Source organism: Sapientia aquatica, from assembly GCF_004358105.1.
In the GTDB taxonomy this organism is placed as follows: Bacteria; Pseudomonadota; Gammaproteobacteria; order Burkholderiales; family Burkholderiaceae_D; genus Solimicrobium; species Solimicrobium aquaticum.
In genome coordinates, this window is the sequence record NZ_SMYL01000003.1 from 1 (window position 1) to 57671 (window position 57671).

The window sequence follows — 57671 nt, forward strand, 5'->3', positions numbered from 1 at the left end:
GATGCCTATATTCGCTGGTATAACGAAAAGCGGATTAAAATGTCTCTCGGCTATCTCAGCCCGATCGAGTACCGAGAGAGTCTAGGTTTAACAACGTAAATCAGTCCAAGAAATTGTCCGCACCCCCTGTAAACGTAGTTTTGCGCAACGAATATTGACCAGGGAAATTAACCTATCCTTACTGTTTTTCTGTAAGGGAATTCAAGGTGATTACCATGGGAATGTATGCCAAAGTCCGTCGGTTATTCTATCGAGAACGACTATCTATCAGTGAAATCGCGAGGCAGACGAGTTTGTCGCGCAACACCATCAAGAAATGGCTCAAGGAAAGTGAAACTTGTGAGCCGAAGTACCACCGTCCCAAAGCGGTGAGTAAGATCACACCGTTTGAGTCAACAATTCAATTAGCGCTACAGACCGATAGCCACCGTCCTAAACGGGATCGACGTACCGCTCTGATGCTATTTAGAGAAATCCAGCAGGAAGGTTTTACCGGCAGCTATTCCGGTGTTAGGCGCTATATCAATAGTTGGCGCGATCAGGCCGCCAAAGTATCCGGTAAATCAGCCTTCGTCCCGCTCAAATTCCAACTAGGTGAAGCGTTTCAGTTCGATTGGAGTGAAGAGCTTCTAGTGATTGGAGGCATTCATCGCAAGCTGCTTGTTGCACATACCAAGCTTTGCGCTAGCCGAGCTTTTTGGTTAGTCGCCTATCCCACACAAAGTCATCAGATGCTATTCGATGGGCTCTGTCGCAATAAGGCCGAACTTGATAAAATGTCGCTATGAAATCACTGCCTGTTGGTGCGGCAAAAACACTGAGCTATTCGACAGCAAACAACAAATATACCAAGAAGGGTATCACCCAGATTCGGATCCTGTTAGCTTGAGCGCAAGGTATTGTTCCGACCATCGACCGAAGTATGTTGGCAGAAAAAATATTAATGCTAGATACCTATCAGCTCTTAACAACAACACGGATTTTGAAAAAGAACTATTACGCCTTGAATTGCAATGTAGTTCTATATCTGAAGCTAGGGCGCAATCAGGAGATCCAGATTTAGACCTTTTTTATTTACGAATAATTGCAGCCAAAGCGACCTTCGGAGACGAAGAATCTGTTCTGAAAAACTTAGCTAGAAATTTGATTGATAGACGTATTGATGATACGAAAAAACGTATTGTCATGTTGAGTGCAAAAGGCAAAACCCAAGAAGAGATCGCAAGTTTAGTTGGAATGAACAGCCGTCAGACGGTCAGTAAAGCGCTAGCATCAGTCCCTTCCGAGTATCGATTCGATCGCCCCAAAAAATCTGACCAGACGTCTAAAACTACAGCCAACCAACTATCAATCGAGCAGGTAACAAATGGGTTGGGGGAGCTTGTCGTTTCAGCGCTGAACGATCCCAATACCTACGAAGTTTACCTAAATTGCGATGGTAGTCTATGGGTAGAAATGGCCAAAAATGAAAGTCACAAAATCGGTACGATACCATCGGAACAGGCTGATAAATTGGTTCAGTGTATGGCGCGCAGCCAAAACATTGAGTTATCTGAAAAAAATCCTATCGTAAGCGGAGACTTACCGATCAACGACGCACGTTTCACCGTGATGCTTCCTCCAGTCGTTAAAAATCCAAGCTTTTGCATTCGAAAACGTCGGAGTTAAAAACCACGTTTCAGTCGTGGAGAGACACCTCAGCCAGGTTTCTTAATCTTATCCATCCGATCAACTAGATCTTCTGCTTTCAGATGGGTATAGCGCCTCAACATTTGCATTGATTTATGCCCGCTGATTGCGGCAACTTCTTGATCACTGAATAGGCCTGATTCAACAAAGCGGCTCACCGCTTCATGCCGAAGATCATGAAATCTGAAATCTTCAATGCCTACATCCTTTTTTATGTTTGACCAAACTTTATTGAAATTGTACGGCCTGCGTTTTTTATCCCTACCAGGCTCACCGAAAAAAATTAAATCGGTATCAATCGGACGAACTGGATTTGCAAGAGCAAGCTTAAAGCAGTTGGCTGCGGCCGCTGACAGTGGAACTGTGCGAGATGAAGAATTTTTTGTATCGTCTAGCCGCACAATTCGCCGATCCAGCAAGACCTGTGAACGACGTAACGATGAGATCTCAGTTGAACGCATCGACGTTTCCACCGCAATGCATACGATCCATCCCAACATCGGATTGGAATGACTTTTTACCGCCGCCATTAACCGATTCTCCTCTTCGGGATTCAGACGTCTATTTCGCCCCGCACCGGGCGAAGGACGCCTGATATTTAGAATTGGATTCATGGTGAGCCCAAGACCCCATTCCTTCACCGCGATCGCAAATATGTGTCCGATTAAAGCCAAATCCAGTCGAACTGTATTCGGCATTCTTGGCTGTGGCTTACCATCTTTTAATCGATCTGATCCAGCCAGGCGTTCGTCGCGGAACTTGGAAATAAGTTCAGGTGTGATCGCTGCCAGCGAATATTTTCCAAAATACTTGAGCAGAATGACTGAACGATTTCGTTCAGTCTTTTGTGTCGATGCTTTTTTTAAGGGAGTCACTTCTGAAAGATAGCGCTTCATTGCAAACTCAAAAGTCATTCGCTCCGATGGCTTGCGGTTTATAAAAACACCGCGAACCATTTCATCTTCAGTTTCTCGCGCCCAATCAGATGCATCTTTTTTAGTCCGGAATGTTTTAACGGTAAGCGGCCAACCGGTCATGCGAATAATAGCTTTCCAAGTGCCAGAAGGTCTTTTAACGAACGTTGCCATAGTTGTTTCCAAACTGAGTAATGTTGCTCACTGTACCCGAAATTGTACCCAGACCGCCAACAAAAATAAAAAAAGGACTTAGGTGTAAACCTAAGTCCTTGTTTTATAAACTCTATTCTGGTGGGCCTCCCGTGAGTCGAACACGGTACCAACGGATTATGAGTCCGCTGCTCTAACCAACATGAGCTAGAGGCCCTACTTTGCAAAACGGTTATTTTTACCGGTCAAAACGTCGCCCAAAAGCGAGGTAAAAAAAGGCCAATAACTGCCGCAAAACGGCAGCTATTGTAACCGATTAATTACCTTCTAGGAAGCTCTTGAGCTTGTCTGAACGCGAGGGATGACGCAGCTTACGCAGCGCTTTTGCTTCTATTTGACGGATACGCTCACGGGTTACGTCGAACTGTTTACCGACCTCTTCCAAGGTGTGATCGGTGGACATTTCAACGCCGAAACGCATGCGCAATACTTTGGCTTCGCGTGGTGTTAGCGAGTCCAAAACATCTTTGACTACGTTACGCATGGACGCATGCAATGCCGCATCAGCCGGAGCTAGCGTGTTGTTGTCTTCGATGAAGTCGCCCAAATGGGAATCGTCATCGTCACCGATTGGCGTTTCCATTGAGATCGGCTCTTTGGCAATCTTCATGATTTTGCGGATTTTATCTTCCGGCATTTCCATCTTGATTGCCAACGTTGCTGGATCAGGTTCAACGCCAGTTTCTTGCAAAATCTGACGCGAAATACGATTCATCTTATTGATCGTTTCAATCATGTGCACTGGAATACGAATAGTGCGTGCTTGATCGGCGATCGAACGGGTAATCGCTTGGCGTATCCACCAAGTTGCGTAAGTCGAGAATTTATAGCCGCGACGATATTCGAACTTATCTACCGCTTTCATCAAACCGATATTACCTTCCTGGATCAGATCCAAGAATTGCAAACCACGATTGGTGTATTTTTTGGCGATAGAAATTACCAGACGCAAGTTAGCCTCGGTCATTTCACGTTTTGCACGGCGCGCCTTCATTTCACCGGCGGACATTTTTTTGTTAATGCCGCGCAGATCAGCCAACGGCAATACGACGCGCGATTGCAGGTCGATCAATTTTTGCTGCAATTGCTGAACTGATGGAACGTTACGTCCCAAAATTGCGCTGTACGAATGACCGGCATTTACTTCGCCTTCAACCCAATTTAAGTTGACTTCGTTACCTGGGAATACTTTAATGAAATGCGCGCGCGGCATGCCGCAGCGATTCACGACCACGTCAAGAATTTGCTTTTCAATGTGGCGCACTTCATCCACTTGTCCGCGCAAAGTGTCGCATAATTTTTCGACGACTTTGGCAGTGAAACGCATCCCTAACAATTCGTGCGAAATGATTTCTTGCGCTTTGACGTAAGGCTTGGAATTGAAGCCTTCTTTTTCAAATGCTTTACGCATTTTTTCGAATTGGGTCGCAATGGTGGCGAATTTTGCCAAGGCATCACGCTTCAATTGTTCTAACTGTTCAGCGGAATAACCAGCAGCACCGGCAGCATTGCCTGCTGCGTCGTCTTCTTCGTCTTCCTCTTCTTCGTCTTCTTCGTCCTCTTCATCGTCGTCGCTAGTGGCGGCGACGATAACTACTGGCACGTCTTCGGCGTTAAGATCTACCAAGCCATCGACGATTTCATCGATCTTGATTTCATCATTGGCGATGCGATCCGCTGCTAACAGGATTTCTGCGATTGTCGTTGGACAAGCGGAAATCGCTTGAATCATGTCTTTCAGACCTTCTTCGATTTTCTTCGCGATGACGATTTCGCCTTCGCGAGTCAGCAACTCAACCGAACCCATTTCGCGCATGTACATACGCACTGGATCGGTGGTGCGACCGAAGTCGGAATCGACCGTCGATAAGGCGGCTTCAGCGGCGGCTTCAGCGTCATCATCGTCGCTAGTTACTTGAACGACGTTATCCGACAAGAGCAATGTTTCAGCGTCAGGAGCTTGCTCATAGACGGCAATACCCATGTCGTTGAAGGTGCCGATAATGCCTTCGATCGCTTCTGGATCGACGATGTTTTCAGGCAGATGATCGTTGATCTCGGCGTAGGTTAAATAGCCGCGATCTTTACCCATCTTGATGAGGGCTTTAAGCTTTTGACGACGACGTTCTAATTCTTCTTCAGTCGCTTCTGTGTCAGCCGAAAACGCATCTTTCAACAATGCTTTTTCTTTAGCTTTACGGTCTTTGGCTTTGGCTTTATCAACCGCTTTTAACTCAGCACGCTCAACCGCGTTTAAGGCGGCGATTTCTTCGTTCTCAGGTTGATATTCTTTGGGCTTACGGCCACGACGACCAGGCACTTTCACGCCGGGCAAAATATAGCCGGACGTGTCAATAGCCGCTAAAACGGCAGCGTCGGTGGTTTGGTTAACTACAGGCGCAGAAGTGCTTGCGCGTACATCGGTAGTTTCTGGTGCTTTTTCAGCTTTAGCTGAAGTCTTAGTAGGCTTAGTCACTGTCTTTGAATCACTTTTTAACACTGCTTCTTTAACTTGCACGCTAGCTGATACTGGCGTGTTCTGCTTAGAACTGGCGGTGGCTTTGGGAGTTGTTACCGTAGTCACTTTTGGTTCTGCTTTTTTTGCTACCTCGACTGTTTTTTTAACTGTCGCTGTTGCGCTTACTTTGCTTGCCGCTTTGGCTGATCTGGTTGTTGCTGTGTTCGGTGCTGCTTTGGTTGGCACACTATTTTTGCTCGGTGCTTTTCCGCTCGCGCTCGTCGTTGTCTTAACAGCCGCTGTTGATTTTTTCGTTGGCTGCTCAGTCGCTTTGGCGCTTTGTTTTACGCTTAAATTAGTAACCGCTTTTTTAACTACTGCAGTCGATTTCTTTGCTACTGGTTTTGTTGCTGGCTTGGTTGCTGGCTTAGCTGCAGCTTTCGGTAAAGCCGGCTTTGCTACCGCGCGTGTTGCTGTCTTTGCAGGCGCAACAGCGACCGTCTTTTTTGCAGAAGATCTTGGATTCAGATTAGCAGCTTTTTTTTCTGTTGCACTGGATTTTGCTAAAATCTTGCTTGCTTTGGAATCTACTGGGGGTTTTGCGGGTTTCTTCATGCTTTAGCCATTGAATCAAAATCAAGGGTTACTCGAAAGAGCGTTATGCTCACTGAATTTATACACCGTTCTAAACAACAACCTTCCAACTGCTTCACAACTGTTTCACCAACAAACAACCAACTTCAACTGCTTAATTTAAAGTCTTGTATCTAGCCAAGCGATTGATTTAACGTGATTTTTTATTCAATCTCTTGCTAAAAAATAAAAGCCCATCCAAAAACATAAGCCTAACATTATAGCACCAAAGAGCGTATTTCTCTAGATTGGGCGATATGCGATTAGCGCAATGCTATTTCTTCACTATTTTGACGATTTAATTCGTCGAGTTGTTTTTTTAATTCGTAATAGCGTAATTTGTCCGCTTCGCCTTGCAATCCGCGATTGGCCAACTCCGCCTGGGCGGCTTTAATTTGTTGAATTTTTATATTGCGAATTGCGCCACCCAACTCTTGACGATGCAGATCAATATCGGTTTCGCTTTGGCCTGCGATTTCTACAATCAATTCATCAAAATCTGAATTCAAACTGCGTAGATGATCAGATAAGGCGGCGAATTGAGCATGCTTACCGAGCGACTGCGCCGCCTGCACCAAATTAGTCAGCATTTGAGCGCCATCCGGCGAGGTTTCCAATAACGCATCTAAAACGGATTGATCCATCAGTTCAGCCAGTGGCGGATGCGCCAAAATAATGCGAATCATCTGCCGCTCCAAACCCATGGGAGGACTGCGCTTAACCCGCGGCGGCGCGACACGAACGCGAGCCACTGGCTGAGCCAACTCAAACATGTTTTCAATTTCCATCGGCGTTGTTTGGGTTAGCTGCGCTAAGCCACGCACGATTTGCAGGCGTAAGCTCGATGGCTGCATCGCTTGCAGCGCTGATTTAGCTTCAAATTGCGTATGAGCGCGCCCTTCCAACGTAGTCAAATCATTATCTTGGCTGCACAATTTCAATAAGAACTGCGACAGCGGCATTGCGTCCTGCACTTCTTTTTGAAAGGCTTCAGCGCCAAATTCGCGAATATAACTATCTGGATCGTGCTCAGTGGGCAAAAATAAAAACTTAATCGTCTTACTGTCGTCCACCAGCGGCATGCAAGCATCTAAGGCACGACGCGCTGCGCGCCGACCAGCGGAATCACCATCAAAACTAAAAATAACTTGATCTGTTTGACGTAGTAATTTTTGCACATGGGTTGGAGTACATGCTGTCCCCAAGGTCGCCACTGACTGCGGAAAACCCATTTGCGCCAAGGCGACCACATCCATGTAGCCTTCGGTCACTAACACATAACCGGCATCTCGAATCGCTTGGCGCGCTTCAAACAGACCATACAACTCGTAGCCTTTTTGGAACAGTGGCGTTTCAGGTGAATTCAAATACTTCGGCTCGCCCACGCCCATCACGCGTCCACCAAAACCAATGACTTGGCCTTTGGTATTGCGAATCGGGAACATTACGCGCTCACGGAAGCGGTCATACCGTTTATGGCGACCGCCATCCTCACCTTCTTTATCGATGACCAAACCGGATTCCGCCAAAGCTGGCGCATCGTAATCCGGGAACTCTTGCCGCAAATTATCCCAACCTTCGGGCGCATAACCTAAGCCAAATTTGGCAGCAATTTCACCGCTTAAGCCGCGCCCTTGCAAATATTTTTTTGCGCCTTCAGCAGTCTTTAATTGACGTCGATAATAGTCGCACGCGCGCGTCATTGCTTCGCTTAGGGCCAACGTTTTAGCCTGCATTTGAGCACGTTGCATCGGCGGCATCGTGTCATCTTCAGGCACAATCATGCCGTTGTTTTGCGCTAGATCTTTAATCGCCTCGACATAGCTCATGCCGGAATATTCCATCAAAAAACCAATCGCCGTACCGTGCGCGCCGCAGCCAAAACAGTGATAGAACTGCTTGGTTGGGCTGACCGTAAAACTAGGTGATTTTTCGTTATGGAACGGGCACAAGCCCATGTAATTTGCGCCGCCTTTTTTGAGCTGGACGTAACGACCCACCACGTCAACGATATCGACGCGGGCAATTAAATCAGCGATAAAGGATTGTGGAATCACGGAATCAACCTACTGAGTAAATCAGATGGCGTGATTTATTTAGCCAACGCCGCCTTAACCAAACCAGACACGACTGTCATGTCAGCGCGACCAGCTAATTTTGCTTTGACAATCGCCATTACTTTACCCATGTCTTGCGGGCCAGTTGGATTAACTTCGGCCACAGCGGCGGCAACTTCTGCTGCAATTTCTGCTTCAGATAACGCGGCGGGCATGTAGGCGGATAAAACGACTAATTCTGCTTTTTCGATATCCGCCAAATCTTGACGTCCACCGGCTTCAAATTGTGAAATCGAATCTTTGCGCTGCTTAATCATTTTCTCAATAATCGCCAACACCAATGTGTCGGTTAGCTCAATGCGCTCATCGACTTCTTTTTGCTTCATCGCGGCAGTAATCAATCGAATAGTTCCGAGCTTAGCGGCGTCTTTGGCACGCATCGCGTTTTTCATGTCTTCGGTGATTTGTTCTTTCAAACTCATGATCTGCTCCTGATAATTGGCGAGGAAATATTGGCTAGTAGATAAATGACAAAACCCGCCGCGGAAAAACCGGAGCGGGCATGTTAGCTAGAATTAGAATGCAAGCAACAATAAGCTGATTACAAATAATTGTTACTAAATTTAGTGTGCTGAATTACCGCAATTACTACCAGTTAATTTGCGCTCTAGTTACCAACTATGGCGAAACAAGCGCAAATAAATGCAACTGATTAGTACATTTTTTTCGGCAATTGCTGGCTACGAATACGTTTGTAGTGACGTTTAACTGCAGCAGCTAATTTGCGTTTACGTTCTGCCGTTGGCTTTTCGTAAAATTCGCGTGCGCGCAATTCTGTCAATAGACCGGTTTTTTCAATGGTGCGCTTGAAGCGACGCATTGCGACTTCGAACGGTTCGTTTTCTTTAAGGCGAATGGTGGTCATGTAAGCTCAAACCAAGAATTTATAGGAAGAACGAGATTCTATCAGACTAAGTTCAACATTGGAAGAACTTTGCATCAATTTTATGCAGGAATCCAACAAAGCAGTAGCATTGTTGCAGTAAACACTACACCGCTTGCCCTGCCGCCACCCCTGAAGCCCACGCCCACTGGAAATTGTAACCGCCCAGCCAGCCCGTGACATCGATCGCTTCTCCGATGAAATACAAACCCGGCACCTTGTTGACCATCATGGTTTGCTGAGAAAGTGCTTTAGTATCAACTCCACCGCGCGTCACTTCGGCTTTGCGATAACCCTCGGAACCGTTGGGCGTAATTTTCCAGTTATTAATGGAGTCACCCAAGGCGCGCAAGGCTTTGTCTTGCATGTCCGCGATACGTTGATCGGCCTTGTAAGCGCCGACTTCAAGCCAACCTTCGGCCAAACGACTCGGTAAATAGTGGGCAAGTACGTTGCCTAGGTTCTTTTTGCTGGTGGACTTTTCATGGATGAGTTGCTCTGCCAGCTCGACTTCTGGCAGTAAATTAATCGTAATCGGCTCGCCTTCTTTCCAATAGCTCGAAATTTGCAAAACACCTGGGCCAGACAAGCCGCGATGGGTGAATAACAAATCCTCGCGAAAATAACCGCGCTGCTTTTTGGTGCCAGTTTCGATTTCTACTTCAAGGGCAATTCCCGCCAAGGGAACGAAAGCTTGCCAACTCGTTGCGTCAAACGTAAGTGGCACCAAAGCTGGTGTTGGCGCAATCATGGGAATATCAAATTGCTGAGCAATGCGATAGGCAAAATCGGTTGCGCCGATTTTTGGAATAGATAATCCACCCGTCGCAATGACCACGCTGGCTGCGCGAATTTCACCTTGATCGGTGTGAATGACGAAGTGGTCGATGCTTTTTGACAGCGAAGTGACTTTACAAGGCATATTGATTTCAACGCCGCCGACTTCGCATTCCGACTTCAACATACTGATAATTTGTTCCGCCGAATGGTCGCAAAATAATTGGCCCTTATGCTTCTCGTGATAGGCAATCCCATAGCGCTTAATCAAACTCAAAAAATCTTGCGGTGTGTAACGAGCTAAAGCGCTTTTACAAAAATGCGGATTCTCAGACAAATAGTTTTGCGGAGTGGTGTGCAAATTAGTGAAGTTGCAGCGCCCGCCGCCAGATATACGGATTTTTTCTGCTAACACGCTTGCGTGATCGATCAGCATGACGCTTTTACCGCGCTGCCCTGCTACTGCGGCGCACATCAAGCCGGCTGCACCTGCGCCGATAACGATTACATCAACTTGTTTGACCACTGGGGATACCTTTTTTAGTTTGTCTTCTGATTGGCTTGCTGATTTAAGTGCCGTGCGATAGTTAAGTTAGGGTGAAAATTAAGCCACCTGCTTCATCCGTTTGGCTACGGACAAGCAATGCTCAACTTGCTGGGCAATATTATCTGGAACTGGTTTTTCGCCATCCAATACACTGCGTATCCACTCTGCCGTTCCCTGCGCATCGGGAGGAATACCCAAATCCAAATCAGTGCCGATTTGCGCTTCGACCAAAACTTGTTTTTGACCAGCGTGAAACCAATCAATTTGCTGGACTTTTTTGATACTGGCGACCGTCTCACCTTCGGTGCCACGCATCAGAAAAACATCGCCCCGCTCCTGCGCCGCAGCGCTGACAAAATACTCGGACAACATGGATAAATATTCGGGATGCGTGTAGGACGTTAAGCGCAAGGCCGGCTGTTTGAAGGGCTGCATGATTTTAACTAAGGTATGCGTTGAATTGCGCAGACCCAAAATTTTTCGTAATGCCAGCAATTTCTCTAAACGCGGCGCGAGTATTTCAATCGGAACAAAGACCGGGCGGTTATGCGACGCCACTTCGGCTAAGTCGCGTTCTGCGTGGGCAACCGAGCTGCTGGGCAGAATTTTCATCGATCCTAAAATCTCAGCGGTGGTCACGCGTCCAGCGTCGGTTTGCACACCGTGTGCTAGCACTGGCGCACCGGCGCGTGCCAATAACAAAGCTAGTAGCGGCGTTAAATTGGCCGCACGGCGCGCGCCGTTATAAGTTGGAATCACAATCGGCGCATAGATCGAATCGGGCGCGTTGATAGACTCAAATGACGCCTCAGCCGCCTGCAAAAATCCGGTAATTTCATCGACCGATTCACCTTTAATCCGCATGGACAACAAGATCGCGCCCATTTCCAGATCACTGACTCGTCCCGCCAACATGGCAGCAAATAAATCGTGCGCGTCGGCGCGTGATAGACTTCGGGCGCCTTTGACACCGCGGCCAATTTCTTTGATAAATGGTGCTGCTATAAATGGGTCCATCGGGAATTTCGTCACAATAAAGTTTACACAGGGAAATATATTTAGCTGCAAGAAAACGGTCCGTTTCTCGCGCTGTCAACAGAAACAGCTTCGAAACGTTAGTACATCACAGCGTATAGTTCATTTCATTTACACTATCTTACAGCTTAAACATTTTTACGATACCGACCGACTTGGTATTTAGCAATAATTCGCACACTATTTTTTGATTGGAATTAGCATGGAAACGAACGACACTAAACCGAAGATTCACCCTCTGGCAGCAACTGCAGCAGTCGCTTTGATTCTGTTGAGTTTAACCGGCATCGCCGCAATGACAGGAATTTTGCCAAATTTCAGCAAACCTGCTGCAACCGACCCAGCCACCACTACGCCAACCAACGAATCCATTGCGGCTGCGGCGAGCGCTTCGTTGCCAGAAGCGCAGAAAACTGAAGCAGCGGCCAATGAAGCAAGGGAACCAGCGCGCGAAAGAACGACTTCGCGCAACAATAAAAACAAATCCGAACCTACCTACAACGCACCTAACTACAACCAAGTCAGTCAAGCAAACAATGCACCTGTTCAACCTGCTCCTGTAGCACCACCACCTTGCTACAGCTGCGGCGTCGTGGAATCAGTCAGGACTCTGCAAGAACAGCAACCGACTAGCGGCCTAGGTGCTGCAGCTGGCGCATTGTTGGGCGGCGTTCTTGGTCACCAAGTTGGTGGCGGCAATGGTAAAACATTAGCTACTGTTGCAGGCGCGGTTGGCGGCGGATTAGCGGGTAATGCGGTTGAAAAAAACACCCACACTGCAACGTCGTATGAAGTTATCGTGCGCATGGAAGACGGCAGCAAACAACGTTTTGTCATGAAAGAACAGCGCTTTAGAAACGGTGATTTGGTGCGCGTTGATAACGGCAACTTATCCATCCGCGACCAATAACCATCGCTGTATTCCCAATAAAAAACCTGCCAACTATCGGCAGGTTTTTTTATGTCGATCTACTTTAGCAGCACCCGCTATTGTTCTGACTCCATCCATTCCTTCAAACCGTTAACCCAATATGGCGCTGGCAATTTTGTCGCCGAACGAATCGCGGCAGCACGTTCGTACAACTCATCAAAATCAATCGACGGAGCTGACTTAAACGCCAACGCCACCACGTTAGCATCATGCACTTCGGGTAGCCAAACTACCGCGTCAAATGCGGCTTGCATGGCTTGCAAATTAGCTGCATAGGCGGCGCTGTGTTTGTCACCATCGCAAAACAAGTTCACCGTCATCATGCCATTGGCGCTTAAGCATTTCGCACAGGCCTGATAAAACTCAACACCGCCCAGCGCTGGTTCTGCGGCTTGGGCGTCGTACAAATCCACTTGCAAGACATCGAGCGTCGCGTGATTTGCGCGATCCAATACGAATTCCAAGGCATTCATCGCCAGCACTTTTAAGCGCGCATCGTTGTCGGGCAATTTAAATTTTTCGCGGCAAACATCGATCACTTGGGGATTCAATTCCACCGCCGTAATGTGCGCTTGTTCAAAATAACGATAACAAAATTTAGTCAATGCCGCGCAGCCCAAACCGAGTTGCCCGATTCGTGCAGGAGCGTCATTGAACAGCATCCACATCATCATTTGCTGGACATATTCCAACTCGATTTGATCTGGCATCGCTAAGCGCATAGCCCCTTGCAAAGCCATGTCCGCATCGGCTTCCCGCTCAAAATACAAAGAGCGGATACCTTGACTATCTAAGACGATCGGACGGGGATGATAGACGACAGTAGCTGGAGCTTTTAGCGGCATTCTTGCTCAACAAAAAAGGGGATTAATAAGGACAAAAGAATTTGCTCGCAAACGCAAAGTTAGCTTGGCAACTGGTTAAATTGGGCGCGCAGTATAACACGCGATCCGCCCAACTACGTCGCCGTGGTGGGGCACGGAGCGGCCAGTCAAGCCACCGGAACCGCCAACGTCTTGTAGTAGTAACAGGTCGCCGTCAACTGCCCATCAGGACGTCCGGCATATTGCGGAATTTCACCCACGCGCACCCAAGCCCAATGCTGATATATTTTCTCGGCGAGTGACCCAGCTTCGGTATCCAAGACCAATAAAGAACGTTTTTGCTCAATCGCGAACGCTTCTAACTCGGTTAATAATCGCGACGAAATCCCGTGGCCGCGATAATCAGAATGCACAAACAACTTTTGCACATCCGCCCGATGCCGCCCATTGGCTTTCATACAAAGCGCCAATTGAACCGAACCAACAACTTGCCCATCCACTTCCGCAACCCAAAGCACTAAATCAGACTGAAGGCTTTCGAAGACGCCGGTCCAATATGCCATCGCTTGAGCATCCGACAAAGGCGACAAAAAACCAACCGATGCACCTTGATGCACCGCATTTTGCAGCAGACGCACCAATTGAATCAAAACCAATTGGTCGGCTTCTTGGTTAGTCTTAATTTGTCGAATCGTTATCATTGGCAGCTCTCCTAGTTAAGTGGTGTAACAATTATCAAGACGCAGAATGCCATCTTGACCATGCGAATTTGCTCAAACAAATAAGCAAGTTTGATACCAATCAGCTGCCAGGAAATGTATGCGCGGACAGACAAGAGCGCGAACACACAAACCAACTGTGCACGCTTCATTAATTTAAAGACAAACAAAAAACAGCCGCAAAACCAGGCTAAAAGACAATGCGCAGCTCAATGACAACTGCTGGCATCAAAAATGAACCACCAAGCTAGGCCACAGCGTTGACGTTATTACCTAAATTGGGTGGCAAATTTTGAGTTGAGGACGTTTGAGGAATCGCATCAATCAAGGTACTAATGCTTTGCTGATCAATGTTCATTGCTCTTTTTAATAGATCAACTTGAACATTTTGACTCACACCAGCATCAGCGATGCTGCTCGAGGTCGAACTGGCTATAGAAGTTAAATCCATGATATTTCTCCAGTAATACGTGTTCTGTTATCGGCCAAGCCCCGCTTAACTTTAATTTTTCGCCCCCATAAAGAGCAACTGTCAGACAATAAAGTGAGAAATTAACTTTCAAAATCCAGCAATTTATTGTTATAATCGCTGGCTTCGCAAGTTAGTAGCACGCGAATTAGGAGAGATGGATGAGTGGTTTAAGTCGCACGCCTGGAAAGCGTGTGTAGGTTCATAGCCTACCGGGGGTTCGAATCCCCCTTTCTCCGCCAGAATGCCGTTGAAACCCGCATAGCTTATAGCTTTGCGGGTTTTTTCTTTTTTCGTCCACAAACACCAATAATTTCAATAAAATCAACAAAAATACCAATAATCCCATTTGAAGTGTGACCAAAATGTGCCCGAATTTATTTCGGTTGATCTCGGTTGTTGTGGATTTGTGACCGTTTTGTGGCCAGCGCCACGCTTCAAATAATTGAGCATAAGTTGATTATGCAAACTATTTTTAGAAAATTGAAATACGATTTTGCCCAATGCATATTCACATTGATCCCGCCACCGATTGGCATGATCATGCTGCCACATATCCGCAGGCCAAAGCTGCCGGGCGTGCGCGTTTCAACGTTGCCACCTATTCTCATTTCAAAACCCCCATCGATCCGTAAATAAAGGTTCGATATTTGGCTTTAACTAAAATTGACTGGCAGGTATGGGTGTGTACAACAGACGATGGGTAAATGTCTGTCAATGCTCGCTTTGTGCCCTTTGGCGACGGTCGCGGCTCTAGAAAGCGGGCATTCAATTCACCTTTAATAGGGGTAATCAAAAAATTCCGACATTTCTAGTTCGCTTATTTCAATTGCCCAACTATCGACAAAAAAGGTCTTAACAATAACGAATGAACTCATCTCACTAACGCCTTACAGCATTGCGACATTGCAACGGCTGTTGATAAGCGATTGGATTGTTCGGGTCATAACCATCATTTAATGTGCACATAAAAGTAATCAAGTCTTGAATTTCTGCATTGGTCATTCGTCCACCAGCAATCGGAGTGAATGGATTGCGAACCTCCCGATTACCTTGATACATGACTGGCAAATCGTTGTACGGAATATCTGGCGTTCCTGAAGCAGTTAAATAAATTGATTGGGGCGACGCATCGCGATTGATATAGAAATTGATAACTTGACCCAAAGTTGAGTAAATCCCATTATGAAAATAGGCTCCTTTCATACTTACATTTCTCAGACCTGGAGTGCGGAAGGCACCACACAATGCGGCATCGCCCAGTGAATCTGTTCTAAATGGCCCACAAAATCCTAGGTCATAATAACTATGGTTGGGAGTGCCCAACGTACTTCCATTTAATAGTGAAGCCAATCCAAGATTGGTTAACAAAGCTTGTACTGCAGAGTCATTGTTGTATGGAAGGGAAAAATTTCTCGGTACTGCAAGAACACGATAACTTCCATCTGTAAAAAATGGCGAAGTTTGCACCGTGTGTAAGTTACTGAAAGGAGTGTGACAACCAAAACATCCGCCTTTATTGGAATTAAAAAATAACTGTTGCCCATTCGCTTCTTGCGCAGTAAAACTTGCTCTATTCGCTAGCACCTGATCATATTTGCTGTTGAATGGGAAGAAAGATGCCTCTTGGGATTCAAACGTACCTATCGCTGTGGCAATTTCACCCAACACAGTATCAGGATTACTGCTGGAACTTGTGCCTGGATAAACTGCATTAAAACGGGCAAAGGACGGACTATTAAGCAACTTAGTGAGGACCGCGCTACTATTTGCGTTAGCCATTTCGTGTGGTGCAAGGAGTGGCCCTGTTGGCTGTACAAAGACGTCTGATGCACGACCATCCCACATCAGTCCTCCGCGCGGTGTGCCTAGCTTTCCATTTGCACCATTATTTGCTGTACCAGCAGAGTTGGTGGCACTCAAAAATCTAAATGGTGTGTCAAGTGCAGCGTAAGTCACGCTCGGTGCTGAACGAAATCCGGCAGCGTTGCCTGACGTCCCGCCTAACTGAACAGCTAGGGAATTGGGCGCTTGAAAATATACCCCAGGTGAGTGACATGATGCACATGACTGTTGGCCATTCGCCGAAAGACTTTTATCAAAAAATAAGGCTTTCCCTAAGGCTCCTGTCGATGTCAGTGAAGTGGTTCCGATAACTGTCACCGACGTTGCGGCCGATAATCCAGAGATCGCAGAAACACTGATAGTGTCAGTACCCGTGCAACCAGTTGGCTGATAAACACCCCAAGCCAATCCATTTACAGAATTTGAAGTCGCAGTAATTGTAGCCGTGTTGGCTGATGCGCATGCAGAACTGAATGTCACTGGAATGGAGTGGTCGGTGAATAGAGTGCCATCTGCATTTGTCAAGGTCACGACGACAGTCGTCATTCCGTCCGACGCAATGCTGGCCAAAACTGGGCCAGCAACCATAGTGGTAGGAAGGCTGGAGGGATTTGGAGCAATCGCAGTTGCATTCACCGTTACAGAGTTAGATGCAGCACTCATCCCCTGAATATTGGTGGCTACTACGCTGCAGCTATAGGTAATCCCAGCAGCTAACCCTGTAACAGGAATTGGACTGGTCAATTCACTACCTGACAATGTCTTCGTGCCGTTCGAACAGGTCGCGGTATAGCTCGTGATTGGCGAACCCCCATTGGAATTGGGGGCGGAAAATCCAATAATCGCGCTCAGGTTACCTTGGGTTATGGATACGTTTTGTGGTGATGAAGGGACAGTTGATGCGCCTGGTGCAGTTGCGGAAGGAATCACGCTACCGTTTGCGGAAATAGGACTCGTTCCTTGACTGTTATTTGCGTAAACATTGCATGAGTAACTTGTACCGTTGGTCAGACCAGTCACGACGATCGGACTAGAAACGCCAGCTATTCGGAAAACTCCTTTAGTACCAGTACAAGTTGCTTCGTAGCCGACAATGGGATTAGCACCACTAGACGCAGGAGCTGTAAAGTTAACTGTTGCGCTGCTGTTGCCGGGGATAATATTGCCAATTGTAGGCGCTGAAGGCAGGCCCGAACTATTTGCCAGAATCGGGATAGTAACTGTGGTCGCCACAGAATTTGCGCTGGTTAACTCGCTGTTTGTAGCGCTGATCGTGCAAGAGTAGCTAATTCCTTGGCTCAATCCAGTAATAAAAATCGCCGTCGTAGGTGAAGTTGAAATGCCAAAATAATTGAATTGGCCGTCTGTGCAGGCACCGTTGTAAGAAATAATCTGAGAACTTCCTGCAGCGGCTGGTGCACTAAAGGTAATTGCCGCATCGAGAGTGCCGGGTGCAATAGAAATGATTTGTGGTACACCTGGCGCTGCTGGAGTACCTGGTGTTACCACTGGCGGTGAAGAAGTTCCAGTTCCAGTTCCAGTTCCAGTTCCAGTTCCAGTTCCAGTTCCAGTTCCAGTTCCAGTTCCAGTCCCAGTCCCAGTCCCAGTCCCAGTCCCAGTCCCAGTCCCAGTCCCAGTCCCAGTCCCAGTGCTGCTGGAAGGGCTATTTGAACCAGACGAACCCGACCCGCAGGCGACAAGTACCAAACATATTGAAAGCGAAAGGACGCTAAAGGTGTTTTTTAATTTGGTCATTGTTATGCTTTCCATTGTTAGATCTAAACTATTTCATTTAAGTACTACGTCGCCAGTCAAACTATTTGAGTTTTTTTGTAAAACAAACTTCAACTTCTAACCAGTGAATGCAAGTTAATTTAATAAAAATTATTGAATCAAGAACTCTGCTCGTTAAATTAAAATTAAAACGTCGTCAAACTATTTGCGCGGGACCAATTCATAACTGTATGCCACGCTGTTATCAACCTGACCAACCTTTTGATCAATCGGCAAAAACGACCGCACATACTCAACCTTTGCTTTTTCAGCCGTCACCGTGACGCGCAGTCGACCAGAGTTTGGCAATATTTTTCCCGACCTGTATGCCTCGGAGAAATTAAGCGTGTAATTAGGGTCTGCTGGTTGTGCAAGGGTTTGATATACGATTCCATCAAGCTGTTGATGGGCAAATACGTGATCATGTCCCTGGAAAAATGCCGTTACGCCATTTTGGGCAAACAACTGATGAATCGGAATGAGCCAATTAGGCCGATAATTGGCAAATAAATCGTTACCTTGTCGATCATGTCCACCCCATTCATAAAGGTTAGCCACCTCTATTCCACCTCGCCCGGTTCCTAAGACATGATGCGAAAAGACGAACTTATATTTTGACGTGCTGCCTTTGAGAGTTTTTTGTAACCAGTTATATTGTTCATCGCCCAATGTGATATTCCACATGTCTTCTTTGCCCCGGGATTTGTGATCGTCCCCTGACTTATTATTCTTGACTCGGCTACCGAGTTTATTGTCAACGGCTACGGAGGAATGCCAGTATGGATCAATCACCACAAACAGGGCATCGCCCCACGTCCAGCTGTAGTAGTCACGCAGTTTGCCAATGTAGGGAACGTCTTGTATATCGCCGCTATAGAATTGGTCTGGTACCGGTAACGGGAAGAGATGATTCCTGGTCGACTGCGCCCAAACGGCGACATTATTGGGGGTGCCGTCCAGATTAACAGCTGCAGCCTGTTCATGGTTTCCATTGACCATATAAATAGGTGAACGCCTGCCAACCAAAGCCAGATAAGGCCGCTGCAACAAATAGCGCTGCTCAACTGTTTGAGAATTAATCTCCTTAAGCGTATCAACACTAAAGTCATCACCTAAAGTGATATAAAAATCTGGCTCGTCAGCAGCAGCGGCGCGCAGCGTTTGAGCATATAGTGACGGGTCAAATTGTTGTGGTCGTTCAGGATGAGAATCACCTTGCATCTCAAAAATAAATTGGGAACCAGTAGAGCGAGCAGTGTGAAACGACTCAGTTGCCATTGTCTGGAACGAATGTTCTCCAACTGATCGGAATTTCAGATGATAGTAGCAACGCGAGTTCGCAGTTAGGCCCGTTATTTCTACATCACTGACTTCACCCGCGGACAGCTTTTTCAATTGACTGATATGATCTAAGTGCTCTGCGGAATATCCCCATTCCACTTGGACTTCCGCTGGAGCCTCGGTCAAAATGCTGGCAGTGACCGAATTCAGGGTCGGCCTTCCCAAGATGACGGATAAGCGCCGTAGCGCAGCTACATCGGCCGGGGCATTGTTTAGGGCTTGATCTCGGTCCGCACGGCCTCGCTTTTGTCCTTGCTTTAGTCCTTGATTTTGACGAGCTGAATCAGTTGAATCCAATTGCTGAGGTAAGTTTTGTGCAATGGCGTCCACTAAGATAACCAGTGACAATGTTGCTACCGCCAATTTCCAAAACACGGATTGATTTTTCAGTACATACCGGATTCTTGTTAGTATTTCCATGGAGCTAACCTATAAGATTCCAACACTTTGTTGTTAGATAGACCTGGGGATCCGTCTTTATTTAATTCAGACTGAATATAGCTAACCGTCAATGCTGACGGAGCAACGCTAATAAAAAGATGCCCGGATTCAGCTCGAATTACACCCGATTTATAGCCGCCAGCTTGAGCATTTTCCGGACTTGGTAAGCCTGGATGTGCAGGTTGGGGAACTTCCTGATAATCAATACCATCTAATTGCTGATGAGCATATAGATGATCGTGTCCGTGAAATACTGCAGTAACATGATTTTTAACCAGTAGCGCATGAATTGGCACATCCCATCCAGGGCGATGTTCGTGGAAACCATCAGATCCATCAGCATTTCCTCCTCCCCATTCGCCATATTGGACGGCTTCGATTCCTCCACGCCCTTGATCATTCAGCCCACCCGCGAGTTGATGAATAAAGATAAGTTTGTAAGCGGCTTTACTCTCCCCTAAAGTCTTTTCAAGCCAGTGATATTGATAATCACCCAACGATAATCTCCAACGTTCATCGGCTTTTCGTTTGGACGCATAGGAATAAGGATTTAATACAACAAATAAAACGTCACCCCAAGTCCAAGAATAGGAATCTTGATGATCACCGATCAGGTCGTCAGCCTGGCTACCAGCTGAATAGATGCCGGATGCATATGGGTTCGGAAAATAACGCTTACGCATATGGGCTGCCCATACCCCAAGGCTGTCGACGCCTTGCCTCATTTGTCGGGTTTCTTCACCATCATGATTTCCGAGAACTAAAAACAAAGGTACTTCGTTTCCAATTTGTCCGAAATATCCACGTTGTGCCAGGTATTGGTGCGCAGCCAATTCGCGACTTTCGTATTTTTCTGTCATGAAAGTATCACCAAGATCAATATGAAAATCGGGGTGTTCGGATTTAATGTTGGCTAGCGTTTTCTGATACAGCATGAGGTCACTGTTTTGATCAAGATGCGAATCCGCCGTCACCGAAAATTGAAAATTGCTGCGCTGCGTAGGTTGGGTAACAAAACGCCCTTGCATCAATACTGCCTTATCACCAACTTGAGTCACTTTGTAGTTGTACGCACTAGCAGGTCTTAAATTCTCAAGTGTGAATGTCAGTGGCTCGCCCTGCCTCAACTGCATTGGGTTACTGGTATTTACCCCCGACTGTCCTGTCTGCACATACTCGACCAACACAGTTTTGTTTCCATCATAGGACAGTAAGCTCATATCGATTGAGTTATTCGATGGACGACCCAGAATTACATCAAAAATTTTTTGATATGTGAACGGTGGCGGCTGATGCGGTGGACCGTTTTTTTTATGTGCCGACTGATTACCATCGATTTGTTCGGTGGCACCACGGTTACCATTTTCTTGCTGCGCGCTGGCGACAAAAAATGCTAAAACCAGAAAAAGGTAGGCAACTAAGCGTTTCATCATGTTAGTTCGACTTTGAACATATCAAGTTGCGTCCTTTGGTTCATAAAAGAACGTCTTGGGATCGCCAAATAAAGCATCCCTAATTGGTTCGGAGTAGAGAAATGGGCCGGGTTGTTCACCCGGATCAACCTGACGAAGTGCCAGCAACTTTTGCCGTTGCACTATGGTTAATGATTGTCCAACGCTAGCAAAGGCTGTCGCATACCAGTACGATAACTCCCCATCGATAGCGCCATAACGCTCCGAGAGATGCATGATTGCTGATCGATTGCCTTGCGCTCCGTTCAACAGGAGTCTCAACTCAGTTGCAATGTGCTGTCTAATGCTAATGATTTCTTGTAGGTCGCTACGTTGCAAATCAATCAAATCGGTGATGTGCTTGCGCTGAGGGGAATCGAGCAATTCAAGCATGGCGGTACCGCTATCTCCGGTCAAGGATGTGCTTATACTGTAGTTTTGTTTGCCCATTGCCGGAGCCGTTTTCATTCCAAATCCACCAAAATACATGCCATGTCGTTCCGGACAAAAATATATGTCGGCCTCTGAATTGCCCGCGTACCAAGAGAAGAGTTCGCTCGCATACGTCATCACGGCAACATCAATCTCGTGCGGCCATGACCGCCGCTCGTCTGGTTCTGTCACTGTTGGCCATGTACCCGAATCGCCGAACTTTAGCTTGGACAATGCTTCGCGCTGTTCATCTGAAAAACTTCGGATGATCCTCGCCATTACCTTAGCTCGGTCATACGCAAGCTCCCCATCCAAACGATAAAGCTGTGACGAAGCACGCATCACTGCATTACGATTTAAACCGATAGAGTCAGTCGGAATTTTTCCTTCCAGGTTCATTCGAAAAGCGTTGATCAGCGGCAGGCGTTGTCGAGCGAATGTAGTAATACTGTCTTGCTGGGAATGAGCAAGTACCACCAATTGATTTCGTTGCTGTTGATTCAGGAGCGTCAATATGTTTAGCGCAATCGTCGTCAGGAACGATGTGGAGTGTCCCGAATGTTTAGCATCAATATCGCGCATATATTGGAAACCAAAATAATCGGATACTTTACCGGGAGGCAGAAATGTATCATGAGCAAAATCACCGGTAAGAAATGCCAGCGCGTCAAACGCAATTGTGTGCAACTGGGCGCGATCAGAGATGGCCTGTTCAATTGAATATCTCTGTGTATCTCCACGGCCGTGAGACGGAGGTCTGGGCGATTGCGGTTCAATGGATTGTTGAGCAAGACTAGATGTGGACACAATTGCCACAATCAGTCCATTTCTTACCAACTGCCACGTATTCATAAGCATCGGAACTCCACTGTAGATTTGACAATTCTGCGCCCCCCCTAGGCGCAGAATTTACTAAGACAACGTCGAATAGAATTTTTCAGGAAAATTCAATAAAAGTATTTATGTTGCATTTTAAATAAATTATATGGACACATTCAGGCCGCTTACCGAATTCGTGAAACGCAAATCAATAAATCCCGGCAACGAAACTATAGTACGTTTACCGGCTGAATTGAACAGCCGCAAATAAGCGTAGTAATAGGCTCCGCCTACTTCCGTCGTCGCACTTCCTGCGCCTAGACCGGTAACGGTAAAATTAAAATTTCCGGCTGTAATAAGATTTGTCGAAATGTCCTGAGCTGTGACGGTTTGCCCAGAACGAGCAACGATTAATTGACCAGTTACGTATTTGCCGGCTGTTGCGACAGAGACTGTACCGTTCACTGTCCCATTCTGCACTGTCGAAATTAGCGTTGGGAGATTGATCAAATTCACCGTTTCTGTTGTAGCCGTTGAAGTCCAGTTTAATAAATTTGGGGAACTAAAATTATAGTAGGCCTTTTCATCCGCAACGACGCTGTAGTTTCCCGCGCCTTCAGTATTACCGACGGGGCTGAAAGTTAGGGCGGTACTGGGTGCCGTAGCTGCAGTTACTGGAACAACGTATTTAGCAGTTAGTAAGCCAGAGGTGACTAGGTTAAAGTTCTGGGCCCATGGTGCCAAACCTGCACGGTCACCTGATTTGATATCACCGGTGAAGGGATTCGTATCCGCCCAGCGAATTTCGTGTGGCAAAACTCCTGTAGTGCAAGTCGCTAAACTAGATTGGCAGGGAGTTTGTTCGAATACGATGTGGCCATTGGTGAGCGGAGCAAGTGGCACAGACAATTGCGCGCTGTACTCGGCAGCATAGGTGGCAGCTAATGGATTCGTTTGAGATGACAAAACTGCAGCACCACTCAGAGTTGGGCCAGTAAAGGAGCCAGTTGGAGTTACTCCACTAATTAGCATGGTTTGCATTTGACGTCCACGGATGACAATGTCGTATGTCAGGGAATTACCTTTGTTATCCGTCAGCGGTAAGAACTCCATACTGCATTCGAATCAGTATGAAATGCGATCGACTTTACTGTCACCCATACGTGATTAAATGTATCTGACGGTCCGTCTGTGATACTCATATTTACAACGCCTGTGGCTGCTGTCTGTGAGGTACCTGCACTACTGGAATTGCCTGAGCTACCGCCACATGCCGCCATTAAACTTAGCGAACCAACTATCCCTGAACTGACTAAAACTTGAATTATTTTTTTCTGATTCATGATAATTCCACTTCCTCTCCGTTGATTTTAGAAGCACATACGATTAGCGCTGCCTTCGGAATTAAATATAAAAGGTGCAATTGAATGATTTGAATTTTTAACGCATATTTGAACGAGCAAATACGCAACGATATTTCATTCTCATTTTCCCAATCACACGTCTGCTATTAAAGCTGTGTGTCTATCACTCATTACATCAAGGAAGGTCTGCAAAGTTGAATTCAGAATGCACAATTGCCGCACTGTAATGATTTGGTAGGATCGTAAACCTCTACGAAAAAATTACAATTACAGTATTGTCATTTATCTTGGTGGGGCGGGAAATTGGACCTGGATATGTACTTCGTCACGAGGTGAGGGCAATAACAAAAGATTACCGCGATGGGCGCGAGCAATTTCAAGGGCAACGCTTAATCCCAGTCCGCTTCCATCCACAGCGCGATTACGAGTGCCTTCAGCTCGAAAAAAGCGATCAAAGAACCTTGAGCGATCGGCATCGGAAACTAGATTGGTTTTATTTGCAACCATTAGGACAATGTTTTCATCTTCTCGGAACAACGTTATTCTGATCCATCCCTGCTCCGATCTGTAACGCACGGCATTGCTAATTACATTATTCAATAGCTGTTGCAATAAAATTTCATCGCCTTTAATATTGATTTCAGAATTTATTTCTCTACTCAATAATCGTTGATCAATAACCATTTCGATATCATCGGCCATTTCATTCAACAAATTTCCGATAGCAACTTCTTTCATATTCAGCACTAAACTACCCGCTGCAGCTTGGGACAAAAGTAGTAACTTTCGAGTGATCGCGCCCAGTCGTATTACATGACTAAGCATGCCACTCAATTGGCTACTAATTTCAGAATCGTTGGACTGACGGATGAAACGTTCGATAGTAGTTTGTAAAATCGTCAATGGCGTCTTCAGTTCATGTGACGCATCTGCCGAAAAGCGATTTGCTTGCTGGACTGCTGAATCTAGTCTTCCTAGCATTACATTGAACGAATCTGTCAATTCGCGAAACTCGCGATCTTCCCCCTTTATTGGTAACTTTTGACTTAGCGTAGTAGTGTTCACCGAAAGCATGCCAATCCGGAGTCTTTTGAGTGGAGTCAAGGTGTAATAGGTAATAATCGCTGCTGCCAGCAATACCAAAGTCAATGCAGGGAGTATTAGGTTTTTTAATATTTCCAAAGCCATTGCGCGTATCGGTTGCTGTAATCCGTCGCCCTTGGCAATCAACGTCGCCTGGATTTGGTTGATCTCAACTTGAGCCCCTTTCCAATCGGTTCCATCCACTACCCATCCCGCGATGTTGCATGTTGGTGCAGCATTAAAATTGGATGGACCTCTGGCCGTTGAGACTAAGGAACTGGTCGAACCTTCTGAAGCTTTCGCGCTGATCAGATTCGACACTGCTACAAACTTTGCGCCCGATAAAATAGCTGTTTCAAAATCACCTCCCCAATTAGCGGAGTGAAATTGTTCCGAACCACCCCTCAAGTTTCTGCGGAAATAAATATCGTCTAAATTGTTTAGCCCTAGTTTATGAGTAATGTCTACACTTAATTGTAATAGCGGTTGATGATCGTTATCAGACTGCGAAATCCGACGAGTTTCGTAGCACAGCCGTTCTTCAAATCGTGCTGTTTCGTAGCGCACGATATTAATCCAACCAAAATAAATAACGCCAGCTAAGGTCAGCATTACCACTGAAGCCGTAATGAAAAAAATTCGTGTGCGGAATGAGGTAATTATCGCCATCAAATTTCTTCAAAGCGATAGCCCGCCTTGCGCACTGATTGTATTGGTGAATTTTCCGCGGCAACATTGGAAAGCGATGCAATCTTTGTGCGGATACGACGAATGCACACTTCAACGATATTTGTGCTGGGATCGAAGTCGTACCCCCACACTTGGTCGAGTATTTGTTCTCGGGTAAAAATCTGACCAGGAGATCTCATCAGGCATTCAAGTAAGTTGAATTCCCTCGTGGTCAAAGCGACGACCGATTGTTCGATCTGAATCTGGTGTTTTACTAGATCTAGGACAAAGGTACCCACTTGCAGGAGTTGTTGACTTTCTCCCGATATTCTTCGGCGTAACGCAGCAATGCGAGCGATTAACTCTTCAACAAAGAAAGGTTTTGCTAAATAATCGTCAGCACCGAAATTTAATCCGTCAAGGCGATCTCCCAATTCATTACGCGCTGTCAGTAAAATAATCGGCGTTAATATTTTATTTTGCCGTAGTTCTTTTAAAATTGATATTCCATCTCTTCCTGGAAGCATGATATCAAGGATAATGCAGTCAAATTGTTGGTTTGCTGCCAGTTCATATGCACTTGTGCCGTTCGCACAGACGCTTACCGCCATTCCTTGCTCAACGAGCGCTTTCAGAACTACATCTGCAATTTCTAATTCATCTTCAACTACCAATATTTTCATAATTGAACTTCTTAATAATTGAAAAAAATAATTGCATCAAACACTTGAACCCATAAATTGAAGTAGGATAATCCAAAACAAATTAACGTCCCGATCAAAGCAATTAAAAAATAGACCTCAATCGCTACTCAACAACAGATTTTTTCATGGTTGTTATCTAACCCAACGCTTGAAAAATTGTCCACTTCACGTCCCCAATCAAACAATCCGCCCGGTTTGGTCAGGCTGTCCACCGGCTGGTTTGTGCCGATTGCGCCCAGATGCCGACGTACAGTCAACGGCCGCTTGAGATTTGTCACCTGAAATACGTTTTTACACAACCTCTGCCGACAACGGGCACATAGTTTGTCGCCTAATGCTCCACCCGGATGAGCTTCGAGCTGGTGTCGAAGACGAACGATGTGGTCTCCGCACCCACAAATTCATTCCGAGGTGAGGTTCCTGTCAGCGTTGCAATCGAAGGTGGGTTAATGCGGCTAGTAAAACCAGAATAGAAGATGACTTTTTCACCATTTGGTCGAGTCGTAGTCCGCGATGGGTTTCCCAACGACTTCAATACATCATCGACTGTGGTTGTCCCAACGGTGAACGAATCTACCTGAGCCTGTGTGACGAACTCGCCATGATGAATATCGATAGCGCAACCTTGTAAACTAGCAACCATAGCAGCTATCAATATTGACCTTTTCGAAGGAGCCAATGCTATCAGTTGGTGTATCACACTGTTTGTCATGTTTTTAGTTTCTTTAAGTCGGAAATTAGGATTTACAAGGCACCAAACGCATCAAAGCAGATATATATTCATTTGATGTACCGTAGCCATTCGGCAAATCGATCCTTCCATTAATGTGGTACTGTTGATCAGCCAACAGGCTTAGACTATAGGATCGACAAGCATTTTCATTTTGATTCATCTGCAGATATGCGGAAGCCTTATTTAATTCAATGTTTGCATCCCAGTCGTGCCGCCCAATTCTATTCCACTCAGCTAGCGACAAATCGAAGTATTTGATCGACATTTCATAACGACCGTCGAATTTCGCAGATTTGTCGAGAAAACCATTAGGAGCGTACACATGTTCCCAATGTGTGACTGATGGCGACTTGAAGAAAAATGCGTAGTAGCGATAGGCCTCGGCAAGGCCGGCATTGTCATTATTGGCGGTATAAATATCTATTGATTCACGAATCAACCGTTCGGCGGGAAGCGGGCGATCCAAGATACTGAATAACTGCCTTGCTTGCGCCAACTTCTGACCAGGGTCATTGGTCTCAATAACTCCAAAAGCGGAGCATCCGACCAACAGCCAAGTTGTAATACAAAGAAGTCCTGGATGTTTATTCATTATTTTTAATTGTTTTTAATTTACAAATTTGTCTGCTATCATCGAACGTCTCCTGTGTGCCGTCTACAGCCATGCATGAAGCCAAAACTGCTGTTACGAAAAACTCGAAAACAAGAAAGCGACATATAAAGTCGGCGCTGAGACAATATAAATTTTCAATACATTTAAAATCTGAATCCGTTCCAAACTACTCGGAAAAATCTTAAAAAATAGAAGTAACAACAATACAATAAAAACTGCTATATCAAGCCAGAAAGAAAATCCGGCGAGCCCAGTATAACGTTGGAACGCGTCAACATCTCCCACGCCAGACTTATCCATCGCACGATCAGCGGCATAAGTGAACCATATAAATAATAGAAACGGTAACGCAAGGGCAACTGAACTGATCTGTGTCGACTTAAGCAATTTCATTTTCAATTTCAAAGTTGTTTTAAAAATTGGAGACCCAATCAACTGTCTCCAAAGTGCCGTTTTGTGCCAAGAAGTGACCGTAGCTAAAATTCGCTCGACGATTCCTGCCGTGTGAAACTGAATAGTTAATTGCCGGTTTCGACCCAAAAGGGACAACCTATTAATGCGTACCAGTTCCAGGTACTCTATCATCGATCAACGAAATTTTGTCCCCATTAACTAGCCATATGCCGCGACGCGTAACAACGTAAACTGGAAAATGAATAAGGAGACTCGTGAATACATGAGTTTCAGTGGGGTAGTCTGTCACGAGTTGAGTAATGCTCAATGCCACCGGCGTCTTCTGCGAATCTTTGTGTTGAATAGGAATTTCGATTTCCGAGTACGAAAGCGGAGTCATATATTTGATTGCGGAACCATCCGATTCGACTAATGCCCGGAAGTGCTTGCCAAAAACAGCTACATTTGGGACTTTTGTTCCTGCGATCAAATAGACCAATATACCGTTCTCATTGTTTAGGTTGCCCGGTAACACAATCGGATTAATCGGCTGTGAATATGATGGATTTGCGTCAATTGCGGTTTGTCGGGCACGAATTAAATTGCCTACCAGTTCAGATGTTGACTTAGCAGGATAAAAAGCTCGGAAAATCGGTTTCGCTGATTGTGCAACTTCGACTTCATAGGCTATCCGAGGCACTGTTTCGTTGGTAAAAAATAAAACCACAAAATTACCCGTTGGATTTCCTGAGCTGTCACTTTCCTGCTGCGGTAGATAACCGCGGAGGTGTTTCCTATCTTTCTCATCAACGTTCTCGCGAAGAATGTTTGTCCCTATCGCGGCAGCGTGGTCAAATAGAAATAATTGCCTCCCTATCGCAGAAGATCGATTTATTTGATCCACCAGATCCGATGGTATTGCGAAAGTTTTGGCTGAAGTACTCTGTGCCGTTGAAGAAAAAGGTTGCATGAACAAACCAAAGATCAACACCGTCACCACTGAGAACAAATATTTTTTCATATGGATATTAAAGTTATCGCTTATCAAATCAAATGGCTCACCAACCGACAATTTCGAACGGCTCCGGAAAGTCAGCTATGTGCCGCGTCCGGTCATGCGACAAGCACTATTTTTTCTTGCCTGACCAATCCCACAAATTCGGTCTTACTACGCAAGTCGAAGCGCCTGGGGATTTCTTGTATTCATCAATAGCCCTTTTCAATGCACCTATCACTTTAGCCCGCTTCGATTTCTCAAGTAGTTTGCCAGGTAATTTTTCGTACCAACGCTGTGTTTCGTAGTGATCGCCACCTAGGTTTTCTGTGTAAACAGGCAAACGACTGCTTGGTTGTAATTCTGTTGAATAATATTCGAGGCAGAGTTGCATTTGCAAAATACTATGAAATATAAATTGGAAACCACATACGTCAACCAGACAGACTTTGTATGGAATTAATCCGTCTGAGCGTTTATACCGCTGGTATTGTTCATCGTCCACATAAGCCATGTAGTTTGGGTGCCGCAACGGGTCGTAATTTTCAACCTTAATATTTGCCATATCTAAAATTTAAATTGAATCAATCTTAAAAAAATGAATCCCTTATGAACGTCCGTTAGGTGCCGCAAGCGCCCATTATTGTTCATCGTACCTAACAACGAAAAGGCCATATTTTGTTTCCAATTCCTCAGCGAGCGAGTCCGCCATAATTAATGAACTTAACACTACTGGCTCGAACCCAAGTACATTGTGGTCGCTAACAAATGATTCAACCTTCAATGCACCATCGAATTCATCGATTTGGTTCTCAATGTCAAACAATTTAACAGTTTCCCCTATGCGCGGAATTTCATTGAAATCAAGAAGTCCCGTGACGTAACCATACGTACTAGTCGTGGAACAAAATATGCTGAAATCAATATCGGTAGTTGTCAACAAAGATGTCGCGTCAAGTCATGCTGCTTGCAATAGTGCCTCTGTCTGATTTCGTTCCGGGTTCAGCCAAACCTCGTCCTTCAATTCCCAGTTCCGTGTCGCACCTGACCAGCGCTCCGGATGCCGCTGTTTCGCTGATTCATAGATCTCCTCACGTTGTCGCAAGATCGCCGCATCATGACCATCGTGTCGCTGTGCGGGTGTGACGAATTTCAGAGCGCTGTGTTTGTGCTGGTGGTTGTACCACTGTACAAATTTCATTGTCCAATCCCGCGCTTCTTCTATCGTGGCGAACCCCTTGCCAGGATAGTCAGGTCGATACTTGCAGGTCCGGAACAGCGACTCCGGGTAGGCATTGTCGTTGCTCACACGAGGTCTACTGAACGACGGCATGATACCGAGCCGTTCCAACGTCGCCAGCATCGTCGCACCCTTCATTGCGCTGCCATTATCAGAGTGCAGTACCACCTCGCGTCCGGCCAAACCTTCTGCCAGACTGGCACGACGCAACAACAGTGATGCCAGTTCTGCTGACTCAGTGACATGAACCTCATGCCCGACGATCTTGCGACTATAAATGTCGAGGACCATATACCAGTAAAAATACAGGCCCTTCACGCCGGCCGGCATCCAGGTAATATCCCACGCCCACAATCGGTTTGGCTCGGTCGCACAGTGGCTCGTCACAACCCTTGTACTCGGTTTGCTTGCACGTCCCCGGTGATGCTGTTGCTGCTCGGCTTTCAATATCCGGTAGATGGTCGACTCCGACGCCAAATACTCACCTCGGTCCGCCAGCGTCGGTACCATCTGGCTCGGCGGGCTGCTGGCAAATTCAGCACTATTGGCCACAACCAGAATCTGCTGCCGCTCCTCGTTGCTCAGCTTGTTAGCCGGTGCCGCACGTTGACATCCTTTGCGTCCATCCACGATTCCATGACCACCTTCACGCGTCCAGCGCTGATAGCTGCGCAGGCTGATGTCGAGCATGGCACAGGCCGCCGCGCGCCGACAACCACTGCCAACGGCGTCTTCAATCAATTCAATCACATGCTGGCGATCCAGGGTCCCGATTAGTCTTCCTCGGGATCCCCCCAGATCGCCTGGGCTTTTTTTCTGAGAATAATCAGTGCAGCCGCTTCGGCCAGTGCTTTCTCCTTGCGCTGTAGCTCCTTCTTCAACTGCTTGATCTCTTTGCGGTCGCTTTTACTCTGATCGCGTTGCTCACGATTGCGCTCAACCGATGAGGCATTCGCTTCCTGGCAAGCTGTGCGCCATTGCGCAATCTGTTCAACGAACAATCCCTTGCTGCGACAATATTGCGCCAACTGCGCCTCGTTCAGGTGGGCTGTTTCCAGCACCACGCTAAACTTGTCGTTCGAGGACCATTCCTCGGCATTTTTTCCATTTCCTGGCACCGGCACTCCCTGCGATTTTAAATTTCGTCGCCAAGTATAGAGCGTTTGTTCCGTTATGCCGTTCTCACGGGCCAATACTGAAACTGATTTATTCATCGGCGGCATCATCTGCTTAAGGATGGCCTCCTTGCGTTCTGCTGGATAGCGGTTCACTGCATGTCTTTGCTCCGCCCCCAATACGGTTGATGTTAATTAATTGACGCGACATCTATCCTGACATAGGGGGATATTAATCTTCATTAATTCGCGTTTTGAAGCGTAAAAAATTTGACCGCTTTGTGCCGAAAGCGCGCATTGATTATGGCCCGGTTAACACTACAGTGCATGTGCATTGAGTTAGCAATTTCAATTCGTTGAAGTAAAGATCAATGTCTTCGCGACGTGAAACTGGATCGAAAAAACCATAATCATTGTGGCCGTCAATGAGTATTTCAAATGGACCTTTTATGGATTCAATACTCTCAAAGACAACTAATTCCCCGTTTTTCCAAATCGTATATTTTGACTTTAAGGTTTTTAACTTGTCAGCAACTAGCGTAGAACTATCCGTCATATGAAATTGACTCATTGCAATAGCCGACTTCTCACCACATTCATTTCCAAGGGGGGCTCCATTTTCAGGCGTCGCGGAATCCTCCATGAACAAGTAACCACCAAGTATCAGCGCGCAGCTAAATAAACCAATTAATATTTTCATATAACTTCAAATAGGTTTTTGATGCGAACGTCTCCATTGTGCCGAGGCCGTGTAAAAACAAGAATTCCCGCTGTAAGTAAATTATTAGCGTTCAAACTGACTTGTAAAGCAGCTCAAGAAGCGTCAGTTTAATCCGAAATATTCCTGTTGAGCATCTCGTTTTTTGAGTGCAAGGCGTAAAACAGTTTAAATCGCGTTTAAATTAGGCTGGATTGTGCTAAAAAAGCCCACCTCACTTCACCATCGCCTGCATTAATGGAATAATCCCGAGGATTTTTATCATGCGTTTCATATTGTAGGCCAGCACATGCAAACTCATTTCGGTGGCGACGTGTTTCAGCGTTCGCATCAGGAAGTGTTGCGTCCCCATCCAGAATTTAATCGTGCCGAAAGTGTGCTCAACTGTTTCGCGGCGAATGCGCATTGCTTGCGGAAAGTGATCTAAGCGGCGCTGCATGTCGTCTAATACCGCTTCGTTTTCCCAACGTGTAACGCGTCGCTCAGAGCCTGGGGTGCATTGACTCTTCAATGGACAATTCTTGCATCCAGACGTCCAATAACGATGTTGCATTTCACCGCGCTCTTGGTAACTGGTGCGTCGCGTAAGTAGCTGATCAGCTGGGCAACGATAAACATCGTTGGCCGCATCGTAAATAAAATCATCTTTACCAAACCGTCCTTCCGCTGTGGCGGTGGAGGTCACGCTTTTGGCGACAATCGCTTTGATGTTGGCTTGGTCACACGCTAGTATTTCGGTGTTCTTGTAATAGCCTCGATCACCGATGGCGGTGAGTTGTTCGACGCCCATGGCGTCGCGTGCCTGGGTCGCCATGTTGCACAATTGATCGCGGTCATTGCCGTCGGTGGTGACCTCGTGCGCGACAATTAAATGATGTTTGGTGTCGACCGCGGTTTGCACGTTATAACCGACGATACCACTGCCACGAGTGCGCATGGAACGTGCATCAGGATCGGTTTGGGATAGTTGATGATCCGGTGCTTCGTCGAGCTGCTCTTTGATGGTGGCGAGCTGTTTCATTTGCGTTTGTAGCTTGACGATCTTCTGTTGGAGTCGCTCCGTGCGTGCTTGTTTGATCTCTGGTTCGTGACGATCAGCCGTGTCTAATTCGGTCAAGTATTGGTTAATGCTGGATTCAATTTCCTTCATCCGGTGTTCTACTTTACCCTTGGTAAAATTCTTATCGCGGTTATTCACGGCTTTGAATTTACTGCCATCTATCGTCACGAGGGACTCAGCAAATAAGTCGAGCTTCTGGCATAGCGCCACGAATTGGCGACAGACATTTCGAATCGAGGTGCCATTGTCTTTGCGGAAGTTAGCGATGGTTTTAAAGTCGGGTGTTAGGCGACCAGTGAGCCACATCAATTCGATATTGCGTTGAGCTTCGCGTTCGAGGCGGCGACTGGATTGAATGCGGTTTAGGTAGCCATAGACGTAGAGTTTGAGTAGAACCACCGGATGGTAGGACGGGCGTCCTGTGACAGCGGGAGTTACGCCTTCAAATCCGAGTGCTTGTAGGTCAAGATTATCGATAAACACATCGACCACGCGTACCGGATTCTCTTCGGTCACATAATCATCCAACACCTCTGGCAGCAATGTGCTTTGTGTGCGGTGCTCTCCTTGGATAAATCGCTTCATCAACGCTCCTTAACGTGGATTCGACTTTTTATATAACGTATGAGAGATAGTTCTGTTTACATCGTTATGTGATTTTTTGAAATTATTTTTGATGGCGCACAAGACTGCGTTTTTACACAACCTCTGCCGAATTCTGCCTTAAGAAGTCATTCTATTGTATTTAATTCGTCGAATAATAAACATCAAGTAGCCAACGACAATGCACTGGCAAACGGAAACCGCAGAAATCAGTAGCCAATTACCAACCGCGTTGCCTAATGCAGGCCCAAGTAAAGTCTTTGCATTTAGAATGAATTGATTAGAACCCGAATTGGTCGCGTTTGAGCCGAAATCTAGAATCAAGCCAAGTGGCAATATTGAAGGAAGATACGCAATTCCCCAAATCATCTCCGACCCTTGAGTATTTGTAACGTCACCAAGGGAATGAACCGCCGAAAGAAAACATATTAGGATTGAAAAATCAATGGCAATCCATAACAACCCAAGGCGAATATATGCACCTTTTGATATTTCACCCCAGGCAGCAATATTCCAAAGAATCCAGCTAAAAAAATAGTAGAAACATAGAAGAGCGGAAGGGAATGATGGCACAAGAAAACTTGCAACGGCCAAAAATAGCCCAAACACAGTCCATTCCCATGCAAATCGTGGAGCCGAGGGCATCGCCGCAACATTTTGAAGTGTATTTTCCCAGCAATGTCTGACGTTGTTTCTCTTCATGTATTTAGGTTTTTTGAGTAATGAAACGATCGACTGCTATGTGCCGCAAGCGCCCATTATTGTTCTTCGTACCTAACAACGAAAAGGCCATATTTTGTTTCCAATTCCTCAGCGAGCGAGTCCGCCATAATTAATGAACTTAACACTACTGGCTCGAACCCAAGTACATTGTGGTCGCTAACAAATGATTCAACCTTCAATGCACCATCGAATTCATCGATTTGGTTCTCAATGTCAAACAATTTAACAGTTTCCCCTATGCGCGGAATTTCATTGAAATCAAGAAGTCCCGTGACGTAACCATACGTACTAGTCGTGGAACAAAATATGCTGAAATCAATATTAATCTTCATTAATTCGCGTTTTGAAGCGTAAAAAATTTGACCGCTTTGTGCCGCGTGCCGTCTTTACTCATCTTCGTAAAACACAAAAATCCGCGATGATTTTTCTGACATCCTGACGCCATCGACGACTAAATTTTTGCTTTCAGCGGCAAGGGGATAAAACTCCTTTTGACCACCTTTTCCATAAACGGACTCTTGCAATAAGGATTTTGCGAAATCATACATTGCTTGCCGCGTGGAAAAGCTCAATTGAATATCACGATTTTCGATATTAACGTCAGCGTTTAAAAAATGACGACTATCATTTTGTACGTCCGAAGAGCTTACTTCTTCTCCTGTTGGAGTGACCACCACTACAGACGGCAATTTATTTGTCATTTTTGATCCATTGCAATTTGTCCGGATTGTGCCGCAACGAGCCAATCAGATTCTTCGTCATCATTTGGGTATCGTTGACATTAAATGCCGTCTATTCATTCTTTTGAAGAGCTCAATTGATTCAAGATCATTTGATTTGGTTGCAATATCAATTGGACTAGCGCCAAAACCATTCTTAATTCCGGGATTAGCTCCGCGCGACAACAGCACTCTAATTGCGGCGTGGTTTCTTTTTATAGTGGCCCAGTGCAAAGCAGTAAAACCATCTTCCCCCTTCGCATCTACCGCAGCTCCGTTATCAATCAGAACTTGAACTGCTGGAATATCATTTGTTACGACAGCGATTTGAAGTGGAAAGTCACCGCACCAATTCTTTTGATTAACATCAATTAGATTAGTATCTTCAAAATTTTTATCATGGAAGCTTGATCGATCTTGAATTCTAGCTAGGACAGATTGAAGTTCATCCATTTTTCAAAACCTTTTCATATTCAAGTCGATCGTCGTCTTTGTGCCGCGAACTGCCTTTACCTGTTAAGTCGCTCATGTCCTAGCAATTTGCGCGTGTGCCCATTCAATGGCGTCAACGCCCAAATAGGACTTACCTTCCTGCGGGTCGACCAGCACACCACCGCTCAGCAACGTCAGGACGCTAGCTGCGGAAAGTGCGGAGACCAGCTCAAGTGGTCGTGAACCAATCGCAAACATTACTGTGAAGTTGATATTCTCATTTAGCTTCATTTTTTTTGCTAAATCCGCAGTCACGGGGCCTGCGTAGTATTCGAAGCCAGCCATTTCTCCACGAACAGGCGCGGGTAGGAATCCCTTGAAAGCCTCTACGTCGAAATCAGAATCAAGCTCAACCGGGAACCCGGCTTTGACTATCGCTTCACCCCAATCAATCGGAGTTGGCATTTCTTGTCTCGAAAGGTACACATTCAAGTCATAGGACATAAAAAACTTTCCAATTTGGTAGGAGGTAACATTCTAAAAACAATTTACTAGTGTCTCGTATGCGACGGCTTTTCCAATCAGGATTGGCTTCCTAACACCAAGCTAAATGCGTCAAATTTCTTATTCTTTGCCAAGGGGCGACTGTCTGCAACGTGCCGCGTCTTGCCAGCCAAGTCGTTAGCCGAAATTAAAGCACATATTAATGACACGGGAAAAATCTACGCAAAAATTCCAATGCCTGATCTTTCGTGGGAACATCGTTCATTAGTATTGGCTGCCTCATGAACGACTCACTTGCAAATGCCTTTGCAATTGCTTGAACCTTTTCCTTTGCCGTGCCAGACAGACAAATATTCTGAGATGAATCCACCAATGTATAACCGTAGATCGTCCCTTCAATTATGCCCGCCATTTCTGCGTACGCGCCCATTTCACGTTTGCCGCGTTCATATTCCGACTGGCATTGAACTTCACCAGCCAAAGCTGGCAATGCAAATAACGCGAGGATTAGGCAAATATATGGGCCTATTTTCATATCCATCCCTTAATTTGAGGAAACTCCAATATGTCCGGATTGTGCCGGTTAGCGACAGCCGTGATTAATGCTAATCGGTAACTAGTTGAACGTGTATCCAGACATTTCCTTTCTTATAGGACTCAATTGAATTGTCCCCTCCCCAGATTGGATATGGGTGTGGAATATAAACTTCCTCGGGACCGAGCAGACCGAGCTTCGACTGTAATTCCACGGCCCGCTCGAAATGCAGGGTTTCGAATGCCGCATTTGGATTGCCACTGAAAAGATCAATTAGTGCCTGCATCGAAAATGCGTTTAAGGGAATAACCTTAAATGGAACTAAAAGCGCAAGCGCAATTTGGTTTGTCTGCTTATCGCGCATAAACAAATCACCAAACGATGTATATGCGACTACTTCAACCTCGCGGGCGAAAGCTGTGCCAAATTTCCCCAACTCTGATTTAGATTTTGGTGAAGGTAGAAAATGAATCAGTTTTTCAATTTCGAACATTCAATCGCCTTACATTTGATTTAACTGGCAGACCAACTATTTTGTTACTAGGCCTTGTTGATATATGAGTTGAGCGTCTCAACGTCCCCTAGTGCCGCTATGCACCTTTCGCGACCTTTTCCATTATTTAAATAGTGCATCAATTTCATTTGACATTGCCTCAAGCTGACCTGCTTCGAAAGATAATTTTACCGTCAATTTTTCGTCGGACTCTAAAGTCCTCAACTTAATAGTAAGGCAAATATGTCCAAGTGCATCAGTGGTTGCAGCGATGTGGACCCGTTGCTCCAAATCGCACCAAATTTTCGCTGCCTTCCAACCCTCCCATTCTTTTGCCATCTCTCTAAAAAAGTAGGATGGGCTAAGGACCATGTATGTTGACGATTCAGATGTTCCTGAGAACAAACGAGTTTTGACCGCTACGTCGAAGATAGTTTCTTCCTCTAATCGGGAGGTAACTGTAAAGGTTAAAGTCGAGCCATTGTTAGGAGACTTAAATTGAACACAAGCCATTTGTTCCAACTTTTAATAATTGAGGCATCTTTGGTGCCCATTCCAAAACAACGAGGAAAATAATATTTGAAAATCTAGCTGATCCGCTGCTTCTTGCCGCGAACAGTCCGTCATCTTTCCTGTTGAATCTTAAAATCCGTTCCCTATCAATCAAGCTTCGCTACTAAATTGGTGCGAAACTCGTAATATAGCTTCTTGTGAAGATCTGATGGGCTAACATAAGCAGCGTCCTTCGAGTCTTCAAGAAAGGGAATTTCGCGATACGATGAATATGGAATTGACATGCCTGCATCTTCAATCAACTGCTTAAAATTTGTGAATGTGTTGGCGTTGTATAGTAGGCCAAGAAGAGCCTCTGCTATATTCCGACCCGCAATAGCATTGAATTGACCTTCGTTGTCTAGGCAGACGATGGGCGCCTGTAATAAACCTCCCGTTTGAGGGCCACGCCAATAACCGATGTACTCGGAATCTTCGGTCGCCGCCACAAACGAAATATATTGGCTCACTGCTGCAATGGCTTTGATATTCGCGGCAATATCCGGATCATTCAACTGTTTTTCAGATAGGTAACTTACGTCAAGCCATGGCACCCAGTCCGTTTTATCACTAAATTCAATTCCCGTCAGCTTTTGAACATTTTCAGAATTAGCTAATAGCAATTCAAGATCTTCTGGCACTCTATGCCCCATTAGTCTTCGCTCAGAAAAGAGTTTTAGATCAATCGCATTTGACACGTTTCGCTCCTGTGATTTCAATTATAAGGACGGTAAAGATGAGACATTTCATTGAACGTCAGCAATGTGCCGCGTCCCGTCTTACGCCAATCTTACTGAATGACCGCTTCCAATCATTTTCATTCAATGCGCTTATCCGGTGCTCTCCTGGATTCTTTACTGGGATCATGTGACTTGCAATGACCACCTGCCGTAATAGAATGCCCTCTCCCTAACGTATCAAACATCTCGATTGTACAAATGTACGGTTGACCGAGCGCAGATTGAAAATAGTGGTAACGCTCGTCATTTCCTTGGTTAAAACTTGTCACTAAAGTCACTTTTGAAATCGCCGACGCAGGTATAGACCTTTTGCCCAACAACATAAAAAGCATTTCCCGATAATGATTAACCATTGCGTCAAATTCGTTCGAGATCAAGGATGCCTTATTGTTCAGCAAATCTAGTGCCACAGATTGCGTATTGTTTTCGCTGGCCGCTAAGCAAAGCATTCCAATACCCCAATAACCGGACAGATCATTATTTCTACTAATGAAAGACATCAATATATCGTGGCAAATGCCGTTCAGTGCATTTCTACGCATCACAATCAATTCTTAACCAGATTTTCATAACGGTCATAACTTATTAGTTTTTAATTTACAAAATAAATTTAGAATAATTTGTGCGACGACCAATTTGTCAGCTACGTGCCGCATCGGGACATCCACACTGCTATACAAAGCTAAATCCAACGGTTGCCCGCAGCTCATAAAGTTCACCTAACGTATCAATTTCAAGAAAACCATCCTCCTGCGATTCGGAAGATCTGATCGGCAGAACTAAATTAACCTCAATAAACTCTGGCGAAATTCTATTCCTAATTGCGCACAGGTTCTTAAGTCCGCTGGCATGGTTCAACAAAGCGGGAATCATACCGCAGATAGGAAAGTCATCAGCAAACTCAATTTCAAACTTGGCGAAAGATTTTTGCCACACATTTGATCTGTTTGCTTTCATAGGCGAGCCTTTTTCCCCGAGCAATTTTGCATCGACTCCGACCATTGACTGAACAACTTCAGGATTGACCTCGAATCCACGAAAAGTTAGTGACGCTGATCTTTTGTAGCTCATTTTCATTTTTATATTTGTACTGTGATACAACTGTTGAAACGCAAAATAGCAACGTGTCGGCCGCTACCTCAAAACGTCTGAAATTTGGACATCTGTTTCATGGATTGGACTACGGCCAATCTGTCGGCTTAGTGCCGTGAACTGCCTTTTCAATTTTCTGATCAGTTCCTCCAATTTGCAAACGCTGCTGTTTTAGGAACCATCGATTAGTCGCAACCAGAGTTAAGCTCGAATATATTCCATTTTTTACCATCAAATCGAAGCGTAAATCCCTTCCAACAAATTTCATCCGCCATGAAATTTACCCATATATCATTCCCTTGCAATTCAACAGTCGCGTGCCAGGCATTACCCCTTCCGTACCCATTATGTAGCTCATCAGATTGTTTTGCCACCGCATAATCCTGCCCACCGCTCGGCCCACCAATCCTCATCATAAGGTCACCAGTAATATATCTGCGAACAATTTTATCGGCTTCCGGCCCCTTGAAACAAACCATTGCCTTGGTTAAATCCCATCCCTGTTGAGGGGCACGATTTCCAACCAATTTTAAAAGGTTGCTGTGCAGCTTTTTTAGTCCGCCGACATCGCATACCGGATTGTCATTCTCTTCTGCCGAGACCGTCTCTGATTCTGCCTTTGTGGAAGATGCAGATACAAACATTACAAAGAGCATGTAACTCAACATCGCAGTTAATCTGTTAACGACGAAGGTCGATTTAAAATATTTCATAATTGAGCTCAATGTCTAATGTCGCCTATGTGCCGACAGCAGGCTTCCAGGTTATTTTCGATTATTCGGAATTTCACTTGTCGAAACAACTCCGGATTTTTTGTTCACTTTAAATTCTCGATGCTTTCCATCAGTCACCAAAATCTCGTCACCGACGATGGTTCTCACACATACAATATTCCACTGCACGTCCTCTTCCAATTTTGGATTATATTCACCGATAAATTTTTCCTTAAATAATTCGGTCTGCCAAATTAACTTGCCCGTTTGAATTTCGGTTGCCTGAACGTAGTTGGAATGACTGCTATATTCAACGCCATTTTCAACTAGTGGCGTACAATTTCCAATTTTTGAATGTGCAGCTGTAAATGTGCATACGAGCACAAGTGGAATGAAAACTTTGGTAAGTAACTGCATGTTCTAATTTAACCTTTCAATTTCCTCAAATTGACTGCCATTCAATTGGTCCGGTTAGTGCCGGGTGGAGTCGGATGACGACAAAAATGTGAAAAACAGCTTCAAAATTAATACCGGACATACGCTATAACAAATCCATTGCTATTTTCGATCACAACGCTATTCATATGGCCTGGCTGCCCTATCTTTTATTGCGGCGGCTGTCTCAAAATCCAACCGTTCCCATCGGGATCGGAAAACATGGAAAATCGCCCCCACGGTTCCTGTTTGATTGCCGTCAATTGCAATCCCCGGGACGTTAGAATATCAACATCTTCGTCGATATTGGAAACATTTAACATTACACCTTGAAGCCCGCCTGGGCGCATAGCGTCGAACCAATTGACCAATGCAATTGTCGTATTACAGTTCTTTGGCGCGAGTTGAATCCATTTCATTGTTGGTCCAATCGGTTCATCGCGTATTAAATCAAATCCCAAAACATCCCTATAGAAATTCTTTGATTGCTCTTGGTTCGATACTGGAACTGAAATAATTTCAAAAGAAGTAATCGCCATATCGCCTCCATTTGGATATATCTAATTAATCGAGCATATAAATACATGATATTTCTTGTAGCGACTTCACACCCTAGTTCATTCATGTCGCGCATTTTGATGGGGCAGTACAACGTCCGTTTTGTGCCGACAGTGAGCATATGCCGCCATACCGGCAACGTCCGCTCCCAAATTATCACCGGTCATACGTTTTGACACAAGCTCTGCCCTGAACGGTCATAGACGTCGCAGAATTCGGCACCTGGTAGCGGACGCTAAGCCGATCAAACCCAGGTGGTCCCGTGATAGAAGTCCTGCCACGGGTAGCCGACGCTGCTCTTGGAGATGGCATCGCCGTTCTCCATGAACCCCTGATAATGAACAGTGCCGAATCGTGCGAGGTCGATCCTCGGGCGAGCAGGTGCGCCGTCACCGTCTCGTTCGTTGGCTCGCCGAGCAATGTTGTCCGCCACGGCGAAGCTGACGATGTCCGCGAACTCCAGATATTCGCTGGAGGTCGGCAGCACGAACTCGGGCGACTTCACGGGCAGCGTGTTAGTGATGAAGGGCCACATGAGTGTGAGCCTGCCGCCCGCAAACAAGTTCTTGGCCCAGCCGTCATCATTGGTGCGCTCAAAGTAGAAATGTGGGCAGAGGCCCTGCTTGGTCATCTGCTCGATGGCGAACTGGACAAGCGGCCCGAACACCCGAGCTTTGCACGCGGCTTGCTCTTTTGCTTTGAACGCCTGCGGCTTGAAGAGCACCCCGGCGCAGTTCAAGATGATCAGACTGCCGGCCCGGCTTGCGAGGAGGTCTGCTACCTCACCAAGGAACGCGGACACTTGCTCAGTCGGCAGTCTCGCCGTACCCCTGCGGTCGTCATGAAAGAGCGTCTTGCAATGGACGACGGTATCCGCGCCAAGGTGGACTTTCTTCAGTGCTCGGTACGCTGTCAGCAACTCCTGGTTCTCGGCGGCGACCCGTAGCCTCGAAATCAGGGTGTAGGTTACGCAGTAGCGGTCGTTGAGACCTGGGGTAACGATGTCGCGCATGGCTTCATCGCCGTAGAGTGAGACGTCATCCTTCTTGGGGACGCTTGGAAGTCCGACCTCGAAGCGAGTCGCGCAACTCGGACATGCCACTTCTGCCGTACCCGGTCGGAAGAGCTTGCCTTCCGACATGAAGGGCATCAGTGGCGGACGCTTGGCAAGCCAGTTCGGGACAAAGGTGTGGCCGTTGGGGCATACAAACGACTGCCCGAATAGCCATCCTGGGCAGTAGCCTACGTTCTGTGGCGTTCGTTCAATCCCTCCTTGTTTCAGGAAACGTGCATGTTCCGCGTTGACCCAATCCTTCGGGTCAAGTCGTAAATCGCGTCTAAGATGGTTGAAGGATTCGAAAGCCATTGTCACTCACGGATTGTTGATAGGTAGTCGGACGCCGAGAATTGGTGTTTCCTGCCAGCATTAAGTTACCACATATACGAATTTGTGACTGAGTCAGTCATTCGCCAGTAAATCGCGAGCTTGTCGTCGCTCGGGAGCAGCCGTTCACGACCGACGCCTACGTGCCGCCAGCGGTCCTAGCAACTATATTTTCAACAACTATGCGTGACCAATTCCAAGGACAAATTTCAATTTCCCACCCCAAGATCGTTCATAAAATGGTTTCACGTCACGTTTAAAGTATTTACTCAAGCCTTGCTCATTCGGATCTACACGAATCAAATCAACGGGCTCTCCATTTAAATTGGTATCACCAGCAACGACACCAGCTTCTCTAATTATCTGTACATAATCCCCATCAACTTCAATGCCAACGATTAAATGCGGCTTTTCGTCCTGCGAGGGATCATGCATCATTGCCAAGTAAGCAGCTTTTACGTTATTGCGTATTGAGAAAAACGCAGTCAGTGACTCTACCATTTTCGATGGATAAGTTGCAGGCTGCCCTAGCAGTACTTGAGTTTCTTTCTGTGTTACGCGTTGTTCTGCCAGTCGATTAACGTTATAGGTTAGCAGGGCCTCTATTTCGTTCGGAAAAAATTCTTTGCCATATTTTAATTTTGGATTTAGAACCAATGACGATCCCTTTGTAATTTCAAACAAAGAGCGAGCCGGTAGCGCCAAATAACTAGTTTCTTTATCTAAAATTGTTTGCAGCTTAATTAGAGTGGAAAAGAACGGAATAACAGGCGAACCATCATTTTTTTCCCAATTTTGAATCGATATTTTTTCGCCTGGCGCAATTGTTTGCGCACCTTCAATCTGATTCTCAGATTTTCCAAGGATATAAACTGTCGACTCCAATAATTTTTTGTAAAAATCTGGTCGGTGCGCTGGCTCATCAGCTGCAAGCCGTAGGGCGATGTCCAGCGGGCTTTCCTCATCAATTATCATATTTATGGTTTGCAATTTAAATGTGCCGCGTCAGCTTAATGAAAATTTCTACTTTTAAATTTTGGGGAACCGTCCCATCCGTCGGCAAAGTGCCGGGTTGAGTCATTTATGGTGCTCAGTTCAATCCTCATGCCAATGAATCCAATCAGGCTTGGTACCGCCATTCACAAAAAAATATGAAATCGCCTTGTAGCATTGTTCCACGTCAATCGACCATGACCGGGGATAATCGTCTAGCTGGCCGTTACTTAACAAATAAGTGGTGTTGCCGACCTGATCTTGTGTTCCTCTTGATGTGAATCCACTGTCACCGGCTTCGCGGAGGTACATCAGAAAGGAATTACTGCCGCTTCGCAGCATACACATAGCAGGGCCATTCTGAACATTTGCCCAAATCTCAAATTGACTTTCCTGATCAAAGCGGTCAATCGCATCACCAAGCTCTTGAATGGTAGTAATTTCCTGTGGCTGATCATTAAAGGTAATGTTGACCATTAGAAGCCTTCCCAATTTCCTAGTGACACAGATTCACCATCGAATAAAAAAAATTTAAAGCACTGTCAAAATGCCCATTCAATCCAACGACCGCAATGTGCCGTCACCTGACAAAAAACAATTCAACCGTTTAGTGCAGACACAACACATGCAACTCTAATTCTTCTCAAATTTGAGAAATAGCTGATATGTAGCCGCGAAGAACGAAGCAAATATTTGTGCAGTAACAAAGAGCGAACCGGCAAAAATGGCAAATAAAAATATGTCATAACGACCTAATGATTGCGATACTAAAAAATTTAATGCAATAACCATACTAATTATTAATACTGGCGCTACACTTTGCGACTTTTTCATGTCAATTCCAGCCAAACCTTCACCGCTAAAAAGTAACTGAGCTTTCGTTAGTTGCATTTTCTTGACGTTAGATTTTGCTTCTCTTAAAAGAGAATAAAAAATAAGAATCAATCCTAGAACGACCCAAAAAAATTGGTGTTCGGTATATATCCATCCAGTTTTATTAGAAGTAAAAAATTGTGGTACTAACGAAATAGCTGCGGTGAGAAACAGGCCATTTAGCAAATCAAGTATGAAAACAAACCGAAATGTATTGAAGTCGGGACTATAATTTTTAAAATAATGCAAAAAAAATAAATCTGCAATACACGCAACAATCCCAAGCAAGTTGATTATTGGTAGCCATATTGTTAAACCAAGTTTTGAATAGGCAATAGAAAATATAAGCGCCTGAATAACTCCGCAGACAATTGCAATCTGCGGAAACACTATGGGCATTTTCCCCTCTTTTATATTCAGCTCAAGATTAGCCATCATTCAATCTTTCAATGCAATGAAATTTTTCCGAATTCAAAAAGTTTTATGCTCATAAATAATTAGTGCATTGCAACGCCCGACGTTGGCCGCGTTACGTCGAGAACAACTCTACTAGAACATTGTTGCTTTGCATTCCAACGTCCGGAATGTGCCGACAGCGAGCACACGTTTTGACACAAGCTCTGCCGCGAACCGTCCTATTCAATGCGCCTTAATTCGGTACGCCAGCAAAGCCATTAAATGGATACTAGCAATTAATGGCATCCAGAAAAATATTAAGCATTGAAAAGTAAAAAATGAAAAATCGTTCTTATACACGTTATATAGTGCAAATACGCCAAACAAAATCAGAACCATCAAAAAAACTAACGTTGTTCTTCTCACCGTCCGCTTATTCAGCGATATAGCGGTCATTAATACTCCGAAAAGTCCAAGCCCTCCAAACAGCATTAAATAAAGGTAGCCGAAGTATTCTCTGGTGCCATTCAATGAAATCCTAAGTGCAGTTGGAAGCAATAAAGATCCATAAACCCAAATAAATGTGGGTGGAGAAAAACAAATAATGCACTCTGATAGAAAAAGGCACTGGATTAGCAATTTGCGATTTTCAAGCGTTACCATAAGTAAATTCTATAAATTCTGTTGTCTTTCGTATGACCGCAAAGTGCCGTCACTTGCCATTAATAAACATCCAATAAGGCGCTATTCCGGCTTCGAACCAGCAACTATCATTGCGCAACTTGCTTTATTTTCCCGTGATTCCTTTGAACATTTTTCAAGGAGTGGGTAAGCATTGGCAAAACTTACAGGAACAACTTTTCCTTGATTTCTACGTAAGCAAAATTCCGTTTTATAGACTGAATAGACAAATTGGTCGGTGATTTTGTAACTATATACATCTTCAATAATTTCGCGCATTGATCTGAGCGGCTCCACCTCCACCGCTTCGCTAGGTTTAGGAAGGGAATGAATTAGCACTTCTCTATCCATACCTTTTTCTTTATTGCTAAATGCAGATGCCGAAACCGAAAATACTTTTTCGCAATCTCCCAATTCGGAAGAAAAAGAAATATGTGCTGCCAATGCAAACAGAGAAATAGTAAAACGGATAAAGAGTTTAAGCATCGATTGTTTCCAGAGTAATTTTTTGGTGGAGCAGATCAATGTCTGTAAAGTGCCGATTCTTGCCTCTAAAGTTCTCATTCAAGAATCATAGATTGTCGTATTTTTCACCAAGAACACGTTTCCAATCCTGAAGTACATTCACGACTTCCAAAGCATGATCCATTGATTCGCTAAGGCCAATTTTGTTCGTAACGACGTCAATCAAATAATTTGCAATTTGATCAGGACTGGCGTCTTCTTTCACAAGAGAGAACACCTGAGGCAAATACGAATGATATTCGTCTCGAGCCATTGGCACACCGGAAACGCGGATAGGATCCCAAATATAGTGCAAAACTTCATCTATCCGATTGTAAAGTTCAGAATCCTTAGGAGAAAGGTTTTTTCCCATTTTTCTTCTTAATGTTGATTCACTTCAAATTGAGTTCTGATACTGGGACTCGAGCAATATGTCCGCTTGGTGCCGATTGTGCCCAGATGCCGACATGCCATCAATGTCCGCTTCCGATTTGTCATCGGACGCGTCGAAGAATCTGCCATGGTTTATCATGATTAACGTCGACTGGCTTTCGATCTTCGGAACTTGCCCAATCATCTTCGAAAATAGCCAATACATTGTTTGCTTTGGGGACAAGGACCAAAAAGGGCAATTTTCTGCCCTCAACAAATAACGCGGTACCGTACAGCGGGCCCTCAGTAATATCCATTTGCAATTTTGTAGGAAATTTTTTTTCATTGATCGTGATTCCCGAATCTGAAAAGCACCAACGATCATTTTTGTCGCTAATGAAACATCCTGAGAACAAGCGGTTCAAATAATATTTGCTCTCATCGGTTTTCGACGAGCCAACTTTGTGAAACGGTCCAATCCAAATTTCCGGCTTCCATTTTTCCATTACCCACAGTCCATCATCGCTCATTCGGACACATTTATCATTCGGGATGTCGCCTTCATGCCAGTTTAAGTTAAAGTGCAAACCACTTTCATCTATCTTAATAGACGCATAGTTGGAATCCACTTTGTTTAGCGCGTCATACCAAGATCGCGTGTCATCCAAAGATTTCTCGAAAGATTGATGTATCCATAACCCATTGAATTTAGTTAGGTAGCTGTCGCCAAAACAGGTCATCGCATCGCTCGCCTTAGCTGCCGTGCTAAACAATATTAACGCTGTAATCAAGACAAATTTAAACATCAGTTAAGTCACCTCAAAGTCAGTTGCAACTGTCGGCTTTATTTCCAAGTTCTACGTGTTTCCCAGCGTCTGCAATGTGCCGAGACCGTGTAAAAACTAAAATTTCAGCTGAGACTAATTTTTAGTCGTTTAGATTGCCGTTTAAACCGGTCAGGGGCGCTTCAGTTTAATCTGATTTTTTAATTTCAAGCTGTCCGTTTTTTTCGTTCGATGCTTAAATCGCTTGTGGCGGCTCTCAAATGGGGGCTATTTACAACATAAAAGCCCTCTCAGGCTTCCATCGCCATCTGCAATGGGACGATGCCAAGAATTTTCATCACGCGCTTCATGTTATATGCCAGCACGTGCAAACTCATTTCCGTTGCGACGTGCTTGATTGTTTTCATCTGGAAGTGTTGAGCACCCATCCATGATTTGATGGTGCCATATGGATGCTCCACCGTCTGTCGCCGAATACGCATCGCTTCCGGAAAGTGATCGAGCCGTCGCTGCATTTCATCTAAAACAGCTTCGTTTTCCCATCGACTTACTCGTCGCTCGGGGCCTGGCGTACATTGATTCTTCAATGGGCAATTCTTACATTCGTTGGTCCAATATCTATGTTGCGTTTCGCCGCGCTCCAGGTAACTCGTCCGTCTGGTGAGTATCTGATTAGCAGGACAACGATACACATCATTTTTTGCATCATAGATAAAATCATCTTTACCAAATCGTCCTTCGGCTGTCGCAGTCGACGTCACGCTTTTGGCGACAACCGCTTTGATGTCGGCGTTATCGCAGGCCAGTATTTCGGTGTTCTTGTAATAGCCTCTGTCGGCAATTGCTGTGAGCTGGTCGACGCCCATTGCAGCGCGTGCTTTACTGGCCATATTAAATAGTTGGTCGCGATCATTTCCGTCAGTGCTGACTTCATGATCAACGATAAGATGGTGCTTGGTATCGACCGCTGTTTGTACGTTGTAACCCACGATGCCACTGCCGCGTGTTCGCATCGAACGTGCATCTGGATCGGTCAGAGAAATCTGATGGTCTGGTGCATCGCTGAGTTGTTCGTTGATTTCAGAAAGCTGTTTCATTTTGGCCTTGAGCTTTACTATTTTTTGCTGCAGCCGTTCGACGCGAGGTTGTTTGGTTTCCAGTTCATGGCGATCTGCAGTTTCCAGATCTTTCAGATATTGGTTGATGCTCGATTCGATTTCCTTCATCCGATGCTCCACTTTTCCCTTCGTGAAATTCTTGTCGCGATTGTTGACTGCTTTGAATTTACTGCCGTCGATCGTCACCAGTGAATCGGCAAACAGATTTAGGTTTTTGCATACAACCACGAATTGGCGGCAGACGTTGATGATGGCGGGGCCATTGTCTTTGCGGAAGTTGGCGATGGTTTTGAAATCGGGTGTCAGGCGTTCGATTAGCCACATTACTTCAACATTGCGTTGCGCTTCACGTTCCAGACGTCGACTCGATTGAACTCGATTCAGATAGCCGTAGATATACAGCTTTAGCATGACAGCGGGATGGTAGGAAGGTCTTCCAGTTACGGCAGGATTGATGCCTTCGAATCCCAATGACAGGAGGTCCAGGTTATCGACAAACACGTCAACTACTCGGACTGGATTCTCTTCGGTGACATAGTCATCCAACAATTCGGGGAGTAGCGTGCTTTGAGTGCGGTGTTCTCCCTGGATAAATCGTTTCATCAAAGTCCCCCAACGCGGATTGAACTTTTTATATAACGGTTGAGCTCGGATTCTGTTTACATCGTTGACACAATATTTGAATTATTTTTATTGATTCTTCGTGCGTTTTGACACAACCTCGGCCGCAAAGCGCCTGTCACTCAATATGTTGACTGACTCCTGTCCTTCGCATTGCGGACATACCCAGCTAGTAAACAATAAAATAAAAAATTTTAAATAGCAAACTTTGATTCTTTGGCGGCTTTAGAACTGACACCAGCCATGCAGTTTTCGTCTTTTAATCGTTGGTCCGTGTCCATTGCAGTTGATTACCATCTTAAAAGTAGTCATTCAACTCTTGAGATTAGAAGGGTTACTGCCTTAACCGATGACAGGGACGCCAACAATGTATGGTGCTAAGCCACCAGAATGCCGTTGGGCGAACCGTGACAGATTGCGCTGGACATTCTCATGAACTTCATGCGCTGCCAGCCAAGCACGTGCGCCTTGAAGAACTTCGCTGCAGAAGCCCGGCAGATCGATGCATAGAGCACCATTTATTTGTCCATAGTGAATGACGTTTGTTGTAGCTCCCGGCTCAATAAAAATGATCCGATCAAACTTACTTTTGGGATGCTGAGTACTGCCTTGGTGAAGCAATGAGCATCGAAATCGATAGCAAGATTCGCCATCAAATGGATTCGCAAGTTCCTTGATGTACTGACCGATATGCGGAGGAGATTGCGAAACTACATTCTCTCTGAATCGCGGGCGAACCCAATCCTCGTACCAAGCGATGAACTTTTTACTTGATGCCTCTCCATTATCTGAACTGAGGGCACCCGCAATATCGGGTAATGAGAGGCTTGTGAAGATCGAAAGAAAATAAAGTCGCGAGGCCAATGAAGCTTCAATTTGATCAATGAGTGCTTGCATAGTCTTTGTTTCGCCTAACAAATATTAATGCTATTAAATTGCGTTGAGGAGCTAGTGCCCTACGACGACAGACCTTGTTCTCAAAAAACAGATAATTCGACATTGATTTCGGTTTACCATTAAATTTAAATCTTTCATTTTATTGACTGAAAAGGCGTCTTTAAATTTGGTCTTGAACTGTTTGTGGATCTATACGTTGAAGTTGCAAAATCCGATTGAATAACAATTGCTCAGTCACAAATGATGCGACCATTTTCTGCGACTTAAAAAACGCGTTTAAGTAACCGGCAATCGCGTGTGCAATTTGAAGCAATATATCGCCAATTTGTTGTACCGTTGCCTCAATCGAATCATCAAGAGTGGCGTTTTGTGGCGTATGGATTTGGGCAAAATAATTTATTCCAAAAGGTGATCCATGAATTATTTCCGATGAGATTGCATAATTTAAAGCATACGCCGCTAAAATACGACTTCCCGCTTTTGCGCCTGCAATTTCCCCTACTCTTCGAATTCGACTTGCAGTATCCAATTCAGACCATTCCTTACATTGACCTTTTTCAGTAAATTCGGCGAATTCAGCCGGTGGTGCTGGTTCATCGGGAGATGTAGATAGAGTCAAGCTAAATTTACCGCTTCCAACATTTCTATTGTGTTGTTTCCACGCTCTGAACTTAACCCATCGGGCGGCACGCTCCGCTACATTTTTATTTTCCACTAAGACATATGACGCGTTAATAAATGACTCGATAGCACTACGAGAAATTGGATACAGATCACGGACGGGTATTCCTTTCCAATCTGCGCACTTCAAAATGGTTGTAATAGATTGACCTGCCCCTAATGCGATCATTTGTGAAACTTTTAGTTTTTCCTCTTTTAGGTCACAAATTAGTAATTCTCCGTTATAGTTGGTCGGCCCCTGAGTCGCTACATAAAGACTTAGTCGTAAAAGCTCCAATTGTTCATCTATAACAATTTCAAGTTCAGAGTTACTTTTTTGCAATGTACGTTCCATTTTGTGAGCTAACCTTATTCTTGCAGACGTCTTACCACTGGATTGCTTCACAAGGTCAGTATTTGTTTGGCACGCCTAAAAATAGTTGCTATCGCAAGTCTGACAACAAGACAATCGGTAAAAGCAACGTCCGCTTTTTTGACTTGCCCCTGTTCAGGCATGTTTCACGCGAAAATTAAATATGAAAAAAATTGAACCGACATGGGACTGACTGGTATGTGCCCGAGGCCGTGTAAAAACAAGAATTCGCGCTGCAATTAAATTATTAGCGCTCAATCCGGCTAAGGACGCAACTTGCGACGCGTCCGTTTAATCGGAAATATTCCTTTTGAGCACCCCATTTTTTTTGAATACGATTCATAAAACGGCCTAATTCGTGTTTAAATTAGCGCGGATTCGACCTAAAAAGTCCACCTCATCTACGAATCGCAGCGCAAGGAGGATGGGCAGCTTAAAGAACGGTTGTACGAATTGGCGGTGCAAATGCGTCGTTATGGATACCGCTATTTTGACGTGTTATTGCGGCGTGATGGCTGGGCGGTCAATCACAAGCGGACATATCGAATTTACCGTGAAGCAGGGCTAATGGTACGCCGGCGCAAACGTAAGCGCATCGCTGGAATTGAGCGAGAATTAAAAGCCTCGACAACAGCGGCAAACCAAAGTTGGTCAATGGATTTTGTATCAGTTGGAATGGTCGATGGTCGTCGAATACGCTGCCTAAACATCGTCGATGATTTTACGAAGCAATGTCTGGTGATTAAAGTAGATACGCCGCTTCCCGGGCAACAGGTTGTTCAGGTTCTGGAACGGTCAGCCGAAAGCCGTGGATTACCTGATTCGATTACAGTCGATAATGGTCCAGAATTTGCAGGCAAGGCACTGGATGAATGGGCGCTCAGCCAAGGATTGAAGTTGAACTTCATCGAACCCGGCAAACCGCAGCAAAATGCTTATATTGAAAGTTTTAACGGTAAGTTCAGGGACGAATGCTCAAACGAGCATTGGTTCGTTTCAATGGATTATGCAAGAAAAATGATTGAGGCGTGGTGTCAGGAATATAATTCTGAGCGGCCGCATAGTTCGATTGGTTACCTGACCCCTGACCAATTTGCAGCAGAATTTTTAACCGCGGACTCTAAATTGGTTCCGCAATAAATAACGGTGCAGGTCAGATGGCCAACGGAAAATGTGCTGGGCCTCTCGGTCACTAGCAGATCCAGCCCCCAAAGTCTAAGAAACTATATACGTCGCTATAGAATATAAATGCAGGGTAATCTGGTAATACCTGAACATTTTTTTACGTATCACAATTGTTCGATTTCGATTGATCCGACACCACAATCCCACCCCAGACAAACTGGGGCAGGATGTAAATACCAACAACATACAATTTAAACTAACAAGAAAACTTGATCCGGCAATGAATGCACTTCCGGTATTAGTTTAATTCCTCATGATGAATCCAAAAATCTACGACCCCGTCAATTGACTTTGGAAGATACCGCATCATATCTCCTTTAATTTTTTGACCAGTTTTCTTAACCCAATTATCGTCTAGTAATAGTTTATTGAGCTCGTCGCTCTCCCCACAACGCATCTGACGAGCTAACTCTTGGAGTTCAATGTACAAATCATCGTGCAAAAATAGTAGGTATCCTTGCCCATGAGTTTCCCTCCAATAATTTTGAACGCTAGAATTATCCCACGTTGCTTCGACGAAGTTGTTGCTGAAAATCAGTTGACTTGATTCGGGGAACAGAGCGCATCCAATATTCCCTAGGGAATATTGAATTAGTGATTCGCATGATAAATTGGAAATTGCTAAGGTGGCGATAGCGGAAATCGCGTGACTAGCTTGCGCATCATTCATAATAAATCCTCAATATAAAAATAAAAGTTAACGATTGTTTAGACGAAAACAATCATTTGGCTACAAATGTAGCGACATAGTGTTAATGATAATTGTCTGTAAAAAACTACAGATTTTTTATCCACCCGCAGGTGGAACTACCAAATATGACTGAGCTCAATAAAAAATTACTGAACTCACTTATCCACCCTCAGGTGGGAGCGTTTGTGTAACTCAACGCATTAACCATTTACTCTTAACGAGGTAGCACTGTTTTGATTGAATGCTAATTTCCGCGTACCTATATTATAGTCTTAATTGCCCATAATGCAATTTATTTCTTGAGAATTACGTTTTCTAGGATTTGGGTTTGCGGTTTGGCAGATTCAATTAATGAATACCCGCCATTGAAAATCATGGAAATATTTCCTTTTTTAAATTTGCGGGCACTTAGAGAAGTTAAGCCACGCTTTCGGTATTGCCTCGCAATCATCGAAATATTTTTCAATGGTTGCATAAAACCGGGCCATTTCAGCCGCTGCGACAAGAAGTCGCTTGTAAAAATTGATGACTATTTGGAGGGTAACATTCGTATTACCGAAGGAATCTAGAAGCCTGAATAAAGTACTGCTCCGACAACGTAATGAGAAATCGAAAGATCCAGGATACGAAGCGCAAGTTGCGTATTTTCCTAGCGGCAACAAACCGAAGTAATACAAAATAGTTAGGATGGTGAACATCTATGAAAGTATGACGAATGCCGTCAATGTGAGCTGGTGGATATGATATTCACATTTGAACTGAAAAGTACTTGGGGGTGGAAATTGCGTTTTGGCTGCGCGCATTCGGCACCCAAAAAGCTCACCGTCGACAGCAGCCACCAAAATCGACGTGCTTACACGTTTTGCATGGAAACCCAGTATAGTTTCCGAAAGGGACAATAAGCCGTAAGTTATACTTCCAGTGGTGCGGGAGCAGGAACGAGGAAAAAGCGAATACCATTCTGTATTGGAATGGTTAGGTGTTGAAACATTACTCAGCCCCAAAATGGGCAGGCGTCCTTATAAACTTGCTTCACAGGGTAATCTATCAAACCAATTTCACGAGAGGAAAACAGTTGTTTCCCACCGCTGTTCCACGCCCGCAGGACTGTCGTCAATTAACGAATAAGCGGTAGGTAGGCATCCAACCGATACTAGCGGGGCATGTGGGTGTGTATTACTGAGCTTGCAATAAATTAAGGATGAATGTAAAGAACAAATAATTTCGTTCGATATCATTCTGCATATTATTAATTCATGCAGAATCATTAAATCTTCTTGAATTTCACCCCATCGACCAGGCAAAACCTTTAGCAGAGCGCGATCACCAAACAAGGGTCGCTTCGCTCAAATCCTCTCCCGTTCAGACTCGCTTCGCTCCCTTAGCTGCGGCCTCCGGTTTGTCCCTTGCATGGTGCTCTTATGCGCCCCGCTACCCAAGCCTTAACGCCGGGATGAGACTCAAGAAGCAAATTTAGATCCAGTGGGAGAATATAAATATCTTCCGCCGAACCAGATCTAAAAAGCAAATTTACTCACCTCCGCGTTAGTAGAAGTTTTTATCCAATGCCAAAGCAGAGTTTTTTCCAAATTCTTTGCGCAGGCAATTCTTACTAAAAAGGTGATTTTATGAAAACCATGTATCTTCGCACTAGTGTAATCAGTAGCTTGTTCATATTGGCGGGTTGCGGCGGCGGTTCTGCTATTACGAATGCTCCCATCAACAACCCAAGTCTTCCAACAGCAGAGCAAATTGCCACCTACTCCGACGGACAAATAGTCGAATTGGGAACAAATATTAGCCAGTTAAGCAATGCGGCTCTTGAGGTACTGAGTACTGCAACCAGCAGCAATAATCCAGTAGGGCAAATTGAATCGCTCACTGCAGCACAAATAGCAGCGCTTTCACCCGAACAAGTTCAACTGATCGGTACCAATGGAGCTAACAGCGTTTCAGGAGTAGCCGCGATTCGCTACTTAAGTAACTCTGCTTGGGCACAATTAGTTAGTAATTCCAATCAGGTTGGTGCGATAGCGCCTGCGGTGATTGCGACATTATCTGGATCCGAGGTAGCGCAATTTGGTAATAACTTCAATCAACTAAGTGATGCTGCTTTAGCTGCTCTGACTAATGCTACAAGTCTTCCAAATAATCCAGTGGGCCAAATCCAATCGATTACCCCTTCTGAAATAGCGACGTTATCATTGCACCAAGTTCGAATACTCGGTGCCGCCGAACCTGACGGAACAATCGGTACATCGAAGATCAATTGGTTGAATTCGGCGACATGGTCAGTTTTAGTTAGTAATTCTGCCCAAGTAGCTGCAATCACTGCCGAAGAAATACCAACGCTGGCTGCTGATGAAATTATCGGACTTGGGACGAATATTAATCAACTTAGTGATACAGCATTAGCTGCATTGACCTTTGTAACGAATGCGTCGTCTGACCCAATCGGACAAGTGGAGTCAATTACTGCTGCACAAATTGCTGCTCTGTCTCCGAGGCAGGTGCAATTAATCGGCACGGCAAGTTCCAGTGGAATAAAGACAGCACCATCAATCAATTGGCTCAATTTCGGGACGTGGCAAAAGCTCGTGAGTGATCCAACTCAAGTTGCCGCTTTTACGTCAAACGTAGTTCCGACATTAACCGCTGAGGAGATCATTGCCCTGGGAGGAAATCTAAATCAACTCAGCGACGCCGCCCTATCATCACTAACCTATCTGACGAATCCAATTTCTAATCCTGTTGGACAAATTGAATCGATTAGTTCACAACAAATAGGCGACTTAAATCCTTCTCAGATAAGCATAATCGCGTCCATCGAGCGGGGGACTGCAATCGCTTATCTAAACATTAGCGCCTTTGGCTCGCTGACCGCGAATCAAGTTTCGGTATTGACGCCAATAAATATGATGGATGTCACCGCCAGCGAACTTGCGTCACTATCACCTGCAACACTGTCTGGAATGGCGCCAGCAACAATTATGAGCCTCACAATAGAGCAAAAAAGGTTACTGTCGGCCACCCAGCATTCCGCATGCGGATGCTAAAACATTATAGTAGATAAAAATAAAGATTTGACTAATGGCATAATATTCAGCGCTCGATAAGCCTTGGGGAAGACGTACAGCAAACTTTCTGCTAAGTGACTAACTGCGATAAAAAAATGGACCTGTGAATGAAAATATTCACAGGTCCATTGATATATAACTGTCTTAATTAGAGCCTGGCTCAATCGGAAAATAACTGGCTTCTTCCGTTAGCCAGACACGGGTTTTAACCGTTCTAAAAATAAAGTAGGCGCTTATCCAATCAGATCCCGAGCCAGCCAAATTAACAATAACAAGTAGCATCAAGTACGGACTATCAAACAAGCAGGCCGGTAACACCAACATGGAAATAAAGATTGTCGGCGCTAAAGTTCCCAGCAGCAGTCGTGATTTCGAATACTCACCCCTGAAGATAACTGCAAAATAGGCTTCCCGGATATTGATTCCGAATTCTGAAATAGCCCGATTACTAAAAACGTAGTGCCAACCCTCATGCAAGAGGATCAGAACAATCGTGAATACAATCGGTGGAAAGATGGCCAGCCAGTCATGACGGATAATCCGATCCATTTGGAATCCAATTGCATCAACCCAGCACCATACAATTATGCTGGCTGAATAACCAAAAATATAACTAAAGGCACCTGAATGACGGAGAAGGAAAAAATCGATAGTCGACATGGACTCGCTCATATCGACTTTTTCCCACTTTGACAGGTCAAGTATCAAATCATTATTTGAGGCCACTGTGGATGTATCAGATCTTCCGCGCCCTGCGAGACGAGACTTTAGCAATTTGGCGAATGAAGCAAATTTTTTGAACTTTAACGAGGTTTTCATGCGCAACTACTCCTTTAAAATAAGGAAATGTGCGAATGAAATTAAGTCTATAGTCTTTCCGAGACTGATTAAACTTCAACATACGTTGGGCACCGTATTAAGTACGACTGACGACACAGAATTGCGACTGGTCGACAAAAAGGGAGTTTGATCGTGTTTTGATGTTTTTTAGCAATAATTTAGTTAGGACGAAACTCGAGGGCATTACTCACCAGGGGCTTCAGTTTTTTGGGAAATTCAATGGATCCTTTGTGGGACTGGGCGACTGAATTGTCTCTATACCAGCCATTCAGTTTTAATTGCAGTCAAATATCGAATTATTATAGATGGCTCGATGGCAGTTTCGAAATGCGAATAGATGGCGACTTTGAAATGCGCAAACCCGCCGACTTTGGCATGCCAACGGATGGCAGGATGGTCATGCCAATCGGTGACGGGATTAATGCGAATATGTAGAATAGCCGTTCGCAAATCTGAAAAATGTCTTAATTAAAATTTGGGGAAGTGAACACCCTCATTGAACCGGAACCGTTGATCCCTTTTTTTGATGGATGCTATTTTTAGTGCAGTCGTTGACAATGATTTTTAAATAATTACCGAAATTTTTTGAATTAATTATTTTCCGCAAACTAATTGGCGATGTTTTTTTGAATTAATTATTTTCCGCAAACTAATTGGCGATGTTTTTTTGAATTAATTATTTTCCGCAAATTAATTAGCGATATTTTTTTGAATTAATTATTTTCCGCAAATTAATTAGCGATGTTTTTTGAATTAATTATTTTCCGCAAATTAATTAGCGATGTTTTTTGAATTAATTATTTTCCGCAAATTAATTAGCGATGTTTTTTGAATTAATTATTTTCCGCAAATTTAACAACCGTCGTTTTTTTTATTATTTAGTTTGTCCAAATTCGTCGGAATTAAATTTAAAGCAAAACCAAGTCAGCTATATTGCATGGCTTTAGTTAATATTGCTTTCAAAAAATATCGTACTCAGCATCGTCGAGGAATGTAGCACGTAAAATACGAAGTCTTGTACGATTTAGCGTAGCATTATATCGAGGTTATTATCTTCAGATCGGCTAAAGCCGATCTTGCGTAAATCAAGTCAACCGCTAAGGCTCGCTGCGCTCGGCCCCTAGG

Annotated in this window: 59 protein-coding genes and 2 tRNA genes; 9 read left to right on the plus strand and 52 right to left on the minus strand. The window is 45.0% G+C overall.

Going from position 1 to position 57671, the window contains the following annotated elements:
• The 3 genes from E2I14_RS07725 to E2I14_RS07735 all read left to right on the plus strand — a co-directional run.
• Positions 1-99 (plus strand): IS3 family transposase (locus E2I14_RS07725; protein ID WP_133327162.1); only part of this gene is annotated, 99 nt, incomplete at its 5' end.
• A 116-nt stretch (positions 100-215) separates the two neighbouring features.
• Positions 216-788, plus strand: a complete 573-nt coding sequence (locus E2I14_RS07730; RefSeq protein ID WP_133327164.1) for a transposase — start codon at positions 216-218, stop codon at positions 786-788.
• The gene (locus E2I14_RS07735) at positions 769-1668 is read left to right on the plus strand and encodes a P-loop NTPase family protein (protein WP_165967786.1); all 900 of its coding nucleotides are present in this window, start codon (positions 769-771) and stop codon (positions 1666-1668) included. Before E2I14_RS07730 ends, E2I14_RS07735 begins: the two co-directional genes overlap by 20 nt.
• A 29-nt stretch (positions 1669-1697) precedes the next feature.
• Here E2I14_RS07735 and E2I14_RS07740 read toward each other — a convergent pair whose 3' ends face one another.
• From E2I14_RS07740 to rpoD, 3 genes are all read right to left on the minus strand, one after another.
• Complete coding sequence (locus E2I14_RS07740) at positions 1698-2777, minus strand: site-specific integrase (RefSeq protein WP_133327168.1); 1080 nt, start codon at positions 2775-2777, stop codon at positions 1698-1700.
• A 118-nt stretch (positions 2778-2895) separates the two neighbouring features.
• Positions 2896-2973: transfer RNA gene (locus E2I14_RS07745), tRNA-Ile, on the minus strand.
• Positions 2974-3072: 99 nt separating this feature from the next.
• Entirely contained in the window at positions 3073-5334 is a 2262-nt protein-coding gene (gene rpoD, locus E2I14_RS07750) for an RNA polymerase sigma factor RpoD (protein ID WP_406675703.1), read from the minus strand.
• Positions 5335-5371: 37 nt separating this feature from the next.
• Here rpoD and E2I14_RS19480 point away from each other — a divergent pair, with 37 nt between their 5' ends.
• Complete coding sequence (locus E2I14_RS19480; RefSeq protein ID WP_206105600.1) at positions 5372-5896, plus strand: hypothetical protein; 525 nt, start codon at positions 5372-5374, stop codon at positions 5894-5896.
• A gap of 274 nt (positions 5897-6170) precedes the next feature.
• Here E2I14_RS19480 and dnaG read toward each other — a convergent pair whose 3' ends face one another.
• From dnaG to ybiB, 5 genes are all read right to left on the minus strand, one after another.
• Complete coding sequence (gene dnaG, locus E2I14_RS07760) at positions 6171-7964, minus strand: DNA primase (protein WP_133327172.1); 1794 nt, start codon at positions 7962-7964, stop codon at positions 6171-6173.
• A gap of 35 nt (positions 7965-7999) precedes the next feature.
• Positions 8000-8446 (minus strand): GatB/YqeY domain-containing protein, encoded by a 447-nt coding sequence (locus tag E2I14_RS07765; protein ID WP_133327174.1) that lies wholly within the window; start codon positions 8444-8446, stop codon positions 8000-8002.
• A gap of 230 nt (positions 8447-8676) precedes the next feature.
• Positions 8677-8889, minus strand: a complete 213-nt coding sequence (gene rpsU, locus E2I14_RS07770; RefSeq protein ID WP_005877634.1) for a 30S ribosomal protein S21 — start codon at positions 8887-8889, stop codon at positions 8677-8679.
• 124 nt (positions 8890-9013) lie between these two features.
• The gene (locus E2I14_RS07775) at positions 9014-10210 is read right to left on the minus strand and encodes a BaiN/RdsA family NAD(P)/FAD-dependent oxidoreductase (RefSeq protein WP_133327176.1); all 1197 of its coding nucleotides are present in this window, start codon (positions 10208-10210) and stop codon (positions 9014-9016) included.
• Positions 10211-10288: 78 nt separating this feature from the next.
• Positions 10289-11248, minus strand: a complete 960-nt coding sequence (ybiB, locus tag E2I14_RS07780; RefSeq protein ID WP_133327178.1) for a DNA-binding protein YbiB — start codon at positions 11246-11248, stop codon at positions 10289-10291.
• A gap of 220 nt (positions 11249-11468) precedes the next feature.
• On the opposite strand from ybiB, the gene E2I14_RS07785 reads away from it, so the two are divergent.
• Complete coding sequence (locus E2I14_RS07785; protein WP_133327180.1) at positions 11469-12176, plus strand: glycine zipper 2TM domain-containing protein; 708 nt, start codon at positions 11469-11471, stop codon at positions 12174-12176.
• Positions 12177-12253: 77 nt separating this feature from the next.
• Here E2I14_RS07785 and E2I14_RS07790 read toward each other — a convergent pair whose 3' ends face one another.
• The 3 genes from E2I14_RS07790 to E2I14_RS07800 form a co-directional block, all read right to left on the minus strand.
• Complete coding sequence (locus E2I14_RS07790) at positions 12254-13042, minus strand: spermine/spermidine synthase domain-containing protein (RefSeq protein ID WP_133327182.1); 789 nt, start codon at positions 13040-13042, stop codon at positions 12254-12256.
• Positions 13043-13188: 146 nt separating this feature from the next.
• Positions 13189-13722: a GNAT family N-acetyltransferase gene (locus E2I14_RS07795; protein WP_133327184.1), complete on the minus strand. Its 534-nt coding sequence runs from the start codon at positions 13720-13722 to the stop codon at positions 13189-13191.
• 265 nt (positions 13723-13987) lie between these two features.
• Positions 13988-14191 carry a YjfB family protein gene (locus tag E2I14_RS07800; protein WP_133327186.1) on the minus strand — a complete coding sequence of 68 codons (204 nt, stop codon included), beginning with the start codon at positions 14189-14191 and terminating at the stop codon, positions 13988-13990.
• Positions 14192-14360: 169 nt separating this feature from the next.
• On the opposite strand from E2I14_RS07800, the gene E2I14_RS07805 reads away from it, so the two are divergent.
• Together E2I14_RS07805 and E2I14_RS19820 are read left to right on the plus strand one after the other, a co-directional pair.
• A tRNA-Ser gene (locus tag E2I14_RS07805) sits at positions 14361-14451 on the plus strand.
• Positions 14452-14712: 261 nt separating this feature from the next.
• Positions 14713-14844 (plus strand): hypothetical protein, encoded by a 132-nt coding sequence (locus tag E2I14_RS19820; RefSeq protein WP_264757054.1) that lies wholly within the window; start codon positions 14713-14715, stop codon positions 14842-14844.
• Positions 14845-15091: 247 nt separating this feature from the next.
• Here the strand turns inward: E2I14_RS19820 and E2I14_RS07810 are convergent, their stop codons facing one another.
• From E2I14_RS07810 to E2I14_RS07995, 39 genes are all read right to left on the minus strand, one after another.
• The gene (locus tag E2I14_RS07810; protein WP_133327188.1) at positions 15092-17563 is read right to left on the minus strand and encodes a cytochrome c peroxidase; all 2472 of its coding nucleotides are present in this window, start codon (positions 17561-17563) and stop codon (positions 15092-15094) included.
• Entirely contained in the window at positions 17557-17754 is a 198-nt protein-coding gene (locus tag E2I14_RS19285; protein ID WP_165967788.1) for a hypothetical protein, read from the minus strand. The genes E2I14_RS07810 and E2I14_RS19285 overlap by 7 nt, the downstream gene beginning before the upstream one ends.
• 235 nt (positions 17755-17989) lie before the next feature.
• The gene (locus E2I14_RS07815) at positions 17990-19588 is read right to left on the minus strand and encodes a metallophosphoesterase family protein (protein ID WP_133327190.1); all 1599 of its coding nucleotides are present in this window, start codon (positions 19586-19588) and stop codon (positions 17990-17992) included.
• A complete protein-coding gene (locus tag E2I14_RS07820; RefSeq protein ID WP_133327191.1) occupies positions 19576-21042 on the minus strand; it encodes a metallophosphoesterase family protein in 1467 nt (488 codons plus the stop codon). The genes E2I14_RS07815 and E2I14_RS07820 overlap by 13 nt, the downstream gene beginning before the upstream one ends.
• A gap of 21 nt (positions 21043-21063) precedes the next feature.
• A complete protein-coding gene (locus tag E2I14_RS07825) occupies positions 21064-22350 on the minus strand; it encodes a hypothetical protein (protein WP_206105601.1) in 1287 nt (428 codons plus the stop codon).
• A gap of 123 nt (positions 22351-22473) precedes the next feature.
• Positions 22474-23424: a hypothetical protein gene (locus tag E2I14_RS07830; protein ID WP_133327195.1), complete on the minus strand. Its 951-nt coding sequence runs from the start codon at positions 23422-23424 to the stop codon at positions 22474-22476.
• Positions 23406-23654: a DUF4382 domain-containing protein gene (locus tag E2I14_RS19955; RefSeq protein WP_133327197.1), complete on the minus strand. Its 249-nt coding sequence runs from the start codon at positions 23652-23654 to the stop codon at positions 23406-23408. The genes E2I14_RS07830 and E2I14_RS19955 overlap by 19 nt, the downstream gene beginning before the upstream one ends.
• Before the next feature lie 303 nt (positions 23655-23957).
• Complete coding sequence (locus tag E2I14_RS07840) at positions 23958-25427, minus strand: ATP-binding protein (RefSeq protein WP_133327199.1); 1470 nt, start codon at positions 25425-25427, stop codon at positions 23958-23960.
• The gene (locus tag E2I14_RS07845) at positions 25427-26110 is read right to left on the minus strand and encodes a response regulator transcription factor (RefSeq protein WP_133327201.1); all 684 of its coding nucleotides are present in this window, start codon (positions 26108-26110) and stop codon (positions 25427-25429) included. The genes E2I14_RS07840 and E2I14_RS07845 overlap by 1 nt, the downstream gene beginning before the upstream one ends.
• 758 nt (positions 26111-26868) lie before the next feature.
• Positions 26869-27456, minus strand: a complete 588-nt coding sequence (locus tag E2I14_RS07850; protein ID WP_133327203.1) for a tetratricopeptide repeat protein — start codon at positions 27454-27456, stop codon at positions 26869-26871.
• Between the two features lie 574 nt (positions 27457-28030).
• On the minus strand, positions 28031-28891 hold the full coding sequence (locus tag E2I14_RS07855) for a hypothetical protein (RefSeq protein ID WP_206105602.1): 861 nt from the start codon (positions 28889-28891) through the stop codon (positions 28031-28033).
• Between the two features lie 106 nt (positions 28892-28997).
• Positions 28998-29429: a hypothetical protein gene (locus E2I14_RS07860; protein WP_133327207.1), complete on the minus strand. Its 432-nt coding sequence runs from the start codon at positions 29427-29429 to the stop codon at positions 28998-29000.
• Between the two features lie 393 nt (positions 29430-29822).
• Positions 29823-31375 (minus strand): IS3 family transposase gene (locus E2I14_RS07865; RefSeq protein WP_227544658.1). Its coding sequence is split into 2 segments (ribosomal slippage): positions 29823-30913 and positions 30913-31375, totalling 1554 coding nucleotides; the frame shifts between segments, so codons are not numbered across the junction.
• A 145-nt stretch (positions 31376-31520) separates the two neighbouring features.
• Complete coding sequence (locus E2I14_RS07870; RefSeq protein WP_133327209.1) at positions 31521-31919, minus strand: hypothetical protein; 399 nt, start codon at positions 31917-31919, stop codon at positions 31521-31523.
• A gap of 232 nt (positions 31920-32151) precedes the next feature.
• Positions 32152-33582: an IS1182 family transposase gene (locus E2I14_RS07875; protein WP_133327211.1), complete on the minus strand. Its 1431-nt coding sequence runs from the start codon at positions 33580-33582 to the stop codon at positions 32152-32154.
• A 138-nt stretch (positions 33583-33720) separates the two neighbouring features.
• Positions 33721-34302, minus strand: coding sequence for a hypothetical protein (locus tag E2I14_RS07880; RefSeq protein WP_133327213.1), 582 nt, complete (start codon positions 34300-34302; stop codon positions 33721-33723).
• A 56-nt stretch (positions 34303-34358) separates the two neighbouring features.
• Positions 34359-34655: a hypothetical protein gene (locus E2I14_RS07885; RefSeq protein WP_133327215.1), complete on the minus strand. Its 297-nt coding sequence runs from the start codon at positions 34653-34655 to the stop codon at positions 34359-34361.
• Between the two features lie 54 nt (positions 34656-34709).
• On the minus strand, positions 34710-35024 hold the full coding sequence (locus tag E2I14_RS07890) for a hypothetical protein (protein ID WP_133327217.1): 315 nt from the start codon (positions 35022-35024) through the stop codon (positions 34710-34712).
• Between the two features lie 60 nt (positions 35025-35084).
• A complete protein-coding gene (locus E2I14_RS07895; RefSeq protein WP_133327219.1) occupies positions 35085-35495 on the minus strand; it encodes an ankyrin repeat domain-containing protein in 411 nt (136 codons plus the stop codon).
• 72 nt (positions 35496-35567) lie between these two features.
• Positions 35568-35978, minus strand: a complete 411-nt coding sequence (locus E2I14_RS07900) for a hypothetical protein (protein WP_165967789.1) — start codon at positions 35976-35978, stop codon at positions 35568-35570.
• Positions 35979-36177: 199 nt separating this feature from the next.
• On the minus strand, positions 36178-36513 hold the full coding sequence (locus E2I14_RS07905) for a hypothetical protein (RefSeq protein ID WP_133327223.1): 336 nt from the start codon (positions 36511-36513) through the stop codon (positions 36178-36180).
• A gap of 70 nt (positions 36514-36583) precedes the next feature.
• The gene (locus E2I14_RS07910) at positions 36584-37006 is read right to left on the minus strand and encodes a T6SS immunity protein Tdi1 domain-containing protein (protein ID WP_133327225.1); all 423 of its coding nucleotides are present in this window, start codon (positions 37004-37006) and stop codon (positions 36584-36586) included.
• A gap of 123 nt (positions 37007-37129) precedes the next feature.
• Entirely contained in the window at positions 37130-37519 is a 390-nt protein-coding gene (locus tag E2I14_RS19960) for a DUF6228 family protein (protein WP_133327227.1), read from the minus strand.
• A 146-nt stretch (positions 37520-37665) separates the two neighbouring features.
• On the minus strand, positions 37666-38256 hold the full coding sequence (locus tag E2I14_RS07920) for a hypothetical protein (protein WP_133327229.1): 591 nt from the start codon (positions 38254-38256) through the stop codon (positions 37666-37668).
• 119 nt (positions 38257-38375) lie between these two features.
• Positions 38376-38840 carry a hypothetical protein gene (locus tag E2I14_RS07925; protein ID WP_133327231.1) on the minus strand — a complete coding sequence of 155 codons (465 nt, stop codon included), beginning with the start codon at positions 38838-38840 and terminating at the stop codon, positions 38376-38378.
• A gap of 130 nt (positions 38841-38970) precedes the next feature.
• Complete coding sequence (locus E2I14_RS07930) at positions 38971-39369, minus strand: hypothetical protein (protein WP_133327232.1); 399 nt, start codon at positions 39367-39369, stop codon at positions 38971-38973.
• 206 nt (positions 39370-39575) lie between these two features.
• Positions 39576-40103, minus strand: a complete 528-nt coding sequence (locus E2I14_RS07935) for a hypothetical protein (protein WP_133327233.1) — start codon at positions 40101-40103, stop codon at positions 39576-39578.
• Between the two features lie 51 nt (positions 40104-40154).
• Positions 40155-40520 carry a hypothetical protein gene (locus E2I14_RS07940; RefSeq protein ID WP_133327235.1) on the minus strand — a complete coding sequence of 122 codons (366 nt, stop codon included), beginning with the start codon at positions 40518-40520 and terminating at the stop codon, positions 40155-40157.
• A 188-nt stretch (positions 40521-40708) separates the two neighbouring features.
• On the minus strand, positions 40709-41077 hold the full coding sequence (locus tag E2I14_RS07945; RefSeq protein WP_133327237.1) for a VOC family protein: 369 nt from the start codon (positions 41075-41077) through the stop codon (positions 40709-40711).
• Positions 41078-41340: 263 nt separating this feature from the next.
• The gene (locus E2I14_RS07950; RefSeq protein WP_133327239.1) at positions 41341-42462 is read right to left on the minus strand and encodes a hypothetical protein; all 1122 of its coding nucleotides are present in this window, start codon (positions 42460-42462) and stop codon (positions 41341-41343) included.
• A 198-nt stretch (positions 42463-42660) separates the two neighbouring features.
• Positions 42661-43455, minus strand: coding sequence for an enhanced serine sensitivity protein SseB C-terminal domain-containing protein (locus tag E2I14_RS07955; RefSeq protein ID WP_133327241.1), 795 nt, complete (start codon positions 43453-43455; stop codon positions 42661-42663).
• Positions 43456-43575: 120 nt separating this feature from the next.
• Positions 43576-43950: an Imm1 family immunity protein gene (locus E2I14_RS07960; protein ID WP_133327244.1), complete on the minus strand. Its 375-nt coding sequence runs from the start codon at positions 43948-43950 to the stop codon at positions 43576-43578.
• A 156-nt stretch (positions 43951-44106) separates the two neighbouring features.
• Entirely contained in the window at positions 44107-44784 is a 678-nt protein-coding gene (locus E2I14_RS07965) for a hypothetical protein (protein WP_165967791.1), read from the minus strand.
• 702 nt (positions 44785-45486) lie between these two features.
• Entirely contained in the window at positions 45487-45987 is a 501-nt protein-coding gene (locus tag E2I14_RS07970; protein WP_133327248.1) for a hypothetical protein, read from the minus strand.
• 7 nt (positions 45988-45994) lie between these two features.
• Positions 45995-46300 (minus strand): hypothetical protein, encoded by a 306-nt coding sequence (locus tag E2I14_RS07975; RefSeq protein WP_133327250.1) that lies wholly within the window; start codon positions 46298-46300, stop codon positions 45995-45997.
• Between the two features lie 121 nt (positions 46301-46421).
• Positions 46422-47105, minus strand: a complete 684-nt coding sequence (locus tag E2I14_RS07980; protein ID WP_133327252.1) for a hypothetical protein — start codon at positions 47103-47105, stop codon at positions 46422-46424.
• Between the two features lie 269 nt (positions 47106-47374).
• On the minus strand, positions 47375-48805 hold the full coding sequence (locus E2I14_RS07985) for an IS1182 family transposase (RefSeq protein WP_133327254.1): 1431 nt from the start codon (positions 48803-48805) through the stop codon (positions 47375-47377).
• A gap of 360 nt (positions 48806-49165) precedes the next feature.
• Positions 49166-49720, minus strand: a complete 555-nt coding sequence (locus E2I14_RS07990) for a hypothetical protein (protein WP_133327256.1) — start codon at positions 49718-49720, stop codon at positions 49166-49168.
• Between the two features lie 160 nt (positions 49721-49880).
• On the minus strand, positions 49881-50735 hold the full coding sequence (locus E2I14_RS07995) for a DUF5677 domain-containing protein (protein ID WP_133327258.1): 855 nt from the start codon (positions 50733-50735) through the stop codon (positions 49881-49883).
• 417 nt (positions 50736-51152) lie between these two features.
• On the opposite strand from E2I14_RS07995, the gene E2I14_RS08000 reads away from it, so the two are divergent.
• A complete protein-coding gene (locus E2I14_RS08000; protein ID WP_133327260.1) occupies positions 51153-51893 on the plus strand; it encodes an IS3 family transposase in 741 nt (246 codons plus the stop codon).
• Positions 51894-52176: 283 nt separating this feature from the next.
• Here E2I14_RS08000 and E2I14_RS08005 read toward each other — a convergent pair whose 3' ends face one another.
• The gene (locus E2I14_RS08005) at positions 52177-52608 is read right to left on the minus strand and encodes a hypothetical protein (RefSeq protein WP_133327262.1); all 432 of its coding nucleotides are present in this window, start codon (positions 52606-52608) and stop codon (positions 52177-52179) included.
• 1649 nt (positions 52609-54257) lie between these two features.
• Here E2I14_RS08005 and E2I14_RS08010 point away from each other — a divergent pair.
• Entirely contained in the window at positions 54258-55685 is a 1428-nt protein-coding gene (locus E2I14_RS08010; RefSeq protein ID WP_133327264.1) for a hypothetical protein, read from the plus strand.
• A gap of 165 nt (positions 55686-55850) precedes the next feature.
• Here E2I14_RS08010 and E2I14_RS08015 read toward each other — a convergent pair whose 3' ends face one another.
• On the minus strand, positions 55851-56525 hold the full coding sequence (locus E2I14_RS08015; protein WP_133327266.1) for a DUF3267 domain-containing protein: 675 nt from the start codon (positions 56523-56525) through the stop codon (positions 55851-55853).
• Positions 56526-57671 lie beyond the last annotated feature (1146 nt).

Bases quoted from the DNA above. Each gene is read 5' to 3' on its own strand.
- E2I14_RS07955 (WP_133327241.1), bottom strand. From the start codon at position 43,455: ATGATAATTGATGAGGAAAGCCCGCTGGACATCGCCCTACGGCTTGCA.
- E2I14_RS07880 (WP_133327213.1), bottom strand. From the start codon at position 34,302: ATGAAGAGAAACAACGTCAGACATTGCTGGGAAAATACACTTCAAAAT.
- E2I14_RS07860 (WP_133327207.1), bottom strand. From the start codon at position 29,429: ATGGCAAATATTAAGGTTGAAAATTACGACCCGTTGCGGCACCCAAAC.
- E2I14_RS07960 (WP_133327244.1), bottom strand. From the start codon at position 43,950: ATGGTCAACATTACCTTTAATGATCAGCCACAGGAAATTACTACCATT.
- E2I14_RS07990 (WP_133327256.1), bottom strand. From the start codon at position 49,720: ATGCAAGCACTCATTGATCAAATTGAAGCTTCATTGGCCTCGCGACTT.
- E2I14_RS07825 (WP_206105601.1), bottom strand. From the start codon at position 22,350: ATGCTTATGAATACGTGGCAGTTGGTAAGAAATGGACTGATTGTGGCA.
- rpsU (WP_005877634.1), bottom strand. From the start codon at position 8,889: ATGACCACCATTCGCCTTAAAGAAAACGAACCGTTCGAAGTCGCAATG.
- E2I14_RS07975 (WP_133327250.1), bottom strand. From the start codon at position 46,300: ATGGGAAAAAACCTTTCTCCTAAGGATTCTGAACTTTACAATCGGATA.
- E2I14_RS07940 (WP_133327235.1), bottom strand. From the start codon at position 40,520: ATGCAGTTACTTACCAAAGTTTTCATTCCACTTGTGCTCGTATGCACA.
- E2I14_RS07870 (WP_133327209.1), bottom strand. From the start codon at position 31,919: ATGAAAATATTAATTGGTTTATTTAGCTGCGCGCTGATACTTGGTGGT.
- E2I14_RS07790 (WP_133327182.1), bottom strand. From the start codon at position 13,042: ATGCCGCTAAAAGCTCCAGCTACTGTCGTCTATCATCCCCGTCCGATC.
- E2I14_RS07985 (WP_133327254.1), bottom strand. From the start codon at position 48,805: ATGAAACGATTTATCCAGGGAGAACACCGCACTCAAAGCACGCTACTC.
- E2I14_RS07995 (WP_133327258.1), bottom strand. From the start codon at position 50,735: ATGGAACGTACATTGCAAAAAAGTAACTCTGAACTTGAAATTGTTATA.
- E2I14_RS07930 (WP_133327232.1), bottom strand. From the start codon at position 39,369: ATGAGCTACAAAAGATCAGCGTCACTAACTTTTCGTGGATTCGAGGTC.
- E2I14_RS07885 (WP_133327215.1), bottom strand. From the start codon at position 34,655: ATGAAGATTAATATTGATTTCAGCATATTTTGTTCCACGACTAGTACG.
- E2I14_RS07830 (WP_133327195.1), bottom strand. From the start codon at position 23,424: ATGGAGTTCTTACCGCTGACGGATAACAAAGGTAATTCCCTGACATAC.
- E2I14_RS07875 (WP_133327211.1), bottom strand. From the start codon at position 33,582: ATGAAGCGATTTATCCAAGGAGAGCACCGCACACAAAGCACATTGCTG.
- E2I14_RS07950 (WP_133327239.1), bottom strand. From the start codon at position 42,462: ATGGCTTTCGAATCCTTCAACCATCTTAGACGCGATTTACGACTTGAC.
- E2I14_RS07925 (WP_133327231.1), bottom strand. From the start codon at position 38,840: ATGCGTAGAAATGCACTGAACGGCATTTGCCACGATATATTGATGTCT.
- E2I14_RS07845 (WP_133327201.1), bottom strand. From the start codon at position 26,110: ATGAAAATATTGGTAGTTGAAGATGAATTAGAAATTGCAGATGTAGTT.
- E2I14_RS07890 (WP_133327217.1), bottom strand. From the start codon at position 35,024: ATGACAAATAAATTGCCGTCTGTAGTGGTGGTCACTCCAACAGGAGAA.
- E2I14_RS07945 (WP_133327237.1), bottom strand. From the start codon at position 41,077: ATGGCGATTACTTCTTTTGAAATTATTTCAGTTCCAGTATCGAACCAA.
- E2I14_RS07795 (WP_133327184.1), bottom strand. From the start codon at position 13,722: ATGATAACGATTCGACAAATTAAGACTAACCAAGAAGCCGACCAATTG.
- E2I14_RS07765 (WP_133327174.1), bottom strand. From the start codon at position 8,446: ATGAGTTTGAAAGAACAAATCACCGAAGACATGAAAAACGCGATGCGT.
- E2I14_RS07910 (WP_133327225.1), bottom strand. From the start codon at position 37,006: ATGTTCGAAATTGAAAAACTGATTCATTTTCTACCTTCACCAAAATCT.
- E2I14_RS07740 (WP_133327168.1), bottom strand. From the start codon at position 2,777: ATGGCAACGTTCGTTAAAAGACCTTCTGGCACTTGGAAAGCTATTATT.
- E2I14_RS07840 (WP_133327199.1), bottom strand. From the start codon at position 25,427: ATGGCGATAATTACCTCATTCCGCACACGAATTTTTTTCATTACGGCT.
- E2I14_RS19955 (WP_133327197.1), bottom strand. From the start codon at position 23,654: ATGAATCAGAAAAAAATAATTCAAGTTTTAGTCAGTTCAGGGATAGTT.
- E2I14_RS07970 (WP_133327248.1), bottom strand. From the start codon at position 45,987: ATGAGAACTTTAGAGGCAAGAATCGGCACTTTACAGACATTGATCTGC.
- E2I14_RS07855 (WP_206105602.1), bottom strand. From the start codon at position 28,891: ATGAAAAAATATTTGTTCTCAGTGGTGACGGTGTTGATCTTTGGTTTG.
- E2I14_RS07935 (WP_133327233.1), bottom strand. From the start codon at position 40,103: ATGAAATATTTTAAATCGACCTTCGTCGTTAACAGATTAACTGCGATG.
- E2I14_RS08015 (WP_133327266.1), bottom strand. From the start codon at position 56,525: ATGAAAACCTCGTTAAAGTTCAAAAAATTTGCTTCATTCGCCAAATTG.
- E2I14_RS07980 (WP_133327252.1), bottom strand. From the start codon at position 47,105: ATGTTTAAATTTGTCTTGATTACAGCGTTAATATTGTTTAGCACGGCA.
- E2I14_RS07905 (WP_133327223.1), bottom strand. From the start codon at position 36,513: ATGAAAATAGGCCCATATATTTGCCTAATCCTCGCGTTATTTGCATTG.
- ybiB (WP_133327178.1), bottom strand. From the start codon at position 11,248: ATGGACCCATTTATAGCAGCACCATTTATCAAAGAAATTGGCCGCGGT.
- E2I14_RS08005 (WP_133327262.1), bottom strand. From the start codon at position 52,608: ATGAATGATGCGCAAGCTAGTCACGCGATTTCCGCTATCGCCACCTTA.
- E2I14_RS07785 (WP_133327180.1), top strand. From the start codon at position 11,469: ATGGAAACGAACGACACTAAACCGAAGATTCACCCTCTGGCAGCAACT.
- E2I14_RS07815 (WP_133327190.1), bottom strand. From the start codon at position 19,588: ATGGAAATACTAACAAGAATCCGGTATGTACTGAAAAATCAATCCGTG.
- E2I14_RS19960 (WP_133327227.1), bottom strand. From the start codon at position 37,519: ATGGCTTGTGTTCAATTTAAGTCTCCTAACAATGGCTCGACTTTAACC.
- E2I14_RS07730 (WP_133327164.1), top strand. From the start codon at position 216: ATGGGAATGTATGCCAAAGTCCGTCGGTTATTCTATCGAGAACGACTA.
- E2I14_RS07820 (WP_133327191.1), bottom strand. From the start codon at position 21,042: ATGATGAAACGCTTAGTTGCCTACCTTTTTCTGGTTTTAGCATTTTTT.
- E2I14_RS19820 (WP_264757054.1), top strand. From the start codon at position 14,713: ATGCATATTCACATTGATCCCGCCACCGATTGGCATGATCATGCTGCC.
- E2I14_RS07900 (WP_165967789.1), bottom strand. From the start codon at position 35,978: ATGTCCTATGACTTGAATGTGTACCTTTCGAGACAAGAAATGCCAACT.
- E2I14_RS07965 (WP_165967791.1), bottom strand. From the start codon at position 44,784: ATGATGGCTAATCTTGAGCTGAATATAAAAGAGGGGAAAATGCCCATA.
- E2I14_RS07850 (WP_133327203.1), bottom strand. From the start codon at position 27,456: ATGAATAAACATCCAGGACTTCTTTGTATTACAACTTGGCTGTTGGTC.
- E2I14_RS07800 (WP_133327186.1), bottom strand. From the start codon at position 14,191: ATGGATTTAACTTCTATAGCCAGTTCGACCTCGAGCAGCATCGCTGAT.
- E2I14_RS08010 (WP_133327264.1), top strand. From the start codon at position 54,258: ATGAAAACCATGTATCTTCGCACTAGTGTAATCAGTAGCTTGTTCATA.
- E2I14_RS07895 (WP_133327219.1), bottom strand. From the start codon at position 35,495: ATGGATGAACTTCAATCTGTCCTAGCTAGAATTCAAGATCGATCAAGC.